Consider the following 57101-nt stretch of genomic DNA (forward strand, 5'->3'; position numbering starts at 1 on the left):
AACCGCATCCTGCTGGAAAACTACTTCTTGCCCGGTGACCTCGAGGCCCAGATCGAGGCCTTCGTCGAGCACTACAACCACCAGCGTTATCACGAAGCGCTGTCCAACGTGACGCCCGCCGACGCCTACCTCGGCAGGGCGGCTTCCATCCTCAATCAGCGTGAAAGGATCAAGCGACACACCATCGAACATCGGCGCTTGCAACACCGCAAGCTCGCCGCCTAAAACCAACCCCCAGACGAGGTCCGCACTCCGCTAATCTACGCCGCAAGTTGTGCCAAATGTTCTGACGACGGACAGACGCTCGTCTGGGCAAGGCCTTGAATGTCCGGACCGTCGAGCCGGTGGTCCACGATATTCTCGCCTCGGCGCGGCGCAACCCCCAGGCATTCAGCGGCCTGATGCGCTGCAAACTGAAAAATGAGGTAATGTTCCGGCACGCGCTGTCGGTAAGCGCTTTAATGATTTCGCTGGCACGCAAAATGAAGCTCTCCGCGCAAGAGATTCATGATTGCGGTCTTGCTGGTCTGTTGCTGGATATCGGGGTCAACTACCTGCCGCAGACCATCACCCCACCCTTTGGTGATTTCCGCAATACCGATCCGAAAATCTGGTAGCAGCATATCATGCTGGGCTACCGGGCACTCTCGAATGATGGCGATCTGCCCCAATCTGTGCTCGATGCGTGCCTTCAGCATCACGAACGGATTGATGGCAGCGGCTTTCCCAATGGGCTTGCAGCCGATCAGATCGCCGTTGTCGCCCGGATGGCGGCGATCTGCGATACTTTCGATTTCCTGCTGTCGAAAACCACTGCCACGGCACCTCTGGATCCGGCGATGGCGCTCCAGCATATGAAGGCCATGGATGGCGCTTTTGACGAGGATATCCTGCGTCATTTCATCGAGTCGGTCGGAATCTATCCGGTCGGATCCTTCGTCGTGCTGCGCAGCGAAAAGCTGGCAATGGTGATCGACGTGGATCCCAAGGATCATACAAGGCCGATCCTTCAGGCGTTTTATTCCTTGTCCAAGGGAGAGCGGATTCTGCCTCATCGGATCGCCTTGACGAACAACGCAGACACAGACGAAATCACTGGCATTGCCGACCTGTCCGATCTCGGACTGCCCGAGGATGGACTTCTGCGGGAAATGATATTCCTGAGCGCCTTCAAGTCCAAGGGATGAAGATGGCCCGGCGGCGGTCGCCCAGCGCTACGCGCGAGCTGCCTTGCACATTGGCATGCAGAAGTGTTCGTTGCGGGTCCTGAGCAATGTAGCCCCGAGGCACACTTGGCTTATGCCGTGCGCACAGGCTGTAGCTGCAGGAGAGTTCTTCTGAGCTACTGGCCCGGGAAATGCCGTCACACCTTATCAGGACCGCGTTGCGAGGCCAAAATGCGGGGGCAAGCCGAACATCCCCCGCACCAGCCTAAAACCCGACTGCTGATGCAGGCAAATGGCAATGGTCGAACAGCGACATCAAGGGCGATAACGCCCTTGGTTTCCAATGAAATCCGGGAACGGCGCGGGAAGGAAAGTGGTGGACAGGGCTGGATTCGAACCAGCGTACGCTTGCGCGGGCAGATTTACAGTCTGCTGCCTTTAACCACTCGGCCACCTGTCCACACAGTCCCCTGCCTTCAAGGGGGGCGTTCTTGAGCGACTTGTCGCTCTGAAAATGCGCAAGTCCTTGTAGGCCTCGCTGCCGAGAGGCGCCCCTTTGGCGAAGCACCGCTTGCCTGTCAATGGCCCTGCTGGCAGGGGGCGCGCTTGAAGGCTTAGCCAAGGAGCGACAATGACCGAGGGTAAACGCAAGCGCGCATTGCGCGGACGCGCAGGGCGGATGAAGGGCGGGCGCGGATCAGGCCGCGCCAGCACCGGGCAGGTGCGCCTGTGGGGCCGCCACCCGGTCGAGGCCGCGCTGAAAAACCCCGAGCGTCAGCACCGCAAGCTGTGGGCCACGCGCGAAGGCATCGCCAGCCTTGACGGCGAGTTGCCGCCTGATTTCCCGATCGAATATGCAGAAGTCGCCGATCTTGGCCGGCTCGTGGCCCGCGATGCGCCGCATCAGGGACTGGTGCTGGAATGTTCCGCCCTCGAAGATGTGTTCCTTGATGAAATCGCGGATGGCGAAGCCACGCGCCCGGTGGTGGTGCTCGATCAGGTCACGGATCCGCATAATGTCGGCGCGATTCTGCGTTCGGCCGCGGCCTTCAACGCTGCGGCCATCATCACCCAGGATCGCCACGCCCCGCCCGAAAGCGGGGTGCTGGCCAAATCCGCTTCGGGCGCGCTGGAAACCGTGCCTTGGGTCCGGGTGGTCAACCTCGCCCGTGCGCTCGAGGAACTGGCCGAGGCCGGATACTGGCGCATCGGGCTGGCGGGCGAGGCCAAGGCGACGCTGGCCGACGTCATGCCCACCGGGCCGCTGGCGATCGTGCTGGGCGCCGAGGGCGAAGGCCTGCGCCAAAACATCGCCGCGCATTGCGATGCGCTGGCCAAGCTGCCGATTTCCTCCGCGATCGAGAGCCTGAATGTTTCCAACGCCGCTGCGATTGCGCTTTATGCCGTGGCGACCCGCAGCTAGAACAGGTCGATCAAAGGCCACGAGGGGATGCCGCCATGAACCACCTTGCCACGTTTCGTCTGCGCGCCGCAGCACTGCTTGCCGGCTTTGCGCTGGCACTGTCGGGCTGCTTCATGGCACCGGGCAAGTTCACTTCGGAATTGGCCCTAACCGGGGCGGACAGCTTCACCTTCACCTATGACGGCGAGATCTTTTTCCTTGGCCTGTCAAAGCTGGCGCTGATGGGCGCAGGCGCGGACGAAACCTTCGAGGCCACCGACTGCTTCGACGAGGAAACTTTCGAGGACCGCGCCTGCACACCCCAAGAAGAAGCCGAACAGCGCGCCGAGTGGGAAGCCGGAACTGCCGAACGGGTGGCCCGGAAAAAGCAGGAAGCTGAACAGATGGCGGCGATCATGGGCGGGATCAACCCGACCGATCCCAAGGCGACCGAGGAAATGGTGCGCCTGCTTGAACGCCAGAAGGGCTGGAACAGCGTGGTCCACAAGGGCGACGGATTGTTCGAGGTGAGCTATTCGGTCAGCGGCACGCTGGGGCATGACTTCATGTTCCCGACGATCGAAGGTTTTCCCGCCACCAATCCTTTCGTCCAGATGATCCTGCGCGATGGCGGTCAGGTGCGGATCAACGCACCCGCATTTGCGGCCCAGACCGCCGATAATCCGATGGCCGGGGTGATGGGCGGAATGGGCTCGCTTGCCGGGCTGGCAGCGATGGGCGCAGCAGAACAGGGCGAGGATAAAGCGGAGGCCGAGCTGATCCCGGGCATGCCGGTGCTCGATGGGACATTCATCATCCGCGCCGCACCGGGGATGCGCATTCTTGCCAACAACACCGACGAAGGTCCCGAAAGCGCGCCAAGCGGCGGCGAACTGCTGCGCTGGGCGGTATCGCCGCGCACCACGCAGGCCCCGACCGCGCTGATCGCCACCGGCGGCTGAAGGCTGCGGCCTGCCGCAGACAACAAAAAACCCCGCCCGTCATGGAGACGGCAGGGTTCCCTGTACGCGACAGCGCGAATCAGCCGATCAGTTGACGGCGTCCTTCAGGCCCTTGCCCGCCTTGAACTTCGGCTGGTTCGAGGCCTTGATCTTCATTTCCTCGCCGGTGCGCGGGTTGCGGCCGATCGAGGCCTTGCGCTTGGCGACCGAGAAGGTGCCGAAGCCTACCAGCCGCACTTCATCGCCGCCCGACAGGGCCTTCGTGATCGTGTCGAAAACGCTTTCGACGGCATTCGAGGCATCGCTTTTGGAAAGGCCGCTGCCATCGGCAACGGCGCTGATCAGGTCGTTCTTGTTCATCTGGAAACCCCCTCGGCTCGAGATCTTGTTGTTTCGGTGAATCGCCTTACGAAAAGCCCGGATTTGAGACTGTTTCGGCAAGGCTGTCAAAGGCAAATCGCCCCCGGCACCAGGCGTCGCCAACGTGGCGTTCATCTGCGGCGAACCAAGGCGCGCCGCGCCATGCGTTGAAGGCTCCTGCTTCCGGGGTTGAAAATGACACTGCCGCGAATCGCGTCGTGCGCCTCGCGTGTAGCGCCTCAATGCGCGGTTGGCACCTCTGAACCTGACGGATTCGTATCTGAAACGGAGGGTTTCGCAGCCGCACCGCCGCCGGGCTGACTGGCCAGATCATCGGCCTCGGTCCACTCGATTGCCACCGGTGCCTCCACCAGCGCATGTGCCAGCACCTCGTCGACATGGCTCACCGGAATGATCTCCAGCCCTTCCCTCGCATTGGCGGGAATTTCGACGAGGTCCTTGACGTTCTCCTCGGGGATCAGGACGGTCTTGATGCCTCCACGAAGCGCGGCAAGCAGCTTTTCCTTTAATCCGCCGATCGCCAGCACCCGCCCGCGCAGGGTGACTTCGCCGGTCATCGCCACATCGGGCCGCACCGCAATGCCCGACAGGGTCGAGACAATCGAGGTGACCATCCCGATCCCGGCGCTCGGCCCGTCCTTGGGCACTGCACCTTCGGGCAGGTGGATATGGACGTTCTTGCGCTGGAACAGGCTCGGCTTGATGCCATAGACAGGCGCGCGCGCCTTGACGAAGCTGAAGGCCGCCGAAACGCTCTCGTTCATCACCTGGCCCAGCTTGCCTGTCGTCTTGATCTCACCCTTGCCGGGCGTGGTCACGCTTTCGATGGTGAGCAATTCGCCCCCCACCGATGTCCAGGCCAGCCCGGTGACCGCGCCGACCTGTGCATCTTCCTCTCCCATGCCGTGCTTGAACTTGCGCACCCCGGAAAAATCGCCGAGGTTTTCTGGCGTGATCGTGACGCTTTCGGCCTGCTTTTCGAGGATCTTGCGCAGGGATTTGCGGCACAGCTTGGCAATCTCGCGCTCCAATGTGCGCACGCCTGCCTCGCGGGTGTAGTAGCGGATCAGGTCACGCAGGGCCTCTTCGGTCAGCGTGAATTCACCCTTTTTCAGGCCGTGCGCCTTCACCTGCTTGTCGATCAGGTGACGCTGGGCGATGGCGACCTTCTCGTCTTCGGTATAGCCCTCAAGCCGGATGATCTCCATCCGGTCGAGCAAAGGCTGCGGCAGGTTGAGGCTGTTTGCGGTGCACACGAACATGATGTCGGAAAGGTCGAGATCGAGTTCGAGATAATGGTCCTGAAATTTGCTGTTCTGTTCGGGATCGAGCACTTCCAGCAGCGCCGAGGCCGGATCGCCGCGGAAATCCTGCCCCAGCTTGTCGATCTCGTCGAGCAGGAACAGCGGATTGCTGGCTCCCGCCTTCTTGAGATTGGCAACGATCTTGCCCGGCATTGAACCAATGTAAGTGCGCCGGTGGCCGCGAATCTCGGCCTCGTCGCGCACCCCGCCCAGCGACTGGCGCACGAATTCGCGCCCCGTTGCCTTGGCGATCGACTTGCCCAGCGAGGTCTTGCCCACCCCCGGCGGGCCGACAAGGCACAGGATCGGCCCCTTCAGCTTGTTGGTGCGCGCCTGCACTGCGAGATATTCAACGATGCGGTCCTTGACCTTTTCCAGCGCATAGTGATCGGCATCGAGCACCTCCTGCGCCTTGGCGATATCCTTTTTCAGACGCGACTTCTTGCCCCACGGCAGACCCAGCAGCACGTCGAGATAATTGCGGATCACCGTCGCCTCGGCGCTCATCGGCTGCATACCCTTGAGCTTCTTGAGCTCGGCATTCGCCTTGGCGCGGGCTTCCTTGGAAAGTTTGGCCTTCTCGATCTTCTCGGTCAGTTCGGCGATTTCGTTGCCGTCCTCGCCATCGGCGCCGCCAAGCTCGCTCTGGATCGCCTTCAACTGCTCGTTGAGGTAATATTCGCGCTGGGTCTTCTCCATCTGGCGCTTCACCCGCCCACGGATGCGACGTTCGACCTGCAAGACCGAAAGTTCGCCTTCCATGAAGGCCATGACCAGTTCCAGCCGCTTCAGGGGGCTGGCCTCGGTCAGCAGCGATTGCTTGTCGGATACCTTGGCGCTGATCGCTGCGGCGATGGTATCGGCCAGCTGCCCGGCATCATCGACCTCGCTCAGATCGACCCCGGCATCCTCGCCAAGCTTCTTGTTGAGTTTGACATATTCGCCGAACTGCTGGGTCACCTGCCGCATCAGCGCGGTCACCTCGCTGCCCGATACCGTATCAGGCTCAACCGGGTCGACTTCGGCCAGCAGGTAGGCCCCGGCATTCTCCAGCGCGGAAAGCTGCGCGCGCGACTTGCCTTCGACCAGCACGCGCACCGTGCCATCGGGCAGCTTGAGCAGTTGCAGGACCTGCGCGATGACGCCGACATCATACAGATCATCGCCTTCGGGATCATCGCAGCCGGGGTCAAGCTGGGCGATCAGGACGATGTCCTTGGAGGCCTCCATCGCCGCTTCGAGCGCCGCCACAGACTTGTCGCGCCCCACAAACAGGGGGACAACCATGCCGGGAAAGACAACAATGTCGCGCAAGGGAAGGAGAGGGTAGGTCTGGGTCATGTTCTTGTGTCCGCGGCCGCCGTTGGGGCGCGCCTCTGGTGTGAATATGGGAAGCAAGCCGCCGGGCCGCAATGGCCCAAGCAACAGGCCTGTGGACGCTTGCTCTACCGCGCTCGCCACTGCGTCGCAGGACAGCCAATCAGTGACAAGGTGGCAAACACCGAAGTGGCCGTGCCAGCGGCAAGCCCAATGCCCGACAGGCAAACGGCTCCTGCAATCAGAACGAAAAACCCGAAATCGGCAGCAAAGGCGTCAGCCGGGCCGACCGCACCGTAGAGCCCGATCGCGCCGAGCCCGGCAATATGCGCAAGCACCATCCATATCGGCAGGGCAAGCCGCAGGGCCAATCACCTCAACCCAGTCCGGGCAGGTTGAACCCCGGCGGCAGGCCCATCGAACCCTGCATTTCCTTCATCTGTTCAGCCGAAACCCGGTCGGCCCGGTCGCGCGCGTCGTTGAATGCGGCGGCGACCAGGTCTTCCAGGATCTGCTTGTCATCGGCGTTCATCAGGCTGTCATCGATCGCCACGCCGAGAATCCGGCCCTTGGCGCTCGCGCGCACCTTGACCAGCCCGCCGCCGGCCGCGCCTTCGACCTCAATCGAATCGAGCTTTACCTGCATTTCATTCATTTGCTTCTGGATGGTGTCGGCAGCCTGCTGGGCTGCCTGCATCATCTCTTCCATCGACTTCATCGGGGGTCTCCTGATTATCTAGTTCCAGGGTGGGCGAACCGCGCGGGCGACATTGCCTTCGGTTCCGAGCAATTCGGCTTCGGGAAAAGACGCAAGCGCCGCCTGCACCAGCGGGTCGGAACGGATGCGCTTTTCCTCCAACTCGGCCTCGGCTTCGGCCACCTCGCGCAAGCTCGGCTGCGCGCTGGCAGTCTCAGGGCCGGTGCCACGCTCGACCTGCCAGCGTTTGCCAGTCAGCTTGAACAGCGCCTCGCGGATATCCGGCGCGGGATCATCGGGGAAATTGTCGGCCTGTTCAAACACCAGCCGTTCTGCACCAAGGTCGATCACCCGCACCCGGTCGCGCATTATCTGGGCAACGCGCAACTGCCCCGCAGCATCGACCGCCTCGACCAGCGCTGACCAATCCTGCGAAGGGCCTGCTGTATTGGCTGCGGCTGCGACCGGCGCAGAAGCAGTAGCGGTCGAAACTGCGGCCGGGGCCAGCCCGCTTGCCGCCAGTTCCTCGATCCGCTTGGCCAGCTTGCCCGGATCGGGCATCTGCGCAGCATGGAGGATGCGCAGCAACGCCATCTGCAAGGACGCCAGCGGATCGGGGCCAGCGCGGACTTCCTCGTGGCCCTTGAGCAGCAATTGCCACAGGCGGTGAAGCTCACCCGTTCCCAGCCGTCCGGCGAAATCGGCAAGCGCTGAACGCTCCTCGTCGGTCGGGGCATCGGGCTCGGCGCCCGATAGCTGTGCCAGCGTAACCCGGTGGGTCAGATCCATCAGCGCGCGGATCAGCGCCAGCGGCTCGACACCAAGCGCGTATTGTTCATCCACCGACGCCAGCAGCGCCCTTGCTTCGCCTTCGAGCAGGTGGCCGAGCACGCGGCGCTGCGCGCTCTTGTCGGCAAGGCCCAGCATGTCGCGCACCCGCGCCGCGGTGACCTTGCCCTCCCCGTCAAGGTCGGCGTGGGCGATCGCCTGATCGAGAATCGAAAGCCCGTCGCGTACCGATCCTTCTGCCGCGCCGGCGATGATCGCCAGCGCCTCGGCCTCGGCCTCCACCCCCTCGAGCCGGCACACCTTGGCGAAATGCTCGGCCAGCATCCCGGCGGGTATCCGGCGCAGGTCAAACCGCTGAGTGCGGCTCAGCACTGTGACCGGCAGCTTGTCGACTTCAGTGGTGGCAAACAGGAACTTCACATGCGGCGGCGGTTCCTCCAGCGTCTTGAGCAGCCCGTTGAAGGCCGCCTTTGACAGCATGTGAACCTCATCGATGATGTAGATCTTGAAGCGCGCCGACACCGCCGCATAGCGCACCGCCTCGATAATCTCGCGAATGTCGTCGATCCCGGTATTTGACGCCGCATCCATCTCGATGACGTCGATATGGCGCCCTTCGGCGATGGCCACGCAAGCCTCACACACCCCGCACGGATCAATGGTCGGCCCGCCCTGCCCGTCCGGCCCGATACAATTCAGCGCCTTGGCAATCAGCCTTGCGGTCGAAGTCTTGCCCACCCCGCGCACCCCGGTCATCAGGAAGGCGTGGGCCAACCGGTCGCGCGCGATAGCATTGGCGAGGGTTCGCACCATCGCCTCCTGCCCGATCAGCTCTGAAAAGGTCTGTGGCCGGTATTTGCGCGCCAGCACCCGATAGGGCTGACTGGCGGCAGCGGGCGCAGGATCGGGCACAGGCGCCGGTGTCGCCGCAGATGACGGCGCAACAGGCGGCGGCGGTGGGGGGTCGCCGAACAGCGCGTTCTGGCCGGCCGCCTCCAACTCGGCCACAGTCGGGCCGGCATCATCCTCAGGCAGTTCGGGGTCGGAATCGCTCATGCGATCAAGCTAGGCGCTCGGCGACCATTTGTCATGCTGCGCATCGGAGCGAATATCGTGGAAAAAGGAGCCGAGCGACCCGCCGCAATTCACCTGGGCTGCTTCCTTCCGGACCTGACCCGGTGAGCGAACGCAAACGTCCACCCGACTCCCGGACGCGCATATGGCTGCGGTTCGAAGAAAAATCAACTCAGCGAAAATTATCCGCATAGGCCTGCAGCTTGAGCCGCTTTGGCGGGGTCGCATGAATGCGCGCAGTGATGCCGCATTTTGCCGCATAGGCCCTGGCCGCGTCCTTGCTCGGGAAAGTCAGCCGCACCTGCGATTGCGTATCGCTGCTGCCGGTCCAGCCCATCAGCGGATCGGCAAAACGCGCTTCGGACTGCTCGAATTCGAGCACCCATTCATCAGTATGGGCCTTGCCCGATTGCATCGCGTGCTTGGGCTGCTGATAAATTCTTGCGGACATTCCTGTTTTCGATCCTCGCTCATGCGGCGTTCTTGCTGGCCTACCGCTGCGCTGCTTGAGGCCTTGAGGCCGCGTCGCTGCGGGCAGCCAGTCGGCCTTGCGGGCCGCCGCGCGTCCCGATCCATGCGCGGGGCGATAGCTTAAGTCTGTCCGCGGTTGAAGGCATTTTTGGTCTTCATGCTCGGCTTTTCCAGCCAGGGCGCATCGGGCCAGCGGTGCCGGGGATAGCGGCCCTTCATCTCCTTGGCCACATCCGCCCAACTCCCGCGCCAGAAGCCGGGCAGATCGCGGGTCGACTGGATCGGGCGACCCGCCGGGCTGGTGAGCTTGAGCAGCAGCGGCGTGGCACCGATCATCGGCTGCATATCCAGCCCGAACAGCGCCTGCACCCGCACCTCGACGCTGGGGGCATCATCGCAGGCGTAATCGATGGGATGGCGCGTTTCGGCGGGCGAGGTGAAGTGGGTGGGCGCGGCGCGATCAAACGCCTTGCGCTGGTCCCAGTCGAGCAGGTCAAGCGCGCTTTGCGCAAACCGGTGTGGCGGCAGATCGAGGTCGCGCCGACCGGCGAGCAACGGGGCGAGCCATTCCGTCGCCCGCGCGCGCAGGGCCTCAGGCGTCAGCGCATCGACCCCGGCGAAGCTGCCACGGGCGAGGAAGCCTTCGGGCATGATTTCCCCCAGCTTCTCCAGCGCTTTCTCCACAAGGATATCCACAAGCAGAGCAGGGTCGGGCGAAGGTTCGGGCACGCTCGCCAGCACAATCGCGCCCAGCCGCCGTTCGCGCCGCGCTTCGATACGATCCTTATCATTATTCCAACGGGTTGTGACGCGCTCCTCAAGCTCTGTGGTAAACAGCGCCGCGATGCGATCAGACGCGATTTCGGCTGCGGCGGTGATCCGCGCGCCCTTGGCTTGCCCCTGCGCGTCGCCAATCACGATCCATTCGGCCCGTGCCAGCGACGAAGCAGGATCAAGCACATAGCCGCGCCCGCCCGCACTAAGCCAATATTCCCCCGACGCACCGCGACGCCGGGCGACAAAATCGGGCCGCGCCAGCGCCAGTGCTTCGGCAGGTTCGGCGGCGGGGCTGCCGGTGATGGCCGCCGCAAGCTTACCCGCCTGCCTTGCCCAGCCCTGTGCAATCCGCTGCGCTGCCACCGCCCTCGGCGCGCGATCCCCGCGCCAGCGCGCAAGGCGTTGCAGCAGGTCTTCGCCCCGCCCGCCAAGCCCGCGTTCCTGCAACAGCAGCACCAACCGCGCCGCCTCCTCGCCGCAGCCTGAGCGCGCGCCATGGAGCACCGATGCGGCCTGATCGGGCGCCATTGGCAAGCTCGCAATCGCCTCGCCCAACGGGGTAATCCGTCCGCCCGCATCAAGTGCGCCCAAGCCTTTCAACGCGCCCCGCGCCGCCGCAACCGAAGCCTCGGGCGGCGGATCGAGCCATGGCAGGCTCGCCGGGTCGTTCGTCCCCCACTTGGCGAGCCGCAGCAGCAGCGGGGCAAGATCGGCCTGCACAATCTCGGGCGGTGCAAATTCGGGCCGGCCTGCATGACCCGCCTCCTCCCACAACCGGTAAGCCACCCCCGGACCCTGCCGCGCCGCACGCCCTGCCCGCTGCGCAGCAGAAGCCTGCGAAGCGCGGCGGGTGACGAGATGGGTCGTGCTGGCCGCCCGGTCAAATTCGGCAAGCCGCGCAAGACCGGAATCGACCACCACGCTGACCCCGTCCAAGGTCAGCGAAGTTTCGGCAATTGCCGTCGCCAGCACGATCCGGCGGCGTCCCTCGCTATCGCGGCGGATCGCGGCGCGCTGGGCTGCGGGTTCCACCTGACCGTGAAGCGCGTGGATCGGCACTTCGGGCAGCCGCACTGCCAGCCGTTCACGCACCCGCTCGATTTCCCGCACGCCGGGGAGGAAGGCGAGAATATCGCCCGCCTCGTCGCGCCACGCGGTCAGCACGGCGGTGCCCACACGATCCTCGATCGGGAGCGAAGCATCGCTGCCAAGCCATTTTATTTCCAACGGAAAACTGCGCCCATCGCTGGTCACGACCTGCGCATCGTCGCCCAGCAGCCGGGCAAACCGCGCGCCATCAATGGTCGCCGACATTACCAGCACGCGCAGATCCTCGCGCAGCACGCCGCGGGTTTCGAGCGCCAGCGCCAGCCCCAGATCGCTGTCGAGCGTGCGTTCATGCGCCTCATCGAACAGCACCGCGGAGACGCCGGGCAGTTCCGGGTCATCGATCAGCCGGTTCACCAGAATCGCTTCCGTCACGACAAGGATGCGCGTCTTGGCCGACACCTTGCTGTCGAGCCGGGTCATGTAGCCCACGATCCCGCCCGGCGCCTCTCCCAGCATTTCGGCCATGCGTTCAGCCGCAGCGCGGGCAGCGACACGGCGGGGCGAGGTGAGGATGATCTGGCCGGTGCACCACGGCTGCCCAAGCAGATCAGGCGCGACGGCAGTGGTCTTGCCCGCTCCCGGCGGCGCAATCAGCACACCTGCGCCAGCACCGCCGAGCGCGGTGCGGATTTCGGGGAGGACAGCCGTGATCGGGAGGTCGGGGAGCATCGCCCCGGCCGATAGCCCGCTCAATGCCCGCGCGCGACCGCGAATTGCGCCGCTTCAGCCATGGCCACGCGCGCCTTGCTGTCGGGGAAGATCGAAATCGCATCAATCGCCCGGTGCGCGAAGTGGCGGGCACGTTCACGCGTGTCTTCGAGCGCATTGTGCTTGGCAATCAGCGAAATCGCATGCGCGAGGTCTTCATCCGAGGTCCGATGCCCGGCAATCGCCGCCTTCCAGAACTTGCGCTCTTCCTCGTTCCCGCGCGCATGGGCGAGAATCACCGGCAAGGTCATCTTGCCTTCGCGGAAGTCATCACCCTGATCCTTGCCCATCTCGGCCGCATCCGAATCGTAATCGATCGCATCGTCAACCAGCTGGAAAGCGACGCCCAGATTGCGGCCATAGGATTCAAGCGCATGTTCCTGTTCTTCCGAACATTCGGCCACCACGGCGCTGATCTGGCTGGCCGCGGCGAACAGGGCTGCGGTCTTTGCGCCGATGATATGAAGGTATTGTTCTTCGCTGGTGTTGATCTGGCGCTGGGCGGAAAGCTGCGAAACTTCGCCCTCGGCGATCACCGCGCTGGCCCGGCTGAGGATCGAGAGCACCCGCAAGGAGCCATCTTCGGTCATCAGTTCGAAAGCGCGGCTGAACAGGAAATCGCCCACCAACACCGTCGCCGGATTGCCGAAGATGATGTTGGCCGCCGCCTTGCCGCGCCTGAGCTCGCTTCCATCGACCACATCATCGTGCAGCAAAGTTGCAGTGTGAATGAACTCGACCGCTGCGGCGAGCTTGTAATGGCGGGTGCCCTTGTAACCGACCAGTTCTGCGCCAGCGAGCGTCAGCATCGGGCGCAACCGCTTGCCCCCGCCCGATATCAGATGCCCGGCGAGTCGCGGGATCAGCGGGATTTCGCTCTGCATCCGGTCAAGGATCACGGCGTTGACGGAATTCATGCCCGCCGCCGTCAGCGACAGCATGGGGTCGAGTGTCGGTGCCTTTCGCGGCAGGGGGACGATATCGGCACTCATCTTGGATTGGCATTAGGGCGGGCCCAGCATGCTTGGCAAGCGCGGAATTGCTGCTAGTTTCGCGAGCCATGCCGCAGGAAACGCAACTTTCGTCCGCTTCAGCCGCCCAACCCGATCCGGTGCCGGATCAGGTTCTGGCCGCCTATCGCAAGAGCATCGACAATATTGATGCCGCGCTGATCCATATTCTGGCCGAACGGTTCCGGATCACGCAGGCGGTCGGCGAGTACAAGGCCAAGGCCACGCTTCCCCCCGCCGATCCCGACCGTGAGGCGCGCCAGATCGCAAGACTGCGCAAGCTTTCGGAAGACGCGGATCTCGATCCCGAATTTTCCGAGAAGTTTCTGCGCTTCATCATCGAAGAAGTTATCCGCCACCACCAGAAGGCGCGCGGCGGCTAAGGCCCGCAGGCCGTTTCACCGCCGCGCGCCGGGGCCGGTTCGGCCGCGCTCCGTCCAGAGGCAGGGCAGGCAGCGCTGCCTGACCTGCCACGTGCCGAGCAAGGGCGGATGTCACCCGCGCGGACGCTTGCCGCCAAGACCGCGCGGAGACCTTGCGCCCGGCTTCCTGCCGCTGCGGGTGATGTTGGTGCTCAGCTGCCCGTCGCTTCGCGTGGTCGTGCGGCTGCGGCCGAACACGGTCTCGCCCGCGGAATTGGTGGCGCTCTGCCGCGCCCCCGAATTGCCCTCGCCATCGCGCCCGCGTTCGCTCGCAAGGTCGAGCGTCTTGTCGCCGCGTCCGGTGGCAGTGCCCGCGAAGGTCGAACCACTCCCGGTGCGGGTGCGCTCGCCCGAAAGAGTGCGGGCGTTTCCTTGCGGGCCGGTCTGGACAATGTCGATGGTCGATCCGGCTTCGGTGCGCTGGCGCACCGCGCTGCTGGTCGCGGTGTTGCCGGTGTTAAGGTTGGTCGCCTCGCGCTCGCGGGTGGCGGTGCCGGTCTCGGGATTGACCGTGATGGTCTGCGCGGCACTGACATTGGGGCCTTCGAAGGTCTTGGTGCGGCTTTGCTCCTGCGCGTGCGCGGGCGCATGTGCGGGCAGGGCAAACGCGAATGCGGTCAGCGTGGTAAGCATCAGGGGGGTCTTGATCATGGCGAATTCCTCCTTGGGTCGGTTGACATTTCCCGGTCACCCAGCCGCTGCGGGGTTGCGTCAGGGGACAGGGAGAAAACGGGGAACGGCCTGACATCCTTCGTCAAAGCCCGAATTTTCTGCGCTCAGCGCGGTGACGCGGCGGGGGGCGTCCCGGAAGCAGACAACGGGGGCGTCATGTCCTGCGCTGGCCGTTCAGTCGCGGGAGGCTTTCCTTCATCTGGAGCGGCGCGCATTCGCTCCTCGCGGCGCTGGCGCCAGGCTTCCATCAGTTCGCGGCGCTGTCCGGGCGGCAGCTGACGCAAAGCCTCGCGGCGATTGTCCGGCGACATCCGCCGCAGGCGTTCGATCACTTCGCGCTGTTCGGGCGTGCGCGCATCTTCGCGCAGCGGGCGCATGATGTCCTTTCGGGTAAGCGCCTCGCCCTGTTCGACACGCTCAAGAAGTTCCTCGCGCCGCGCCTCGATGCGGTCGGAGCGCGCTCCCTCACGGCGCACGCGCGCCTCCTCAATGCGCTGGCGCAGGCGGGCTTCTTCCTCGGGCGTGGGGACGCGCTGACCGGCGGCGCGGCGGCGCTCGATCTCGCTCTCGATACGCTGGTCGATGCGTTGGCGGCGCGCGGCTATCCTGCCCTGCCGCACCTCTTCGATGCGGCGGAATGCTTCACCCAGTTCCTCGGGCGTGTCGATCGGGCCTTCGATCCTGACCGGCGCAAGCCCGGCAGGTGCGGGATCGGCGGGCGTCTGGACGGCAACCGGGGCAGCAACAGGCGCAGGCGTGGCTGGCTTGCCGATGATGCTGGCCCAGACCTTTTCGGGCGAAGGCACGGGCAGATCGAAGCGTTCAATCAGGCCGGTGGCCGCCGCCGCCGTTGCCAGCGCGCCAAAACAGGTCACACCGATGGCGATGCGCCGTCCCAGCCGCCAGCCGCGTCCGCCGCCCGAACGGCGAAGTTTCGGCAGCGGCGCCAAAGTTGCAGGGGGCCGCGCTTGGGCGGCGGCGGCCACCTTTTCAGCGAAGCCTGCGGACAATTCGGGCACAGCGAAGTCATCCAGCGCACAGGCCAGCGGGCTGCCGGGGACAATCGGTGTGCGCGCCTGTTCGTCCATGTCCTGTTCGTTCACGCTCATTGCGCGTCTCCTTGGCCTGCGAAAGCCTGCCGCAGGCCTGCGCGGGCGCGATGCAGCAGGGATTCGAACGCCTTGATGTTCATCTCCATCGCCGCTGCCGCTTCGGCATTGGGCAATTCCTCGTAATAGGTCAGCACGATCGCGGCGCGCTGACGGTCGGGCAAGGCCAGCACCAGCGCGCGTGTGCTGGCGCCGCACTGGTCGGCTTCGATCCGCGCATCGGCGAGCGGGGCATCGTCGGCATGGTCTGGCACGTCCTCGCCCGATATCCGCCGCGCCAGCCGCAACCGGTCAATCGCGAGATTGGTCACCACCCTTGCAAGCCAGCCCGACAGGCGCAGCGCGGCCGCCGCACTGGTTCCCGCCGGATGGCGCGCGGCAAGGCGCGGCGCGTGGTCCCACAATCGCAAGCAAGCCTCCTGCACAATATCCTCGGCTTCATGGGCATCGCCGGTCATGCGAAAGGCAATCCGGCCCAGCGCCCCTGCATGACGCGCGATCGCCTCGCGCAGCGCAGCCGGGTCGCGCGCCGCCATGCGCGCCACCAGCGCCGCATCATCGGCAGCCGGGGCCGGAGGTGAAATTTCTCCGCTAGCGGTCATGTCTGCGCGCAATGGGTCCCGTTTGCGGTTGCGTGTCGTTGATCACTCTGGCGGTTAACTGCGGGGCACGCAAAACCCTTCGCGCGTTATTGCGCACGCGGCAGACGCAGTTCGACCAGCAACCCGCCCAGATCCTCGCTGGCCGAAAGCGTGACGCTGCCGCCATAGATCTCCGCCACATCGCGCACGATGGCGAGCCCCAGCCCCGTTCCCGGCTTGCCCGTATCAAGCCGCACCCCGCGATCGAAGATGCGGATACGTTCGGCCTCGGGGATGCCGGGGCCGTCATCCTCGATCCAGATCAGGCACTGCCCGTCACAGCCCTCGGCCCCCGCGTCTTCGGGATCAATGGTCACGAACACGCTGCCCCCGCCATATTTGGCCGCGTTCTCGATCAGGTTGCCGAGCAGTTCGTCGAGATCCTGCCGCTCGATCGCCACCTCGGCGTCGCGGCTGCCAGCAATGTCCAGCCGCCCCTGCGGATAGAGCCGCTCGACCGCGCGGCGCACCGCTTCGGCGCTGTCGCGGACATTGGTGCGGGCATGGCCGACCGCACGCCGCCCGACCGCGCGGGCGCGGGCAAGGTGGTGATCGACATGGCGCTGCATCGTGCGGGTTTCGCGCATCACGGTCTCGCCCAGATCGGGCGCGCGCGCCGTTGCGGCATTGGTCAGCACCGTCAGCGGGGTCTTGAGCGCATGGGCGAGATTGCCCGCATGCCGCCGGGCTTCCTCGGCCTGCTTTTCGGAATGTTCGATCAGCGCGTTCAATTCCTCCACCAGCGGCTGCACTTCAAGCGGGAGCGGCTCGGTGATCCGGCCCGCCCCGGTGGTGCGCAGGTTCTGGATCGCCGCGCGCACGCGCCTGAGCGGCGAAAGACCATAGCGGATCTGCAACAACGCCATCACCAGCAGCCCAAGCCCCAGCACTGCAAAGCTCCAGATCAGGATCAACCGCACCCGGCCGATCTGGGCATCCATCTGCTCGGTCGCGCTCGCCACGGCGAAGGTCCAGCGCGTCTCGCTGCCCGGCAGGATCACGGTGCGCTCGGCAATCCGCAGCGGCTCGCCTGCGAACTGGGCGGAATTGTAGAAATGCACCTCGCTGTCGAAATCCTCGCCCTTGGTAGTCACCCCCTGCAAGGTCAGCGTGCGATCCCACAGACTGCGCGAGGGCCAGGGTTCGTAATTCCCGCCGCTGATCTGCCAGTACAGCCCGCTTCCCGGTTCAAGAAAGCGCTGGTCGCCCAAGGTGCGGTAGAAATAGACCTCACTGCTGGCATCGATCTCGGCCGAGGCGATCATCGCGGTGAGGATATAGTCGAGCTGTTCGTCGAAATTGCTCTCGACCTGACGCGTCAGCGTGCGTTCCAGCGCGATCCCACCGCCCAGCAGCAGCACGAAGATCCACCCCGCCGCGATCAGCCCCATGCGCCGCGCAAGGCTGGCGCGCGGACCGCCCTGCGCCGCGGCCGCAGGCATGGCAACGGCCTCACCCGCGGGCAAGGCCATGTGCGCGTCGCCGTCGTTACGCTCGCCCTTAAGCGCGGGGTGCGTCGGCGGGGTCGTCGAGGCTGTAACCGAGGCCACGAATGGTCGTTATCACGTCTGCGCCAAGCTTCTTGCGGATACGGGTAACGAACACTTCGATGGTGTTCGAATCCCGGTCGAAATCCTGATCATAGATATGCTCGATCAGCTCGGTGCGGCTCACCACCTTGCCCTTGTGGTGCATCAGGTAGCTCAGCAGCTTGTATTCCTGCGCCGTCAGTTTCACCGGTTCGCCGTTCAGCGTCACCCGGCCCGAACGCGTGTCCAGCCGCACGTCTCCGGCGGTCAGTTCGGATGAGGTATTGCCCGAAGCGCGGCGGATCAGCGCCCGCAGCCGGGCGATCAGTTCCTCGGTCTGGAACGGCTTGGCAAGGTAATCATCAGCGCCCGCATCAAGGCCTGCGACCTTGTCCGACCAGCTGTCGCGCGCGGTCAGCACCAGCACCGGAAAGGTACGCCCTTCACGCCGCCACATGCCAAGCACGGTCAGCCCGTCGATCTCGGGCAGGCCAAGATCGAGGACCACTGCGTCGTAATCCTCGCTCGAGCCCATGAAATGCCCATCCTCGCCATCGACAGACAGATCGACGGCATAGCCGGTATGCTCCAGCGTCGATTTCAGCTGCGCGCCCAGCGTGGGCTCATCCTCGACGATCAGAATCCGCATTTTCCACCATTTTCCTGCTGTATCACCGCCAGTTTGGTGCGCTTTTGCCGCGCCAGCGTCAAGCAGACGCCATCGCAGGACACAGCGCCTGTCCCCCGATCAAGCCGCACCGGGCGGTTCCTCAACGCGATCGGCCGATAACCTTGCCGGTGCGGGCATCGACATCGACATAGGTCACGCGGCCATCGCGAATGAACTTGAGGCGATAGGCACGCGCGGTCGAATCATAGGCCGGGCCGAGATATTCGCTACCCTGCATCTGCGGCAGAATGCGCCGCTCGATCTCGCGCAGCGAAAGCTGGGTGCCGGCCTGCGCCTCGCGCCGCGCCTCGCCCTGATCATTGCGCGGCGGTTCGCGCGCCGCTGCCGGAGCGACGAGGCCAGCCACCGCCAGCGCGGCGATCATGCCTGCAAGAAGGGAACGTAGGCGCTTCATCATGCCCCCATGCCTATCCAGCCAGCGTTGAACAAGGTGTGAATGGGCGATCACTCGGAAACGGATGCCTCGTCATTGAGCAGTTCGTATGTGACCGAAATGCTTACCCCGGTGGCGACCATACCCGGCTGCACCGGCGGAGCGGCAGCGACCATGTCGGCGCTTGACCGCTTCATCGCCGCTTCGGGCATCGGCCCGCGGCTCTGGATCGCTTCGCTGATCGACAGCACCTTTGCCCCGTCATAACCGAGCATCGCGGCATAGGCCTGCGCCCGCTCGCCCGCGCGTTCGATCGCCCGCTCGCGCGCGGCGTCCTTGGCGGCATCGTCACTCTCGATGCTGAAGCTGGGGCCCGAAAGGTCGGTCGCGCCCGCCGCCACCAGCGCATCGAGCACCTTGCCGGTATCCTCGATCTTGCGCAGCTTGACGCTGACCCGGTTCGACACCTGATAGCCGCGGAAGATCTGGCGCTTGCCTTCGCGGTCGTAATCATAGCGGGCGTTCAGGTTGATCCCGGTGGTTTGGATGTCCTTTTCCGCGATGCCCAGCGCCTTGATGCGGTTGATCACCTTGACCATCTCGGCCGAGTTCATCCGCAGCGCCTCGACCGCGGTGGGCGCTTCGGTGGTCACCCCTGCGCCGATGGTCGCCATGTCGGGGGCGACGGTGACGGATTCGAAGATGTCGAGTTCGATCACCGGGCCTTCCGCCTCGATTTCGACATTGGCGGCGAAGCTGTGGGCGGGCAGCGCCAGCGCGCTGGCGGCGGCAAGGACATGAGCGGGACGGATCATGGCAGGTTCCTCCAGAAAGATGCGCCTTTGGACGCGGGCAGCTTTCGCAGCACTGAACCGCCTTGTCGCCCGCGCCGCAAGCCCCTAACTGCCGCATCCCATGGCACAGCCCCCCATCTTCTCGCTCGAAGGCATCGCTTTGCAACAGGGCGGGCGCTGGCTGTTCGGCGGCCCGAACCCCGCCAACGGCGCAGCGCCGATCGATCTGCACGTGATGCCGGGCGACCGGCTGGCGCTGATCGGGCGCAATGGCGCGGGCAAGACAACGCTGCTGAAGGTCATCACCGGCAAGATCGAGGCTGATCGCGGGGCACGGCGGACAAAGCCGGGCACGCGGATCGTGTTCCTTGAACAGGACCCCGATTTTGCGCAGGCCGACACGCTGATGGACTTTGCGCTCGGCGGTGAAGACGCGCCCGAGCGGCACGAGGTCGAGGCCATTGCCGGCCAGCTCGGCATCGACATGAACCGCGACGCCGCGACCGCCAGCGGGGGCGAACGCCGCCGCGCCGCCATTGCCCGCGCGCTGGCGCAGGATCCCGATCTGCTGCTGCTGGACGAACCGACCAACCACCTCGATCTTGCCGCGATCGACTGGCTGGAGGACTGGCTGAGCCGCTATCGCGGCGCCTTCATCACCATCAGCCATGATCGCACCTTCCTCACCCGCCTGACCCGCGCGACCCTGTGGCTCGACCGCGGGACGATGCGGCGCAAAGAGGTCGGCTTTGGCGGGTACGAGGCGTGGGAAGAACAGGTCTATGCCGAAGAGGCCCGCGCAGCCGAGCGGATGGATGCCAAGCTCAAGCTCGAAGCCCACTGGCTTGAACGCGGGGTGACCGCGCGGCGCAAGCGCAACCAGGGGCGGCTCGAAAAGCTGTTCCAGATGCGCGCTGCGCGGGCGGCGATGATCTCGGGCGCGGGCACGGCCAAGCTGAAGCTCGCCAGCGACGATGACTTCAAGTCGAAGTCCGTGATCGTCGCCGAAGGCATTGCCAAAACCTATGGGGAGCGCCCCGTCATCAAGCCGTTTTCGCTGCGCATCCAGAACGGCGACCGGATCGGCATCGTCGGATCGAACGGCGCGGGCAAGACCACGTTGCTGAAGCTGCTGACGCGCGAGATCGAACCCGATACCGGCACCGTCACCCATGCCCGCACGCTGTCGGGCGTGATGATCGACCAGCAGCGCAAGCTGCTGGAACCCGGCGCGACGGTGCGGCAGATCCTCGCCGAGGGCGGCGACTGGATCGACGTGCGGGGCGTGCGCAAGCATGTGCAGGCCTACCTCAAGGACTTCCTGTTCGATCCGGGCCTTGTCGATACCAAGGTCGGCATCCTTTCTGGCGGAGAGCGTTCCCGCCTGTTGCTGGCCCGTGAATTCGCCCGCACCGCCAACCTGCTGGTGCTGGATGAACCGACCAATGATCTCGACCTCGAAACGCTCGACCTGTTGCAGGAGGTGATCGCCGATTTCGATGGCACCGTGCTGATCGTCAGCCATGACCGCGACTTTCTTGATCGCACCGTCACTCTCACCCTCGGCCTCGACGGGTCGGGCAAGGTCGATATCGTCGCGGGCGGCTATGCCGACTGGGAGGCCAAGCGCCGCCAGCCCATCGCATCGCGCCCCGCCGCCACCCCGCGCAAGGACGACACCCCCGCCCCGTCCGCAACCATGCCCGCCAAGGCCGCGCCCAAGCTCACCTACAAGGACCAGCGCGACTACGAGATCCTGCCCGCCCGGATCGAGGAGCTGGAAACGGCGATTGCCAAGGGCGAGGCGATCCTTGCCGATCCCGAACTCTACACCCGCGATCCCCAGCGGTTTGCCACCATCTCCGCCGGGATCGCCACCGCCCGCACCGAGAAGGACGCGGCCGAGGAACGCTGGCTGATGCTGGCCGAACGGGTCGAAGGTTGAACCGCGCGGGCCGCCGTGTTGGAGACACATGAGACACTGTCCAGAGACTGAAAACCCCCCGCACCCGCACCCACCCGTGGCTCACCTGATCCGGTAGAATTCCGCCACCCGTTCCAGCGCGATCCTCAGCACCAGCTTGCCGCTGCGCGCGGGCCAGCCAAGGCCTTTCTCGGCCTCGGGCAAGGCCTCGCCTGCGCACACCACGCGCCACAATATGTCCTCCAGCCCCTTCCCCGCCGCCTTGATCGCGCCATCGAACCTCTGGCGCGCGGCGATCTGACGCTCGCCAGGGGCAAGCCCGCGTTCCCCGGTGGTCTTCACCCGCACCGGATCCCACCGCATGGTGACGCTGGCGGAAAGCTGCGCACGTTCGTAATCGCCGCGCAAGGCCTCGCCCGCGTCGAACAAGCGATCATCCAGATGGCCGCGCGCGTGCAGCCATGCGAGCGGGGATTCGGCCAGATTGACCGTCACCGTGCGGGTAGGCCTGCCGCCCTTCCCCGCGCCCTGCCCCGTGTTCAGCCCCGTGTTCAACCCCGCCTTAACCCTGCGCGGGCCTTCGGAGCTGAGTTCGCGTTCGACCAGTTGACGCTTCATGCCGGTTCCTCCCTTTTTGCAAGGAAAGCGACTTGCCAAAGCGGCGCATCTGTAGGAAAGAAAAATCCATATTGGTTAATCAAAAGGGGATCATCCGATGCTCAACCGCATCCGCGACATCCGCAAGGCCAGGGGGCTGACGCTGGCCGATCTCGCCGCCGCCTGCGATCCGCCGACCACCGCGCAGACCATCGGACGGCTCGAAACCGGGATGCGCCAGCTTTCGCTGACGTGGATGAACCGCATCGCCGCCGCGCTGGAGGTTGACCCCGCCAGCCTGATGCGCGCCGACACGGGAAACAGCGCGCAGATCGTCGCCGAACTGGCCGCCACCGGCGCGCAGGCCCTCACCACCCCGCGCGAGGCGGTGCTGCCGAATGATCTGGCCGCCGCCGAAGGCCCCGCCGCGCTGGTGCTGGCCGTGAACGAAAGCGTGGGCGAATACCGCCCGGGCGATCTTGTCTGGTTGCGCCAGCTCAATCCGGCGGTGATCCAGAGCGCGATCAACCGCGATTGCCTGGTCCCCCGCCCCGGCGGGCGCTTTGCCTTCGGGCGGCTCATCGATCACCGGGACACGCTGGTCGGGTTGCTGCCGCCGGGGGCCGGGCAGAAACAGGTGGTGGTCGATAACCCGGCATGGATCGCGGTGGCGATGATGCTGGTCAGGCCGCTGTGACGCGCGCCGCGACAGGACATCGCACGGTGAAGCACGTTCTGGCCCTTTCGACGCTCTATCCCAACCCGGTCAATCCGCGCTTCGGGACATTTGTCGCGCGTTCGCTGGAGGCACTGGCGAAACGCGGGGACTGGCGGGTGACGGTGGTGAACCCGATCGGCCTGCCGCCGCTGGCGCTGGGGCGCTATCGCCCGCTGGCAGATCTGCCCGCAAGCAATGCCGAAGGCGGGATCACCATCCACCGCCCGCGCTTTACCCTGATCCCGCGCATCGGCGCGCGCCGCAATGCCGCCGCGATTGCGCGGGCATGTCTGCCATTGGTCCGCCGCATCCATGCCGAGGCGCCGATCGACGTGCTCGATGCGCAGTTCTTCTTCCCCGATGGCCCCGCCGCTGCCCGGATTTCCCGCGAGATGGGCCTGCCGCTGTCGATCAAGTCACGCGGGAGCGATATCAGCTTCTGGGGGACACAGGATTTCGCCAGGTCGCAGATGCTTGACGCCGCCAGCGCCGCCACCGGACTGCTCGCGGTCAGCCGTGACCTTGCGGGGCAGATGGCGGGGATGGGCATGGATGCGCAGCGGATCACCGTGCATTACACCGGGCTTGACCGTGACCGCTTCCGCCCGCTCGAACACACGCAATTGCGCGCGCAGCTATCGCGCGAGTTGGGCTTTGCCCTGCCCGATAATGCGCCGATGCTGGCCTGCGTCGGCGCGCTGATCGAGCGCAAGGGTCAGGGGATCGCGATTGCGGCGCTGAAACACATTCCCGGCGCCCGGCTGGTGCTGATCGGCAAGGGCGAGGACGAGGCCCGGCTGCGCGCGCTGGCGGCAAGCGAAGGCGTGGCTGACAGGGTGCATTTTGCAGGCTCGCTCGATCACGACATGATGCCGCTGATCCTGTCGGCCGCCGATGTGATGGTGCTGCCGACGGTGAACGAGGGGCTGGCCAATGCCTGGGTCGAGGCGCTGGCCTGCGGCACGCCGGTGGTGACCTGCGATGTCGGCGGCGCGCGCGAGCTGATCGTGAATGACACCGCCGGGCGGCTGGTCGAACGCACGGCAACGGCGGTGGCGGCAGGGGTCAACGCGGTGCTGAACGCCCCGCCCGAGCGCGAGGCGGTCGCCGCGCTGACGGAAGGCTTCAGCTGGGAAGCCAATGCCGCCACGCTGGCGGCGCATTATGAGAAGCTGGCGGGCGCGGCCTAGGGCAGCGCGCGCCTACACTTCGCCGCGGGCGATCTTTTCCTGCCGGTCCATCGCGCTTTCCTGCGGCACGAAGCTGTTCGAGGTGACCCCCATCCAGATCAGCAGCGGCCCGGCCATATAGATCGACGAATAGGTGCCGATGAACAGCCCAGCGGTGATCGCCGCGACCATGCCGAACAGGCTCGGCGGGCCGAAGACCAACAGCGGCACCAGCGCCACGAACAGCGTCAGCGACGTCATCACCGTGCGCGCCAGCGTTTCGTTGACCGACAGATCGAGCAATTCGGGCAGCGGCATCTTGCGGAATTTCTTCAGGTTTTCGCGGATACGATCATAGACGACGATGGTGTCGTTCAGCGAATAGCCGATGATCGCGAGAATCGCGGCGACGATCTGCAACCCGAATTCCAGCTGCGTCAGCGCAAACAGCCCGAGCGTGACCGAGACATCGTGGAACAGCGCAAACAGCGCGCCGACGCCGAACTGCCATTCGAACCGCACCCAGATGTAGATCGCCACCGCCAGCATCGCCGCCAGCAGCGCCAGCACCGCCTGATTGCGGAATTCGCCCGCGACCTTGCCCGATACGGTGTCGTTGCCATCGGTGCGCGCGCCGGGATATTCCTTGCCGATCGCAGCGATAACCTCGTTGCCGATCTCGGTCGCTGCGCCCGGCGTTTCCTCTGCCCCTTCGGGCAGCGGCACGCGGATGGAGACCTGGTTGGGGGCGCCGAATTCCTGCACCACCGGCTCGCCATAGCCAAGCCCGCCGACCAGTTCGCGCAAAGACGGGATCGGGGCGGTCTCACGCTCCTCGAAGGTCAGGCGCACTTCCTGCCCGCCGGCAAAATCGACCCCGAAATTGAGGCCCTGCGTCAGCACCGCCGCCCAGCTTCCCACGATCAGCACGATGCTGAGCACGAAGAACGGCACGCGCAGTTTCAGGAACTTGATATTGGTATCGTCAGGGACGAGCTTGAGGAGTTTCATGCGATCGCCCTTTCAGATTCTGATGTCATTGGGACGCGCCTTGCGCAGCCATCCGGAAACCCACATGCGGGTCATGGTCACCCCGGTGAAGACCGAGGTGAACAGCCCGACCACCAGCACCACGGCAAACCCCTTGACCGGGCCAGAGCCGAAAGCGAACAGCGTTACCCCGGCGATGAAATTGGTGATGTTGGCATCATAGATCGCGCGGCTGGCTTCCTTGTATCCGGTCTCCACCGCGGCAATCACCTTGCGCCCGCGCTTGCGTTCTTCGCGGATGCGTTCGTTGATGAGGACGTTGGCGTCCACCGCCGCGCCGATGGTGATAACAAAGCCCGCAATCCCCGGCAGGGTGAGCGTGGCATTAAGCCCGGCCATGATGCCCAGCAGCATCAACACGTTGAACACCAGCGCGATGGTGGAATAGATGCCGAAGCGGCCATAGCTCGCTACCATCAGAGCGACCACGGCCAAGCTGCCGATCATCATCGCCAGCAGCCCGCGCCGGATCGAATCCGCACCAAGGTCCGGCCCGACGGTGCGTTCCTCGACGATCGCGAGATCGACCGGCAGCGCGCCAGAACGCAGCGAGATGGCGAGGTTGTTGGCGCTTTCAGGGGTGAAGCTCCCCGAAATCTGCGCCCGACCGCCCAGGATCGGCTCGTTGATATTGGGCGCGGACAGCACCTGCCCGTCAAGGATGATGGCAAACGGCTTGCCCACATTCTCGCGCGTCAGCTTGGCGAACTTGGCCCCGCCCTGCGCATCGAAGGTGATGTTGACGACGTTCTGGTTGTTGGTCGGATCGACCCCGGCCTGCGCGCCTGTCAGATTGCCGCCGCCAATCCCGCCCAGTCGGCGCACCGCTTCGAACTGGCCTTCCTGCGGGGCGCCCGGGGCATAGGGGAAGATCTGGCTGCCCGGAGGTGCGACGCCGGCCTGCACGTTTTCGGGGAGCGCGTTGAGATCGACCAGCTTGAATTCGAGCTGCGCGGTCTGGCCAAGCAGGCTTTTCAGCGCCTCGGGATCGTCAAGCCCCGGCACCTGCACCACGATCCGGGTGTCGCCTTGCCGGATGATGGTCGGTTCGCGCGTGCCGAGTTCATCGATGCGGCGGCGCACCACTTCGGTCGCGCTTTCCATCGCATCATTCAGCGCCGTGTCGATCCCCGACGATGTCGGCGTGAGCACGATACGCTGGCCATCGACCACCGAAAGATCCCATTCGCGGGTCAGGTTCGCACCCTGCATCGTGGGTTCTAGCAGGCCGCGCGCACGATCAATGTCGGCCGCGCTGTCGAGCATGAAGCTCATCCGCCCATCGCCGGTGGAAACATCGCCGATGCGGATGCGCGGGGTGGCGTTGCGCATCAGCTGGCGAACATTTTCTTCCATGTTCTCAAGCCGCTGGGCGCGGATATCCTCGGCCTTGGCCTCCAGCAGCAGGTGCGACCCGCCGGCAAGGTCAAGCCCGAGATTGACCTGCGGATTGGGCAGGCCCGAGGGCCAGTCCAGCCCCGAAACATTGAACAGCGAAGGCAGCGCCAGCACCGCAGCGGCGAGCGTTACGCCCCATAGCCAGAGCTTTTTCCAGAGCGGGAATTCGAGCATTGCCTCAGGGTCTCACGCGAAAATGTCAGCCAGGTGGCGGCAATCCGCCACGCGATCAGTCGTTGGCCGGGGTGCCGCCGGGGGGGATGATGTCGCCGATGGTCGCCTTGACCGCCTTGACCCGGACATTGGTGCCCAGTTCCAGTTCGACAAAAGTATCGTCAACCTTGACCACCTTGCCCACGAGGCCCCCGGCGGTGACGACCTGATCGCCCTTCTTCATCCCGGCGACCTTTTGCTGGTGCTCCTTCTGCCGCTTCATCTGCGGGCGGATGATCAGGAACCAGAAAATCGCGATCATGCCGATGATCGGCAGGAAGTTGATCCACGCAGGCGGCGCTGCGGCAGCGCCCGCACCGGCGGCGGCAAGAAGGTTGAATGTCATGCGATAAAGCCCGTCAGGATCTACGTGGATGATATGCGGGGCAGACGCCCCGTCGGTCAAGTGGGCGCGCCTAGCAGCAATGCAAGCGCCCCGCAATGATCGGCGGTCGCGCTGGCGCGCGACGCAGACCTCCCGCCCCGCCTCCCCACCCGGCCACCGCAGAATAGTGGTGCTATTGGTGGTCGGGTGGGGAGGCGGGGCGGGAGGTCTGCGTCACCGAAGGTGGCACCCAAACAAAGACGCCTTGCCAGCCCCCGCCACCCGCCCTATAGGCGCCGCTCCACTGGATACGGGACGTAGCGCAGCCTGGTAGCGCATCACACTGGGGGTGTGGGGGTCGGAGGTTCGAATCCTCTCGTCCCGACCAGTGGAATTTTCCCCCTCCCATACCCGGAATACCCGCGAATGGCGGGCGCCAAGGCTGGCCTTGGCCCAGTTTCCACTGCCTCTTGCCCTGCTGCCTTTGCACGTTAATCTGGCGGGCATGCAGACCATCGCCATCGATGATTTCCTCACCGTCGATATCCGCGCTGGCACCGTGATCGATGCCCGGCCCTTTCCCGAGGCAAGAACCCCCGCGATCAAGCTGGTCATCGATTTCGGCCCCGATATCGGCACGCGCAAGAGCAGCGCCCAGATCACCGAACATTATACCCCCGAAAGCCTTGTCGGCACAAAGGTGATGGCGGTGGTGAATTTTCCCCCGCGCCAGATCGGGAAGTTCATGTCGGAGGTGCTGGTGCTGGGCTTTCCCGATGCAGACGGCGCCATCGTACTTGCCGCGCCGCAGGGCGATGTGCCGGACGGCGCGCGGCTGGCCTAGGCTTCGGCTGGCGCGAGCTCTCCCAGCGCCGCTTTCAATTCACCCAGCCACGGTTCGAATGGCTTCCATGCGTCCTGCCCCTTGCGATTGATCGGCTGGCGCACCTGCTCGCTCGATGCGGTGCGCACCGCGCGGTCCGTCTTGTGGAAATCGAGACAGGCCGCCTCGAACGGCAGCCCGAGAAAATTGAGCATCCTGCGGGTCTGGCCTTCAAGATCGTCGAGCACGTCCTCGTGGGTCACCCGCAGCACCTTGCCCGGCAGCACCGCGTCCCAATGCGCCATCAGGCGGACATAATCGGCATAATAACGCCCGACTTCGTTGAGCCCGTAGGTGAATTCCTGCCCTTCGGCGAAGAGCTGCTTGAAGCCGGAAAAACAGCAATCCATCGGATCGCGCCGCGCATCGATGATCCTGGCATTGGGCAGGATCAGGTGGATCAGCCCGATATGGCGGAAATTGTTGGGCATCTTGTCGATGAAAAACGGCGCGTCTGCGCGATGGATGCGGGTGTTGGCGATGAAATCGCGCCCGAACCCGGCGAGCTGATCTGCGGTCAGATCATGCAGCACCTGCGGATAAAGGTTCTCCCCCACCCGCCGTCCCCGCAACCGGTGCGCAAGCGCAAGGATATCAGGCAGTTCGAGCGTCCCGTCCACTTGCGAATGGCTGGCAAGGATCTGTTCGAGCAGGGTCGATCCGGCGCGCGGCAGGCCAAGGATGAAGATCGGATCGGGCGCATCATGGCCCGCGCCCTGATGCTTCTCGAACAGGTCAGGCGTGCAGGCCTCTTGCTGGCGGGCAAGCTCGGCGCTCATGGCATCGGCGCTGTAACGGGTCTGGGCGCGCTTCAGCCGGTTGCCTTCTTCATAAGCCGCAAAACTGGCTGCGTATTCACCGCGGTCCTCGTGCGCCTTGCCCAGCGCAAAGGCGAGGTGGACCCGGTCCATGAAGGCCAGATCGCTGCGTGCGGCCTGCGCCTGCATCCGCACCAACTCATCATCGCTGAAACGGTAGGTCTTGAGGTTCGCCAGCGCATACCACGCATCGCCATGATCGGGCTTGGCCGCAATCGCCGCGCGGTAGCTGGCTATCGCCTCGGCACTCGCGCCGGTGGTCTTGAGCGCGTGGCCCTTGCTGGTGAGGTTGGCGGGATCGGTGGGGAGCTTTTCCAGCACCTTGTCGAACAGGTCGAGCCCGCGCGCATAATCGCCCACCGCCATGCTCTCGATCGCGAGGCGCGACTGGAACACGGGGCTGCCGGGATCGCGTTGATAAAGCGTTTCGGCCTGCTCGCGCGCCTTGGCGAAGTTCTGCCGCCGCCGCAGCGCGTCGATAAAGTCGAGCCGCAATTGCACATCATCCGGCCGGAAAGCGAGCGCGCTTTCGAGCAGGAATTCGGCTTCCTCCAGCACGCCGAATTCGATACCGATCCGCGCCAGCAGGCGCATCCCCTCGACATGATTGGCATCACGCGCCGGATGGCTGCGCAGGTAATGGCGGCAGATTTCCTCGGCACGCAGCAGCCGTCCTTCGGCGAGGTGATGGGTGACCGCGACCAGTTCGCGCGGGAGCTGGGCAAGGCGTTGCTGCTGGAAGGCTGCAAGATTGGCCTCGTCCCCGCGCCCGGTCGCGGCGAACAGCCGCGCCTGCTCGCGCCAGCTTGCCTCCAGCGCCGGGTTGAAACGGGTTGCCCGCTGGAACGCAGCCAGCGCCGCCGCCTCGCGCCCCTGCGCCAACGCCAGATGGCCCGCCTCCTGCCACGCGCGGCCATATTCGGGCATGGCCGCGTGGAGCCGGCCGAGATAGGCCTCGGCCGCGACAAAATCCTTGAGATAACGCGCCGCCACCGCCGCAAGATACAGCGCCTCGCCATCCTCGGGCGCTTCGTCCAGCAGCGCGCCCGCCAGCGCCAGCCCATCGGCAAAGCGGCCGGCCTGCACCGCGTCCTGCGCGGATTTGAGCTGTGTTTCGCGGGTGGTCATGCCGATCGTCCTACACGCCCCCGTTCTGCAAGCAAGGCGGCGGGAGCGAGCCTTTGCCCGCCCCCGCCGCTGCTTTTCCAATCAGGCCCGATCAGTAGTCGTAGCCCACCCGGAACCCGACGGTGAGCGGACGGTTGGTCACGATCCGCGCCCGGTCATTGACGAAATTGCCCGAAATCTGCGCGCGTTCATCAAACAGGTTTTCGCCGAAAATCTCGAAGCTCCACTGGTCCTTTTCGATCCCGGCGGCGAAATCCCCCACCGTGTAGCTGTCAAGCTGCAGGCGGTTGATCTCGATGATGTCGGTGAACTTGCTGGCCGAATGGGTCACCTGCGGCATCACATAGGCACCCAGCGTCGCGCTCAGATCGAATTCGTAGCGCACCCGGAAATTGCCCTGGAACGACGGGGCAAAGGCCAGCTCCGATCCTTCGACCACGTCATTGGTCGGGATCAGGACGTCGGTGATCTCGGTATCGAGGATCGAGAACGCACCGGCAACCGTCAGCCCCGGCACCGCATAGGGCGCAAAGGTGAAGTCCGCCTCCAGCCCGTAGATTTCCGCATCGGCGGCATTGGCCGAGAAGAACAGGTTGGTGATCGAAGGATCGAAGATCGTCGTCTGGAGGTTGGAGATGTCGACATAGAAGGCGCTGCCGTTGAACCGCAGCTGCCCGTCGATCAGTTCCATCTTCCAGCCGATTTCGTAATTCTGCACCTCATCGGTTGCCAGTTCGAACGGCACGGTGAAGTTGTTCGGCCCCGGCGCCCCGCCCGGACGGTTGAGCAGGCCCGGACGGAAGCCTTCCGAATAGGTGGCATAGAACAGCGTATCAGGCGTCGGAGTCAGGGTGATCGTGCCCTTCAGGATCGTCCCGCTGGCCGATGCCACATCGGGCGCGCGGACCGAGTTGAATGCGCGCTGCGCCTGCGCCGGGGTAAGTCCCGCCGCCTCGATATCGGCAAGACTATCGTTCAGCGTGAAGTTCTGCCGCACGGCTTCGGAACACGACAGGTTGAAGAAGAAATTGCCGTCGCCGTCATAAAGATCGGAAATGTTGGTGCCGAAAGCGTTCTCGTCAGTGCCGCTGGTGTTGCAGAAGCTGGCATTGGCGCCGCCTTCCAGATCAACCTCGACATCGTAATAGCGCGCGCCCAGCGTCACGGTCAGCAGGTCGGGCACAATGTCGATCGCGGCCTCGCCAAACAGGCCGAATTGTTCATCGGTGCGGCGGATATCATTGCGGAAAATTGCATCGCGCGGGAATGCCCCGTCATCGGTGCTGAAAATGCCGGGGAAGGTGAAGTTCGGCGCAAACCCGCCAAACGGCGCGGCATCGACATTGCCGGGATAGTTGAAGTCGTTGCGCTCCTTCAGCTCAAGGTCGGAATAGAATCCGCCCACGGTGGCACGCACCGGCCAGGTTTCCGGGGTCGAGAACCGCAACTCCTGCGTGAAGACCTGCGTCTGGCTGTCCGAAGTGACGTAGAGATTGGGTTCCTGGCAGGTGCCGCTGGGGGCAGCGGCGCCGGGATAGCTCACCGACCCATCACAGATGTAATAGGGCAGATACTGGCCCACGAACAGGTAATCGGTGTAGTCGATCCGCTGGTCGGTCCGGCGATCAGTATAAGCGCCGGTATAGACCACATCGAGCATCGCGATGCGCCCTTCGACCGTCCAACTGGTGTTGGAGAAATTGTCCTCCAGCCGGTCAGTCTCGAAGCGCTCGATTTCCAGATTGTTGAGCCCGCCCAGTTCGGGATCGGCGAAGAACACGCCGTCGGTCTCAAGGCTCTGGCGGGTGTGCGCGACGGTCACTGTCCAATCGGGCGTGACTTCCCACAGCGCCGTGGCGCGGAAGCCGGAATACTGGGTGTCGTTGAAATTCTCACGTGCGAGGCTGGCATTGTCGGCTTCGAGAAAGGTCACGCCGGAAAGGTCGGCGGTCGACTGGAACCCGGCGCGGTTGGCGTTGACCGGTATACCGTTGGGGCGCACCGTGCCTTCGGGCCGGAAGCGCGCGCTTTCGGACAGGTCGCGCGTGCCCGCCACATTGTCGATGAAGCCGCCCTGGTCATCCAGAAACACCACCCCGCGCAAGCCGAAAGTATCGGTCACGGGGACGTTGATCATGGCCTTGACCGAATAGCTTTCTTCGCCGCCCTTGGTGAAGGACACGCTTGAATCAAAGCCTGCGTCAAAGCCGGACAGGTCGGGCTTGTTGGTGATCAGCCGCACCACGCCCGCCTGCGAGCTGGCGCCGAACAGCGTGCCTTGCGGCCCCGACAGCACCTCAATCCGCTGCATGTCGGCGGCATAGACATCAAGGTTGCGGCCCGGCTGGGCAAGCGGCTGTTCATCGAGATAGAAGGCGACATTGGGCGCAAGGCCGGCAACGCCCGCGGTGGTGAGGTTGGGCGTGGTCGAAGCCAGCCCGCGGATATAGATCGTGTTCTGCCCCGGCCCGGTGCCGCCTGCGGTCACGTTGGGCAGCTGGTCGAGATAATCCTCGAAGGTATCGATGTTGAGCTGGGAAAGCTGTTCCTCGCCGATCGCGGTGACCGAAATCGGCACGTCCTGCAGATCTTCGGTGCGCTTTTGTGCGGTGACGATGATGGTCTTGATCCCGCCTTCCTGACGCGGACGCTGAGAGGTGGAGGTGGACGCAGCGTCCTGCGCAGCGGCAGGAGACGCAATCGCGATTGCAAGCGCGCCAATAGACGCGCCGCCGAGAATTTTCATCATGTAAGGCCCCTTTGAGCTTCGGAACGGGTCGCGATGCAAGGAACGCACCGGCATGACCCAAGAAATGGCACGGCTGCATAAAGCGCCATGGCGATGATTGTTCCGCTAAAAAGGGAATCTGGTGGTTTCCACCGGCGTCGTGAAAATCACGCAAAAGCACTTTGTGGTTGTTGCATAATGACAACACAAAGAATTATTCAAGTGTTATTTGAAGTATCTGAAACATATCTAAGAAAATTTTTCTTATGATTTTTATGATTCAGATTAATGTCCATATTTATTCTTGGATTTTACTCATTTTCTAAAACGAGGTTCGTTTTTACCTTTGCAATAAGCAAGACATGCCCAAGTCATTCCGCAGCGGTTACTTTCTCCGCCCATTCCTCGCAGGCCTGCGCCGTGGTCGGAATGCCGTGATGTTTGCGGATCAGATCGAAGGATACCGCCTTGATGATCGCCACCCCCATCAGCGCGACAACGATGGAAAACGGCAACGCGCCGATGATCATGGTGATGCGGATCGCCTCGATCCCGCCAAGGATCAGCATCGAACCGACCACGAAAGCGATTGCCGCGCCCCAGAAAAGGATGTGGTAGCGGCGGCTGCCTTCGTCATCGCCCGCGCCGTTGATGGTGTTGACGATCAGGATCGCGCTGTCGGCCGATGTCACCAGATAGGTCATCAGCAACACCACCACGAGCCCCGCGACCACCAGCGCCAGCCCCGGCTCAAGCAGCACGGCCAGCGTCGCAAACAACTGGTCCGACATCGGCGCGCCGACGATCCGGCCCCCGGCCAGCCCCGACAATTCAAGTTCGATCGCGGTGCCCCCGACCAGCGCCATCCACACAAAGCACATCAGCGAGGGCACCACTGTCACCCCGAAGACATATTCGCGGATCGTGCGCCCGCGCGAAATACGGGCGATGAACATGCCCACGAACGGCGCAAAGGCGATCCACCATGCCCAGTAGAACACGGTCCAGTCGAGCTGCCACTGGTTGAGCGCCGCGCCCAGCACGCTGCCATCCTGGCTCCACAGCCTGAGCGATTGCTGCGGCAAAGTGGTAAGATAATCCCACAGGCCCACTCCCAGCAGCTCAAGCCCGTAAATTCCCGCGCCCAGCACCGCGAACAGCGCCAGCAATGCGATCGACAGGCCCATGTTGATGTTCGACAGCCATTTGATCCCGCGCCCAACGCCCGATAGCGCGCTGATCGTCGAGGCCCCCACCAGCGCCACCAGCGACACGATGATGGCGAGCGAGGATGCCGACCCGTCGTCTGCCAGCAGCCAGTCACCCAGCCCCAGCCGCGCAAGACCGGCGACGAATTGTTCGACCCCCAGCCCCATCGTCACCGCCACGCCGAGAATGGTCGCCACCACCGCGACAATATCGACGACGTGGCCCAGCGGCCCCTCCATCACCCTGCCGAATAATGGTGCGAGCGCCGAACGGATGGTCAGCGGCAAGTCCCGGCGATGCGCGACATATCCGATCGCCAGCCCCACCAACGCATAGGTGCACCATGCCCCCAGCCCCCAGTGCAGGAAGGTGTACATATAGGCCGGGCGCACGGCCTCGCGGCTCTGGCTTTCGGCCATTCCGCGGATGATATCGGGGTTGTTGACAAAATGGGCGAGCGGTTCGCCGGTCGAATAGGTCAGCATCCCGATGCCGATCCCCGCCCCGAAGAGCATCGAGAACCACGAGAACCGGTTGAATTCGGGCTTTTCGCCGGGCGGGCCAATCCGCAGGGTCCCGGTCCACGGCAACAGCGCCAGCACAAGGCAGGTGATGATCAGGCTGACGACGAGGTAGACATACCAGCCGCCAAAGGTCGCGATGATGGTCGAATTGGCGGCGCCCAGCGTCTTGCTGGCATTCACCGGGAAGAAGATCGCCCACATGATCAGCAGCGATACGATCACCTTGGCCGGGATCGTCACCGCCCGGCTGAACCCGTCATAGAAACCGCTGTCGTGGGTTTCGATGTCGAGTTCGACCAGCGGCGGGTCGATCGGCCAGTCGGCCTGCGCGTCTGCCAGCGATTCTGTCGGCGACGGTGCTTCGCCTGGCCTGCTGCTCATCACGGTCCTGTCCCGGACAGCAAACCATGGCAAAAGGCGACGCGGGATCACGCTGCCGGCATTGCTGCCAAGGCTCTGTCCGCTTTCATGAAATGGCAGGGGATTGTGTCCCGGACGGACAGCAGCGCAAAGGGCATGCAAATAGCAGCAATGCCCCGCGACCCCCGGATGCGGAGAATGTGTAGGCGCTACCTACCCCCCCCACAGGCATTTGCAACCCCGCGGGGCAACGCGTTGCGGCCGCGGTTGACCCGCTCCCGGCAAATCCGCAAGACAGCCAGCTAAGGAGACCCGATATGAACAGACCCCTTCTTGCAACGGTTCTTGCCCTCGCGTTGGCGCTGGCGCTTTTGCCCGCTGCGGCCGCCGCGCAGAGCGATGCGGCTGGCACCGCCGCTGCCGAGAATGCCGCGTCTGTGGGGCCAGATCGGCACTTTACCCCGGAAGACCTGTTCCACCTTGCCGCCGCCGCCGATCCGCAGATCAGCCCGGATGGCAGCCGCATCGCCTATGTCCGGCGCAGCAACGACATCATGGTCGACCGCGCGCGCTCCGCAATCTGGCTGATCGACACCCGCAGCGGCGAGGAAATGCCGCTGGCGGGCGGGCCGGATGCTAGTGCCTTTGCCCCGCGCTGGTCGCCCGACGGCACGCGGCTGGCCTATGTCTCCACCGCCAGCGGCGGGGCGCAGTTGTGGGTCAAATGGCTGAATGGCGGCGAGGCGGTGCGCCTGACCGGCCTGCCCGAAAGCCCATCGAACATCACATGGTCGCCCGATGGCAGCACCATTGCCTATAGCATGCTGGTTCCGGGCGGCGGGATCACGCTCGGCGCTGCGCCTTCGGGCAAGCCGGAGGGGGCAAAGTGGGCCGAACCGCTCGAAATCTACGATCTGGTCACCTATCGCGCCGACGGGGCGGGATATCTGAAACCGGGGTTTGAGAAGATCTTCATGATCCCCGCCGCCGGCGGCGCACCGCGCCAGCTGACCTTTGGCGATCATCATGACGGCGGGTCGCTGGCCTTCGGCAGGGACGGCCGCACGCTCTATTTCAGCGCCAACCGCAATCCCGACTGGCAGACCGATCCGGTGGAAAGCGAAGTCCACGCGCTCGACATCGCCAGCGGCACCATCACGCCGCTGACCAGCCGCGACGGCCCCGATCACAGCCCGGCGGTTTCGCCCGATGGCAAGCTTATCGCCTTCCTCGGCTTCGACGATGCGGGCCGCGCCTACGAGAACGACGATCTTTATGTGATGGCTCCGGATGGTTCGGGCTTGCGCAATCTGACCGAAGGCTGGGATTTCAGCCCCGCCGGGGTGGTGTGGGATGCCGACGGCAAGGGCCTCTACGCCCAATATGACATCAGCGGAGAAGTGCGGGTGGCGCGCATCGGGCTCGACGGGACAATCCGCGACGTGGCGGAGGGTGTGACCGGGGGCGGGCTCGACCGGCCCTATACCGGCGGCGGTTTCTCGGTCGCGGCCAATGATGCGATTGCCTTTACCGGCGGCGAGCCGGCCTTTCCGGCCGAAGTGCGGCTGGCAAGCGCGGGCAAGGCGCGCACCCTGACCGATCTCAACGCCTCGCTGCGTGCGGTCAAGACCATGGGCGCGGTGCGCAAGATCACCACCCGATCAAGCCATGACGGGCGGGCCATTGAAGGCTGGCTGACCTTGCCGCCGGCCTATGCAGAAGGCACGCGGGTGCCGCTGATCCTCGAAATCCATGGCGGGCCATTTGCCGCCTATGGCCCGCATTTTGCCACCGACAACCAGCTTTATGCCGCGGCGGGCTATGCCGTGCTTTCGGCCAATCCGCGCGGCTCGACCAGCTATGGCGAGGACTTCGCGAACGCCATCGACAAGGCCTATCCCGGCAATGACTATGATGATCTGATCAGCATTGTCGATGAAGCGATCGCGCAGGGCATCGCCGATCCCGATGCGCTGTTCGTGACCGGCGGATCGGGCGGCGGGGTGCTGACCAGCTGGATCGTCGGCAAGACCAATCGGTTCAAGGCCGCCGCCACCCAGAAGCCGGTGATCAACTGGACCACGCAGGTGCTGACCGCCGACGCGCCGGCGTTTTTCGGGCGTTACTGGCTGGGGATGCAGCCGTGGGAGAACCCCGAATTCTACTGGCAGCAATCGCCGCTGTCGCTGGTGGGCAATGTCGAAACGCCCACGCTGGTGGTGGTCGGGGCCGAGGATTACCGCACCCCGGTGAGCGAATCAGAACAATATTACACCGCCCTGCGGCTGCGCGGCGTGCCGACTGCGCTGGTCAAGGTGCCGGGCGCGAGCCATGGCGGGATTGCCGCCCGTCCATCGCAAAGCGCGGCCAAGGCGGCGGCGATTCTTGCATGGTTCGAGCGATACAGGAACGGCTGGTCGCGCGATCAATAGCACCCTCGCGCGGCGCGCATCAGCAGTTGCAAATCATTTGCAGGCGGCCCTGCTTGCAAGCCTGCCTGCCTCTGCTAAAGCGCCCGCGGGATCTTTCACGACATCCTGTTCACTCACAGGCTGCCCGCGGACGGGCGATGAGAATGGGGCTTAACAGCAATGCAGAAAATCAAGGTGGCAAACCCGGTCGTCGAACTCGATGGCGACGAGATGACCAGGATCATCTGGCAGTGGATCCGCGAGCAGCTGATCCTGCCCTATCTCGACATTGACCTGCGCTACTACGACCTTTCGATCGAGAACCGCGACGCGACCGACGATCAGGTTACCATCGATTCCGCCAATGCCATCAAGGAACATGGCGTCGGCGTGAAGTGCGCGACCATCACCCCGGATGAACAGCGGGTGGAGGAATTCAGCCTCAAGAAGATGTGGAAGAGCCCCAACGGCACAATCCGCAACATCCTTGGCGGCGTGGTGTTCCGCGAACCGATCGTGATCGACAACGTGCCGCGGCTGGTGCCAGGCTGGACCGATCCGATCGTGGTTGGCCGCCATGCCTTTGGCGATCAGTACCGCGCCACCGACACGCTGATCCCCGGCCCGGGCAAGCTGCGGCTGGTGTTCGACGGCGATGATGGCACCAAGCTCGATCTCGACGTGTTCGACTTCCCCAGCGCGGGCGTCGCCATGGCGATGTACAACCTTGACGATTCGATCCGCGACTTTGCGCGTTCCAGCTTCAATTACGGCCTCAACCTCGGCTGGCCGGTTTACCTGTCGACCAAGAACACCATCATGAAAGCCTATGACGGGCGCTTCAAGGACCTGTTTCAGGAGGTGTTCGACAGCGAAGGCTTTGCCGAAAAGTTCAAGGCCGCCGGGATCGTCTACGAACACCGCCTGATCGACGACATGGTCGCAAGCGCGCTCAAGTGGTCGGGCAAGTTCGTCTGGGCCTGCAAGAACTATGACGGCGATGTACAGTCCGACACCGTGGCGCAGGGCTTCGGTTCGCTCGGCCTGATGACTTCGGTGCTGATGACCCCCGATGGCAAGACTGTCGAAGCCGAAGCCGCGCATGGCACCGTCACCCGCCATTATCGCCAGCACCAGCAGGGCAAGGCGACCAGCACCAACCCGATCGCCTCGATCTTCGCGTGGACCCGCGGACTGATGTATCGCGGCCGCTTCGACAACACGCCCGATGTGGTGAAGTTTGCCGAAACGCTCGAACGCGTCTGCATCGCCACGGTGGAAAAGGGCCACATGACCAAGGATCTGGCGCTGCTGATCGGGCCGGGTCAGGATTGGCAGACGACGGAACAATTCTTCGAGACCATCGTGCAGAACCTCGAAAAGGAAATGGCCAGCTGGGCGTAAGGTCCGGCCAGGGAGTTATATGGCAAGCAGATCGAAAGCGCGGCTGGAAATACGCCAGGCCAAGCTCAAGGACGTGCGGGCGATCGGAGAACTCGTCCGCCGCGCCTATGATGATCTGCCTGCCTATACCCAGGGCGAAATCCGCGGGCAGATCAACAACTATCCCGAAGGTTGCTTCGTCGCCAAGCTGGATGGCGAAGTGGTTGGGTATTGCGCCTCGATGCGGCTGGACGAGCGCGTGGCGCTGTCAAACCACACCTGGGACGAGGTGACCGGCAACGGATTTGGCAGCCGCCACGATCCCACCGGCGACTGGCTCTACGGCTACGAGATGTGCGTTGATCCGAGCGTGCGCGGCACCCGGTTGGGGCGCCGCCTTTACGAGGAACGCCGCGCGCTGGCTGAACGGCTGGATCTCACCGGGATCGTGTTTGGCGGACGCATGCCCGGCTACGCCCGGGCGAAACGCCGCAAGACCAATCGCGCCGAAACGCCGCAGGATTATCTCGAACAGGTGATCGAGAACCGCATCCACGATCCGGTCCTGCGCTTTCAACTCGCCAACGGGTTCGAGCCGCAGGGCATCCTCCCCAAATATCTGCCGGAAGACAAGGCCAGCCGCGGCAACGCGGTGCGGATGATCTGGCGCAATCCCTATGTCGACAGCGACGCCCCGCCCAAGCACCGCCTGCCACGCGATGTCGAAAGCGTCCGCATCGCCACCTGCCAATTGCAGGCGCGCGCAGTTTCCGGCTTCGATGAATTCATGAAGCAGATCGAATATTTCGTCGATGTTGCCGCGGATTATGAAGCGGACTTCATCGTCTTTCCGGAAATGTTCACGGTGATGCTGCTCTCGGCCGAACCATCCGAGCTGACCCCGCTCGAAGCCATCGAAACGCTCAGCAACTACACCCCGCGCATCCGCCAGCGGCTGTCGGAAATGGCGCTGGCCTATAACATCAACATCATCGGCGGATCACACCCCACCCGCATGGCCGACGGGGACATCCACAATGTCGCCTATGTGTGCCTGCGCGACGGATCGATCCACGCGCAGGAGAAGATCCACCCCACCCCCAACGAGGCCTATTGGTGGAACATCAAGGGCGGCGATTCCATTGATGCCATTCCCACAGACTGCGGCCCGATCGGCGTGCTGATCTGCTATGACAGCGAATTTCCCGAACTTGCCCGGCGGCTGGTGGATGAAGGCGCGCGGATCATCTTCGTCCCGTTCTGCACCGATAGCCGCCAAGGCTATATGCGGGTGCGGTACTGTTCGCAGGCGCGCGCGATTGAAAACCAGTGCTTCGTGGTGCTCAGCGGCAATGTCGGCAACCTGCCCAATGTCGCCAATATGGACATCCAGTACGCGCAAAGCTGCATCCTCACCCCTTGCGATTTCCCCTTCGCGCGGGATGGCATCGCCGCCGAAGCGTCCGAGAATGTCGAAACGCTGACGATCAGCGACGTCAACCTTGCCGATCTGTCATGGGCGCGGGCCGAAGGCACGGTGCAGAACCTCGCCGACCGCCGGTTTGATCTCTACCGGATCGAGTGGGACAAGCGGGTCGGCAACATCAAGGACCCGCTGGGCGAAGAACGCGTAACCGGGATATCCCGTCCGCTGGGGCCGCCATCGGCAGGTGGTGGATGACAGGACCATAGGGCCGCGCTAAGCCCGCAAGGTGGCTGGCGAACTCACCTTTTCTCCGATCCTGTCCGATGCGCTGGTGATTCTCGGCGCAGCGGGGATCGTGATTCCGGTCTTCGCCCGCTTCCGCATCACACCGATCATCGGCTTCATCCTGATCGGTGTGCTGGTTGGCCCCTATGGGCTGGGTTCGCTGGTCGAACGAATACCCTGGCTCACCCACATCACCATCACCGATCCCGAGGTGCTGGAGCCATTTGCCGAATTCGGCATCATCCTGCTGCTGTTCGCGATCGGGCTGGAACTGTCGTTCAACCGATTGTGGCAATTGCGCCGGCTGGTGTTCGGGCTGGGCGCGCTGGAACTGCTGATTATCGGCTCCTCGCTGGCTGGCTTCCTCGGGCTGACAGGCATGCTCGACTGGACCGGTGCGCTGGCGCTGGGGTTTGCGCTGGCCTTTTCATCGACCGCGATCGTGCTGCCGATTTCCGGCACGCGTACCCCGGTCGGGCGCGCGGCGCTTTCCATGCTGCTGTTCGAGGACATCATGATCGTGCCGATCATCTTCATCCTCGGCGCGCTCGCTCCCAAGGCGCAAGGCGATGGCTGGGCGGGCCTTGCCGATACGCTGTGGCAGGGCGGGCTGGTGATCGCGATATTGCTGGTGGTGGGGCGGTTCGCGCTTCCGCGCCTGTTCGCGCAGGCAGCACGCACCAAGAACCCCGAATTGTTCCTTGCCGCCTCGCTGCTGGTGGTGATCGGCGCCAGCCTTGCCACCGGCGCAGTCGGCCTGTCGCCAATCGTGGGCGCGCTGATCGCCGGGCTGCTGATTGCCGAGACCGAATATCACACCGAGGTCGAAGTGATCATGGAACCGTTCAAGGGCCTCGCATTGGGCGTGTTCCTGATCACCATCGGCATGAGCATCGATCTGGTCGCGATCACCGCCAATCCCGGCGCGCTGGCGCTGGCAGTGGTGGGCGTGCTGGTGTTCAAGGCGCTGGTCACCGGCATCCTGCTGCGGCTGATGGGTGCGCGGCGCAGCACCGCGACCGAAACCGGTGTAATGATGGCCTCGCCCAGCGAAACCACCCTGATCGTGCTTTCGGCGGCAACCGCGGCAATGGTGGTCGATTTCGAAACGGCGCAGTTCTGGCAGACGGTGACCGCGATCGGCCTGACCATCACCCCGCTGCTGGCCAAGCTGGGACAGGTGATCGCCCGCAGGGTCGACGGCGCGCCGCAGGTGGCAAGCGAGGATTTCAGCGATCAGGCCCGCACCATCATCGTTGGCGGCGGACGCGTTGGCCGTCTGGTGGCCGACATGTTGGATAGCCATGATCAGGCCTATGTGATGCTCGATTCCGATCCCGACCTGATCGCGCGGGTGCAGCGCGAAGGCTATCGCGCAGTGTTCGGCGATGCTGCGCGCGGCGACGCGCTGGCCAAACTGGGGGCCGGGAACGCGCCCGCAGTCGTGCTGACCATGGACGAACCGGTGCTGGCACAGCGGCTGGTCAGCAAACTGCGCAGCGAACACCCCGATCTGCTGATCGTGGCCCGCGCGCGCGACACGGATCACGCTGCCGAGCTTTATCGCGCCGGGGCCAGCCATGCCGTGCCGGAAACGCTGGAAAGTTCGCTCCAGCTATCCGAAGCGGTGCTGGTCGATATCGGCATCGCCATGGGCCCGGTGATCGCATCGATCCACGCCAAGCGCGACGAGTTCCGCGAACAACTGGAGCGCGAAGGCGGGCTTAGCGAAAAGCCCAAGCTGCGGACCACCAACGCCGAGGCATGAACCCGCCCCGGCGCGCCGGATCAGGCCGCTGGCTGGGCAGCGAGCACAGCCTTCACCGCCGCCAGAGCCTCTGCCGCCTTGGCCCCGTCCGGTCCGCCGCCTTGCGCCATGTCAGGCCGCCCGCCGCCGCCCTTGCCGCCCAGCGCTTCCACGCCCGCGCGCACCAGATCGACCGCGCTGAACCGAGCCGTCAGATCATCGGTCACGGCGGCCGCAATGCTGGCCTTGCCGTCATTGACCGCGATCACCGCCGCCACGCCCGATCCGAGCCGCTGCTTTGTCGCATCGAGCAAGGGGCGCAATTCCCTGGGATCGAGCCCTTCGAGCACCTGCCCGCTGAAGGCGACCCCGGCGATCTCCTCGTCCGTCGAAGCTGCCGGGCCGCCCGAACCGCCGCCGCCCAAAGCCAGCGCCTTTTTCGCCTCGGCCAGTTCCTTTTCGAGCCGCTTGCGCTCCTCCATCAAGGCCGTGATCCGGGCAGGCACTTCCTCCGGCGTCGCGCGGATCACGCCTGCCGCAGCCTTCAGCGCGTCTTCGCGCGCGACCAGCCATGCCCGGGCCGCTTCGCCGGTCAGCGCCTCGATCCGGCGCACGCCAGAAGAAACCGCGCTTTCCGACACGATCCGGAACACCCCGATATCGCCGGTGGCGCGCACATGGGTGCCGCCGCACAGTTCGACCGAATAATTGCGCCCTTCATGCCCCGCGCGGCCCATCGACAACACCCGCACCTCATCGCCATATTTCTCGCCGAACAGAGCCAGCGCGCCGGCCTCGACCGCGTCATCGGGGCTCATCAACCGCGTGCCGACCGCTTCGTTGGCGCGGATTTCAGCGTTCACTTCGGCTTCGATGGCGGCAATGTCCTCTGGCGTAAGGGCGACCGGGTGCGAGAAATCGAAGCGCAAGCGGTCATCGGCGACCAGAGAGCCCTTCTGGGTCACGTGCCCGCCGAGCCGATTGCGCAGCGCGGCATGGACAAGGTGGGTGGCGGAATGGTTGGCGCGGATCCGGTCGCGGCGTTCGGCATCGACCTTGAGTTCAACCGTGTCGCCAACCGCCACTTCGCCCGCGTCAATATGCACCTGATGCGCGTGCAAGCGGCCGAGCGGCTTGGATGTGTCGGTGACAGTCGCCTTGAGCCCCGCGACGCTGGCGATGGTGCCGCTGTCACCGGTCTGGCCGCCGCTTTCGCCGTAGAACGGGGTCTGGTTGGTGAGGATCACCACGTCATCACCAGCGCCTGCGCGTTCCGTTTCGGCCCCGGACTTGACGATCGCGACCACCCGGCCCTCGCCCGAGGTCGAGGCATAGCCGGTGAATTCACTGGCGCCTTCGCGCTCGGCAATGTCGAACCAGACCTCACCCGAGGCTGCCTCGCCCGATCCCTTCCACGCAGCGCGCGCGGCAGCCTTCTGACGCGCCATTGCGGTGTCGAATCCGGCGCGGTCGACGCCGATCCCGCGCGCGCGCAACGCATCTTCGGTGAGGTCATAGGGGAAGCCAAAAGTGTCGTAGAGGCGGAAGGCGATTTCGCCGTCGAGTTCGCCGCCAGCGCCCAGATCGCCGGTTGCCTCGTCAAGCAGTTTCAGGCCCTTGTCGAGGGTGCGACGGAACTGGGTTTCCTCGCGTTCGAGCACCTCTTCGATCAGCGCCTGACCGCGCAAGAGCTCGGGATAGGCCTGGCCCATTTCCGTGACCAGCGCGGGGACAAGCCGATGCATCAGCGGTTCTGACGCGCCGAGCAGGTGCGCGTGGCGCATCGCGCGGCGCATGATCCGGCGCAGCACATAACCACGCCCCTCGTTCGATGGCAGCACGCCGTCAGCCATCAGGAAGCTGGTGGAGCGCAGGTGATCGGCAATCACGCGGTGGCTGGCGGCCTGTTCGCCCTGCGCCGCAACATTGGTGAGGCCTTCCGATGCGGCGATCAGCGCCTTGAAGGTATCGGTATCGTAATTGTCATGCGCGCCCTGCAACACGGCGGCGATGCGTTCGATCCCCATGCCGGTGTCGATCGAAGGCTTGGGCAGGTTGCGGCGGGTGCCATCGGCCTGTTGTTCATACTGCATGAACACCAGGTTCCAGATTTCGACGAAGCGATCCCCGTCCTCGTCCGGGCTTCCCGGAGGGCCGCCGAAGATGTGATCGCCGTGGTCGTAGAAGATTTCCGAGCATGGTCCGCACGGTCCGGTATCGCCCATCGACCAGAAATTGTCGCTGGTGGGAATCCGGATGATGCGTTCGTCCGGCAGGCCGGCGATCTTGCGCCACAGCTCGTGCGCTTCGTCGTCGGTGTGATAGACCGTGACAGTAAGCCTGTCCTTGGGAATGCCCCATTCACGGGTCAGCAGGGTCCAGGCGTGGGTGATCGCCTGTTCCTTGAAGTAGTCGCCGAAGGAGAAGTTGCCGAGCATCTCGAAGAAGGTGTGATGCCGTGCGGTATAGCCGACATTGTCGAGATCATTATGCTTGCCCCCCGCGCGCACGCATTTCTGCGAGGAGGTGGCGCGCGGTGCGGGCGGGGTTTCCAGCCCGGTGAAGACGTTCTTGAACGGCACCATCCCGGCGTTGACGAACATCAACGTCGGATCGTTGTAGGGCACGAGCGGTGCGCTCGGCGTGATGGCGTGACCGGCCTTGCCGAAATAGTCGAGAAAGGACCGGCGGACTTCATTGGTAGAGCTCATGGCCGTGCAGTTAGGCAATGCGCGAGACGAAGGCAATGGAGCGCGCCAGCGGGGCGCTTCATCGCATGGGTGCAGTGTGGCCGCAGGCCCACATGTGCGCCCCGCGTCGGCGGGTTTCGTCGGTGGGAGACGGTGCCAGGCAACGAAAAGCCGGTGCGAGGCCCTGCGAAGAGACCTTGCACCGGCTTTCCGGTTTTCCGGGCACCCCGGGACAGGGAGCGGGAGACTTCCCGCCGCGCCCGCTTGAGGATCAGTCTTCGGAGTCCGCGTCCGGCCCCGTCATCATCTCCTCGGCGACCTTGTCGGTGCGGCTGCGGATCGCAGCTTCCAACCGGTCGCAAACTTCAGGATTTTCCTTGAGATAGGTCTTGGCGTTTTCGCGCCCCTGACCGATCCGGATCGAATCATAGGAGAACCAGCTCCCTGATTTTTCCACCAGGCCGGCCTTGACGCCAAGATCGATGATCTCGCCAATCTTGGAAATGCCCTCGCCATACATGATGTCGAATTCGACCTGCTTGAACGGCGGGGCGACCTTGTTCTTCACCACCTTCACGCGGGTCGCGTTGCCGGTGATCTCATCACGATCCTTGATCTGCCCGGTGCGGCGGATATCGAGCCGGACCGAGGCGTAGAACTTGAGCGCGTTGCCGCCGGTGGTGGTTTCCGGGTTGCCGTACATCACGCCGATCTTCATGCGCAGCTGGTTGATGAAGATCACCATGCATTTCGAACGGTTGATCGAACCGGTCAGCTTGCGCAGGCTCTGGCTCATCAGGCGGGCTTGCAGGCCGACGTGCGAATCGCCCATCTCGCCTTCGATTTCCGCCCGCGGCACCAGCGCTGCGACCGAATCGACCACCAGCACATCGATCGCGTTAGAACGCACCAGCGTATCGACAATCTCAAGCGCCTGTTCGCCGGTATCGGGCTGCGAGACGATCAGTTCGTCGATGTCGACGCCCAGCTTCTTGGCATAGACCGGATCCAATGCATGTTCGGCATCGACGAAAGCAGCGGTGCCGCCCATCTTTTGCGCTTCAGCGATGACGTGCAACGCCAGCGTGGTCTTGCCCGAGCTTTCCGGCCCGTAAACCTCGATCACGCGGCCTTTGGGCAGGCCGCCCACGCCAAGCGCGATATCGAGGCCCAGCGAACCGGTCGAAATCGATTCGACCTGCATCGCTTCCTTCTGGCCCAGCTTCATCGCCGAACCCTTGCCGAAAGCCCGATCAATCTGGGCTAGCGCGGCTTCGAGCGCCTTCTGACGGTCCACGTCCTTTTCCTTCTCTACCAACTTCAATGACGTAGCCATCGCACGCGCTCCTTCGCTTGCCTAGAGGCGATCGGCAGTTTTCGACGACCGTCCTTGGATTACGATGTATCGCATTTGTTCCAATGGAACAAGTAGGGAACGAAAAAATTTCCAACACCCGCGCCAGTCACTTGGCGCCGCCCCGGGCCTCCGCCTGTTCGGTCCGTGCGTGGCGTAGCACCGCGCCGACCTTGTCGCCGATCGAAGCCACGCTGAACGGCTTGGCGATGAAGTGCATGTCGGGGATGTCGATGTCGCGGCGCAGCTGTTCCTCGGCATAGCCTGACATGAACAATACCGGCATTCCTGGCAGCTGCGCGCGGATCGCGCGGACCATGGCCGGGCCATCCATTCCCGGCATCACCACATCGCTCACGACAATATCGAAACCGTCGCCTTTCTCGGAGATGGCAACCAGCCCTTCTTCGCCGTTGGCGCAGGCGGTAACCTCGTAGCCGGCCCGCGCCAGCGCCCGTTCAGCGACAGCGCGCACCATGTCCTCGTCCTCGACCAGCAGCACCTTGCCGCCCGCAGACCATTCGGACGAAACCAGCGGCGTGCGCGTCTCCCGCTTCCTGGGCACCTCGCCGCGGTGAACCGGCAGATAGACCGTGAAGCGTGCGCCGGTCGGGTGGCCTTCCTTGTCTGCGATATTATCGGCAAAGATGAACCCGCCCGATTGCTTGACGATCCCGTAGGCGGTCGACAGGCCGAGGCCGGTGCCCTTGCCCTGTTCCTTGGTGGTGAAGAACGGTTCGAACAGCTTGGGCAGGACGTGGGGCGGGATGCCGCCGCCGGTGTCCTGCACGATCAGCACGGTGTAATCGGCAGCGGGCAGGACTTCGGAACCCAGCTTGACCACCTCGGTCGCGCGCAGATGGCGGGTGAACAGCGAGATCCGCCCCGTGCCGTTCCCGCGCGATGGACCGCCATTACCCTGTATCGCGTCGCGGGCATTGACCGCGAGGTTCATGATCACCTGTTCCAATTGCTGCGGGTCGGCGCGCACCGGGCCAAGATTGCGATCATGCTGGACGTAATAGGTGATTTTCTCGCCTAGCAGGCGTTTGATCAGCGGGCTGACCTCGCTCACCACATCGGGCAGCTGGATCACCTCGGGCCGCAGGGTCTGCTGGCGCGAGAAAGCCAGCAATTGCCGGGTCAGCGCCGCGGCGCGGTTGGAGTTCGCCCGGATCTGCTGGATGTCGTCATAATCGCTATCGCCCGGAATATGGCGCAGCAACATCAGGTCGCAGGTGCCGATGATTGCGGTCAGCACATTGTTGAAATCATGCGCCACGCCGCCCGCCAGCTGCCCGACGGCCTGCATCTTGGTGGCCTGAGCAACCTGGCGTTTGAGCTGATTTTCCTCGCTCGAATCCGCAAGGCTCAGCAGCACCGCCGCCTCGCCCAGCCCGCGCACCCCGGCAAGGCCGAGCGAGACCGGCTCTTCCGGGCTATTGACCAGCCGCACCGCGACATCGCCGCTGGTGGTCGGCCCGCGTCCGTGGCGCCGCACCGCGTCCGACAGGGCAGCCTTGTCCTCGCGCACCACCAGATCCGTGGGGAAGGCCGGCAGGCCCCGCCCCTCGCGCCCGATCGCGCGCAGGAAGGCTTCGTTGCCGAACAGGAAGCGTCCGTCGCGGTCGGTCATGGCCAGACCCAACGGCAATTGCCCAAGCAGCGCATCGAGCTGTGCGACCCCGGCCTGTGCGGCCCCGTCCCAGCCAGAACCGATCCCCACACCGCTGTCGATCAGCAACATCAGTGAGGTCGCCTCGTCCGGCCCGGCGGGCGCAACTTGCGTCGCCGGATCGATCAGCGGCACATCGACCAGCGTCTGCGGGGTGCCGCCGCGCCCTTCGCGGGCGAAGAAGATGCGGTCGCGTTCGTCGGTTCGCAGGAAGCTCACGAAATCCTGCCCGACCAGCGTGGCGCGTTCATCGCCTGCGGCACGCTCGGCAAAACCGGCGCTGACGACGCGGATCACGCCATCGGCCGTGGTGATCGCGGTCTCGATCCCGGCGCGGCTGAGCATCTTGCCGAACGGGCCGGCCAGATCCAGCGCACCCAGGGTGACGCCGCTCGCACGCACAAGCGGAAGCAGCCGCCAGACGAGATGATCCTCACCGCGCCCGGCGCGGGTCACGGTGATGTGCCAGTCGCGATCGCCATCCGGGGCCGCGAGCGATTCAAGCGTGCCTGCCCCTTCGCGCCAGGCATCGCGCGCCAGCCGGGTCAGCGCCTCCAGCCCCGCGCGTTCAAACGGTAGCGCAGGCGGGGCGGCGGCGGCACCGAAGCTTTCGATGAACAGGCTGTTGGCGCACACCAGCCGGTTGGCGCGATCGGTGATGGCGATTGCCTCGCTCTCGCGCTCGATCGCGGCGACTGTCACTGTCCAATCTGGCGATGCCAGCGCATCATCGACCGGAGCAGCCCGGATGCGGTCAAGCGCGACTACGCCGCAAAGCAGGACCGCCACCGCGAGTGTGAAGACCAGCGCCACCAGCCAGCTCGACGTTGCGAAATAGAGCACCCCGGCGCTGACCACGAGCCCGCCTGCAAGCATCGGCAGCAACGCAGAGGACGGCGCATAGGCCGCGTCCGCCGCCGGTTCCCCCAGCGCGGCTGCGCGTTTCAGACCTCGGCTGTTCGGCTTGGACAAGCGCCTTGTTCCCGTTGCTGCATCCCGGCCCGCGATCATTGCGATCCGGGCTACGAATTGTCCCTACTGCGAGCCGAGCCTCCGGTCGAGCCGGGCTTCCATCACCTTCAACCGTTTGGCGCGTTTGCGGGCCACCACAGCGCGCCAGATCCAGCCCGAAAGCAGATAACCCACCGATGGGGCAATCACCGCCATCACGGCAAAGCCGAAAGCGGTCGTGCCGGCCAGTTCAAAGAATTCCGCAAACTTGCTCCATGCCCCGGTCTCGATGGCGCTGTTGGCCAGCGCCGGGCCATCGGCATCGATCTGCAAGGTGAAATTGCCGACCTTGTTGGCAACCACCAGCCAGAACGGCAGCGTGAAGGGATTGGTGACGAAGGTGACAACGGCAGCCAGCGGAACATTGGCGCGTGAAGGCAGCGCGAGAAAGGCGGCCAGAAAAACCTGCCCGATCGGGATGATGAAGGCCGCAAAAAGCCCGAGCGCCACGCCGCGTGGCACCGACCGGCGGGTGAAGCGCCACAATTCAGGCGACAGGAAGCGGTGCCCGATCGGCGCGAGATACTTGTTCTTCGCCATCTCCTCACGCGAGGGCATGTATTTGCGCAGCACATCCATCGCCCAGGTTTTGGAGCGTTTTGCGTTACTTGGCTTGCGGGGATCGGACGGCGTCACGCGCGCAGCTTTCCCCGGCTCCCGAGCGCATCGGCACGCAGGCAGGAATCGGCAGGGTTCAGCATGGCCATCATCTAGGGCAATATGGGTAGCAAGGCGTTTCTGACCAGTAGGTGAATCGACCCGAATCCGAGATTTTTTCAACCGCCCGCGCTCATCCCTTGTCGCGCATCAACCGGGCCTTGTCGCGTTTCCAGTCGCGATCCTTGATGGTGGCGCGCTTGTCATGGGTCTGCTTGCCCTTGGCGAGCGCGAGTTCGACCTTCGCGCGGCCTGTGCTGTTGAAATAGACCGACAGCGGCACCAGTGTCATGCCCTTGCGTTCGACAGCGCCGAACAGCTTCTCGATCTCGCGTTCGTGCAGCAGCAGTTTGCGCGGGCGGCGCGGTTCATGGTTCAGACGGTTGCCGTGGCTGTATTCGGGGATGTTGGCATTGATCAGCCACACCTGCCCGTCCTTCACTTCGGCATAGCTTTCGGCAATGCTCGCCTCGCCCGCGCGCAGCGCCTTCACTTCGGTGCCCTGCAGCGCGAGGCCGGCTTCGAACTTGTCCTCGATATAGTAATCGAACCGCGCCCGCCGGTTTTCAGCGACGGTCTTGAGCTTGTCGAAGGTGACGGGTTTGGGACGGGCCATGAGCGAACGCGATGTAGGCGCGGCGGTGCTGGAATGGAAGGGCCGGATCACCGGAGTGGCTACCAGCATGTTCGCGAACGAGACTGGCGGAGGCCGGCAAGGTGGTGCGAAACGCGCCCCACGCCCGATCTGCCTGCTTGTGTTGGAGACACATGAGACACTGTCCAGGGACAGAAAATCCGGCCGGGCCAAACCCGCCCCTGACACCGGCTGACCTTGTGCCAGAAACGGATGGGCAAGAAACGGACACATCAGTGAGGGGCGGATAATCATGGCGCGCACCGGCATGGCAGGCCCGCCGCAAGTAGGAAAGGCCGCCGCCTTCGCGGGCTTGGCCTAAACGGCCTGAACCCCCGCCTGCTCTCCGGCGAGCACCCCCGCCGACACCAGCGCCTCGTCAACCGCGCGCCGGGCTTCGTCCGAACATTCGACCAGCGGCAGGCGCACTTCGGGCTGGATCCAGTCATGTACACGGCTCAGCGCATATTTCACCGGTGCGGGGCTGGCATCGGAGAACATCGCATAATGCAGCGGGAACAGCCGGTCGTTCAATTGCCGCGCCTTCTGCAATTCATTGGCGGCAATCGCTTCGTGGAATTCGGCGCACAGCGCAGGTGCGACATTGGCGGTCACCGAAATGCACCCGCGCCCGCCCGCCGCTGCATGCGGCAGCCACAATTCATCATTGCCCGACAACTGGCAGAATTCGCGCCCGATCCCCATGCGATGATCGGCCACCCGCGACAGATCGCCGCTGGCGTCCTTGATGGCGATGATCCGGTCGGGATAGCGCGTCACCAGTTCGACCACGGTATCATCAAGGATATCGGTCACGGTCCGGCTGGGCACGTTGTAGAGTACGATCGGCAGCTCGCAATTTTCGGCGAGATAGCTGAAATGGGCGATCAGCCCGGCCTGGCTTGGGCGGTTGTAGTAAGGGGCAACGCACAGCCCCGCCGCCGCCCCGGCCTTGCGCGCAAAATTCATGTGCAGCGCGGCGTTGCGGGTATCATTCGATCCGCAGCCCGCGATCACCGGCACCCGCCCCGCCGCCTGTTCGATGCACACCTCGATCACGCGGTGGTGTTCGGCATTGGACAGGGTTGATGCCTCGCCTGTCGTGCCGCACGGCACCAGCGCGGCGCTGCCATTGTCGATCTGCCAGTCGACCAGCCGCCGGAAGGCGGGTTCATCAAACGCTCCGCCGCGAAAAGGAGTCACCAGAGCGGGTATCGAGCCGCTGAACATTGCTTTTGTCCTGTCATGACCATTAGATTGCAAAACCGGCGCGGATGAGGGAATCCGCCCGTTCCTCGTTAAGCGCCTACTAAGGAGCCGACCGGCACTATGTCCAGCATGGTCCATCAGCGCATGCAAAACACCCGTCGCCTTGTCCTTGTCGGGCTTGTCCTGCTTGGCGGCGCAGCCTTGCCGGTGGCAGGGCCGGTCGCAGGCCAAACCTATATGCAGCCCGCCGGGACCAGCGATCTGGTCGCGCGTCAGCCGGGCGCGACCGGTGCGGCGCTAGCGCGCTGGGAAGTGCTGCACGCCAATCGCGAATTGTCCTTTGCCGATTATGCCGGCTTCATGCTTGCCTACCCTTCCTTTCCGCGCGGGGAAGTCCTGCGCCTGCGGGCCGAAAAGACGCTGGACGCCGAAGCCCCGCCGCAGGCCGATCTGCTGCGCTATTTCGCCGCCCATCCGCCGCTCACCAACCCGGCCCGCGCGCGCCATGCGCTGGCGCTGGCAGGCGCGCAGCAGCCGCAAGCCTTTGCCGAGGCGCGCAAGGCATGGCGCGGCGGCAGCATGAGCGATCCGGCAGAATTGTATCTTGTCGGCCTGTATGGCGGGCAGTTCACGCCGGAAGATCACGCCGCGCGGATGGATGCGCTGTTGTGGCAGGGCAAGGCTGAGGCTGCGGCGCGGCAACTGGTCAATCTGGCCGAGGCGGATCGCCCGCTTGCGCTTGCCCGGCTGGCGCTGCTGCGCGGCACCCGGCCTGCGGAAAGCGGCATCGCGGTGCCCCCCGGCGCGCTGGCCGATCCGGGCTATGTCTTCAATCTTGTCAATTACCTGCGCGCCGCCCGCCAGAACGGCGAGGCGGCACGGGTGTTGATCACGGCCCCGCCATTTATCCGTCCGGCACAGGAGCCGGAGGAGTTCGTCGGCGACATGCTTGCCCTGGCCAAAGGTGCAGGCGCGCGAGAGGCGGCGCAGATCGCCGCGCGGGTCGATGATCTGTTCGCGCCGGGCACCGATATTTCGCAGATGTCCTTTACCTTGCGCGATCGCTACACTGATCTGGTCTGGCTGGGCGGGACCAAGGCGCTGTGGAGCCTTGGCGACGGGGCGGCGGCCGCGCCGCTGTTCCAGCGTTACGGCGATGCCGCGCGCACCCCGCTGACCAAGGCCAAGGGCTATTTCTGGGCAGGCCGGGCAGCGCGGCAAGCGGGTGACGAAGCGGCGGCAATCACCTATTTCGAAGCCGCTTCGCAGTGGCCGCATTATTATTACGGCCAGCTTGCCATCGCCGCATTGGGGCAGCAGATGCCGCAATTCGACCCCTTGCCCGACGTCGCGATCAGCGCCGATGCCCGCGCCGAATTTGAACGCAACCCGCTGGTACAGGCGATCCGCGCGCTGGCCACGGGCCGCCGCGACTGGCGCACCGAACGGCGTTTCTTCGAGGCGCTGGGCGAAGAAGCCGACACCCCGGAAGAACTCGTCATGGCGGGCCAGCTCGCCGCCGAAACCCGGCTTGATGAAATGGCCGTGGTGATCGGGATGAAGGCCGGCGAACACGGGCTTGCCGGGTTTGAACGGATCGGCTTTCCCACCATCGCGACCCCGGTGGTCAACGACTGGACGATGGTGCACGCGATCAGCCGGCAGGAAAGCGAATTTGACCGCAACCGCGTCTCCCACGCCGGCGCGCGCGGGATGATGCAGCTGATGCCCGGCACCGCGCGCGAACAGGCGGGCAAGCTCGGGATGCAATATCTTTCTGCCGACCTGACCGGCTCACCAAGCTATAATATCCAGCTCGGCGATGCCTATTTCGCACGGATGATGCGCTATTATGGCGGTGCCTATCCGCTGGCCGTGGGGGCCTATAATGCCGGGCCGGGGCGGGTGAACCAGTGGCTGCGGCTCAATGGCGATCCGCGCCGGGGCGAAATCGACTGGGTGACATGGGTGGAGAAGATCCCGGCCAATTTCGAAACCCGCTATTACATCATGCGGGTGATCGGCAATGCGGTGACCTATTCGCACATGTACCCCGAATCTGCCGGGTTGCCGCGTCCGATCAACGCCTTCTTGCGCTGATCCGCCTTCCCATGTCGATCAAGCAGGGGCCGCCGATCACGCCCGCGGGCATGGCCGCCTTGAAGGCGCGCTATGACCTGCTGCTCGGCACGGAACGTCCGGCGATTGTCGAAATCGTCAGCTGGGCGGCGGGCAATGGCGACCGCAGCGAAAACGGCGATTACCTGTACGGGCGCAAGAAAATGCGCGAGATCGACCGCGAACTGGCGCACCTGATCAAGCGGATGAAGGCGCTGCGGGTGGTCGATCCTGCCGCCCAGATCGACCGCAGCCGGGTGTTCTTCGGTGCAAGCGTGGACATCGCCGACGAGGATGACAACCGCCAGACGGTGACCCTTGTGGGCGATGATGAACAGGATGCAGGCGCAGGTCGGATCGGCTGGAACTCCCCGCTCGCCCGGGCACTGCGCGGGGCGGCAATCGGGGATTTGCGCGTGGTCAGGCTTCCTTCAGGCAGCAAGGAATGGGAAGTGCTGGCAATTGCCTATGACTAGACATCTTGCCCTTGCCGCGCTTGCCCTTGCGTTCGCCGCGCCGCTGGCCGCGCGCGAAAGCCTTGGCGTCTATGACAGCTGGGCCGCTTTCCGCGATGCCAAGCCGCAGCGCTGCTATGCCATCGCCAAGGCCCAGGGGCGCCCGCCCGCGCCGGCTTATGCCACGATATCGACATGGCCGGACAAACGGGTGCGCGGCCAGCTGCATCTGGTGCTGTCGCGCGATGTGGCCGACAAGGCCGCCGTGCGCCTGACCATCGCCGGGCGCCGGTTCGATCTCGTCGCCAAGGGCCGCAACGCGTGGGCACAGGACGCGCGCGATGATGCCGCGATCATCGCCGCGCTGCGTTCCGCCAGCCGCATGAGCGTTGCAGCGCGCAGCGCCAAGGGCGGCAATTTCACCGACCGCTACACCCTTGCCGGGGTGGCCACGGCGATGGATGCGGCCACCGTGGGATGTGCGCAAAGGCGCTGACTGGTCAAATCGCCCAAGCGCGACTATATGCCCGCGCACCCATGGCCGATACCGCACTCATGACCATTCCGGGCCTCAGCGACCCGGTTCCCGCCGTGCGCGACATCACGCCGCGCGAAGATGGCCGCATCGACCTGATCGGCCTTTCCGCTGCACGCATCCGCGAATTGTTCGCCGAAGCAGGGCTTGATGACAGGCAGGCCAAGCTGCGCGCCAAGCAGGTGTTCCACTGGCTTTACCACCGCGGCGTCACCGATTTCGAAGCCATGACCGACATCGCCAAGCCGATGCGTCCGTGGCTGAGCGAACGGTTCGTGATCGGTCGGCCAGAGATTGTCGAGGCGCAGCACAGCACCGATGGCACCCGCAAATGGCTGCTGCGCACCGCCGATGGCCATGATTACGAGATGGTCTTCATCCCCGACGAGACGCGCGGCACCTTGTGCGTTTCATCGCAGGTCGGCTGCACGCTCAATTGCACCTTCTGCCACACCGGCACGATGAAGCTGGTGCGCAACCTGACGCCGGGCGAAATCGTCGGGCAGGTGATGCTGGCGCGCGATGCCTTGGGCGAATGGCCCAAGGGTTCGATGGCGAGCATGGCGGACGCGATCGACGAAGATGACGAAGCGGGCCATTACACCGCCGATGGCCGGTTGCTTACCAACATCGTGATGATGGGCATGGGCGAGCCGCTGTATAATTTCGATCATGTGCGCGATGCGCTGGTGCTGGTGATGGACGGCGATGGGCTTTCCCTGTCCAAGCGCCGGATCACGCTGTCCACCAGTGGCGTCGTCCCGATGATGGAACGCTGCGGGCAGGAAATCGGGGTGAACCTCGCGGTCAGCTTGCACGGCGTGCGCAAGGATGTGCGTGACGAATTGGTGCCGCTCAACAAGAAATACGGCATCGAAGACCTGCTTCAGGCCTGCGCCGATTATCCGGGAGCCAGCAACGCCCGGCGCATCACGTTTGAATATGTGATGATCCACGGCAAGAACGACAGCGATGATGACGCGCGCGAACTGGTGCGGTTGCTGAAAGCCTACAACCTGCCGGCCAAGGTCAATCTGATCCCGTTCAACCCCTGGCCCGGCAGCGGCTACGAATGTTCCGCGCCCGACCGCATCCGCGCCTTTTCCGAAATCGTGTTTCAGGGCGGCATCAGCGCGCCCGTCCGCACCCCGCGCGGGCGCGATATTGACGCGGCTTGCGGCCAGTTGAAGACTGCCGCGGAGAAAAAGTCACGCGCCCAGCGGGATCGCGAGGCGGCAGCGGCGGCTGAACCTGCGTGAGCGCGGATCGCGACACCATCGCCTTCTATCAGGCCCGCGCGCCGCATTATGTGCTGAAATTCGGTCAGGCCCACAGCCACCAGCTTGATGGCTTCCTCGATCGCCTGCCACCGGGTGCGCGGGTGCTGGAACTGGGCTGCGGCGGCGGGCAGGATTCCGCGCGGATGGCCGCGCGGGGCTTCCGCATTGATGCGACCGACGGCACCCCGGCCATGGTTGCCAAGGCCAATGAACGCTGGAACGTGGGCGCACGGGTGATGGCGTTCCACGAGCTGGAGGCCGAGGCTGAATATGACGCGGTCTGGGCCCATGCCAGCCTGCTGCACTGCCCCCGCGCCGAACTGCCCGGCGTGCTCGCCCGCATCCACCGCGCGCTCACCCCCGGCGGATGGCACTTTGCCAGCTACAAGCTGGGCGCGGATGAGGGGCGCGACAGCCTTGGCCGGTTCTACAATTTTCCCGATGCCGATTGGCTGACCGCACAATATGCCGATGCTGGCCGCTGGCAGGTGGTTGAAACCGATCATTACACCGCAGGCGGGTTCGACAATGTTGATCGCGACTGGATCGACATTGTGGTGCAAAAGGCATGACCCGCTGGACCATCGAAGCCGTCTGCACCGGCACCGCGCGCCCCTTCAACGGCACAGAGACAAGCGCGATCACCAAACGCCCGCGCGAAGGCGCGGTGCAGGTGCTGGCAGATGGGCTTGCCCCCGATGAACAGGCCGACCGCCGGGTGCATGGGGGTGCACAAATGGCGCTGCATCTCTATCCGCTCGATCACCATGCCTTCTGGCGCGATGCCATCGGCGATTCTCCGCTGCTGGATGAACCCGGCAGCTTCGGATCGAACCTTGCTGTGAACGGCCTTACCGAAGACATGGTCCATATCGGCGACCGCTTCCGCCTTGGCCCCAAGACAAGCGGCGCGCTGATCGAAGTGAGCCAGCCGCGCCAGCCCTGCTGGAAGATCGAACACCGCTTCGGCCACAAGGGCATGGTTGCCAGCATCATCCGGACGGGCCGCTGCGGCTGGTATTTCCGCGTGATCGAACCCGGCGAAGTGGCCGCAGGCGACCGGCTCGAACGAATCGCCATCGGCGCTGCTGAATGGAGCGTCGCGCGGGTGTTTCGGGCGCTGATGGCGGGCACAGCGAGTGCTGGCGAACTGGCCGATCTCGCCGAACTTTCCACGCTCAGCCCCAAATTGCGGGCCAAGGCGGCGGCCAATCGCAACTGAGCCACGGTTCATCGCAGACCAGCCTCAGCTGAACAAAACCTGCTGTTTCCCAACAAACCGTTCATCCTGCGTTCGCTTTTGATGAACAAAAAGGGTGTTGCTCCATCGGGGAGCCGCCACAAGGGAAACGAGAGATGAAACACCTTGCCCTCATCGCCGCCGCCGGGTCGCTGGCCGCCTTTGCCGTCCCGGCGCATGCTGCCGAACTGCCGGCCGCGCCCTCGCCCGTCTTTGCCGCTTTCGATGCTGACGCCATGCCGTTTGCGCCGGTTGCCGCCTGGGGCCGCGGCGACTGGGACGACTGGGATGATCGCCGTGACCGTCGCCGCTGGCGCGGACGGGATCGCGGACGGGACTGGGATGATGGCCGCCGATTCCGGGGCCGCGACCGCCATTGGCAGGGTCGTGATGGCCGCTGGCGCTGCCGCCGCGACGACGGCACGGTCGGCCTTCTGATCGGCGCGGGCGTGGGCGCACTGGTCGGTCGCCAGGTCGACCAGCGCGGCGACCGCACGCTCGGCACGATCCTTGGCGCAGTGGGTGGCGGGCTGCTGGGCCGCGAAGTC

50 protein-coding genes, 2 tRNA genes and 1 other RNA gene (1 of these 53 running past the window's edge) are annotated in these 57101 nt (G+C 64.6%); 23 read left to right on the forward strand and 30 right to left on the reverse strand.

Annotated elements, in window-relative coordinates:
* From BUA05_RS10480 to BUA05_RS10490, 3 genes are all read left to right on the forward strand, one after another.
* Positions 1-225, forward strand: a 225-nt coding sequence (locus BUA05_RS10480) for an integrase core domain-containing protein (protein WP_084662602.1), incomplete at its 5' end; no start/stop codon positions are given.
* Positions 226-320: 95 nt separating this feature from the next.
* The gene (locus BUA05_RS14565) at positions 321-617 is read left to right on the forward strand and encodes a hypothetical protein (RefSeq protein ID WP_143150300.1); all 297 of its coding nucleotides are present in this window, start codon (positions 321-323) and stop codon (positions 615-617) included.
* Between the two features lie 9 nt (positions 618-626).
* Positions 627-1187 (forward strand): HD-GYP domain-containing protein, encoded by a 561-nt coding sequence (locus tag BUA05_RS10490; RefSeq protein ID WP_072674927.1) that lies wholly within the window; start codon positions 627-629, stop codon positions 1185-1187.
* Positions 1188-1540: 353 nt separating this feature from the next.
* Here the strand turns inward: BUA05_RS10490 and BUA05_RS10495 are convergent.
* A tRNA-Tyr gene (locus tag BUA05_RS10495) sits at positions 1541-1626 on the reverse strand.
* A 171-nt stretch (positions 1627-1797) separates the two neighbouring features.
* Here BUA05_RS10495 and rlmB point away from each other — a divergent pair.
* Both rlmB and BUA05_RS10505 read left to right on the forward strand, forming a co-directional pair.
* Positions 1798-2589 (forward strand): 23S rRNA (guanosine(2251)-2'-O)-methyltransferase RlmB, encoded by a 792-nt coding sequence (rlmB, locus tag BUA05_RS10500; protein WP_072674929.1) that lies wholly within the window; start codon positions 1798-1800, stop codon positions 2587-2589.
* A gap of 35 nt (positions 2590-2624) precedes the next feature.
* Positions 2625-3530: a hypothetical protein gene (locus BUA05_RS10505; RefSeq protein WP_072674931.1), complete on the forward strand. Its 906-nt coding sequence runs from the start codon at positions 2625-2627 to the stop codon at positions 3528-3530.
* Between the two features lie 87 nt (positions 3531-3617).
* On the opposite strand, the gene BUA05_RS10510 is transcribed toward BUA05_RS10505, so the two are convergent.
* From BUA05_RS10510 to BUA05_RS10550, 9 genes are all read right to left on the reverse strand, one after another.
* A complete protein-coding gene (locus tag BUA05_RS10510; protein WP_072674933.1) occupies positions 3618-3890 on the reverse strand; it encodes an HU family DNA-binding protein in 273 nt (90 codons plus the stop codon).
* A 239-nt stretch (positions 3891-4129) separates the two neighbouring features.
* Positions 4130-6556: an endopeptidase La gene (gene lon / locus BUA05_RS10515; RefSeq protein ID WP_072675066.1), complete on the reverse strand. Its 2427-nt coding sequence runs from the start codon at positions 6554-6556 to the stop codon at positions 4130-4132.
* Positions 6557-6660: 104 nt separating this feature from the next.
* On the reverse strand, positions 6661-6873 hold the full coding sequence (locus tag BUA05_RS10520; protein WP_072674935.1) for a hypothetical protein: 213 nt from the start codon (positions 6871-6873) through the stop codon (positions 6661-6663).
* A gap of 35 nt (positions 6874-6908) precedes the next feature.
* Positions 6909-7250: a YbaB/EbfC family nucleoid-associated protein gene (locus BUA05_RS10525; RefSeq protein WP_072674936.1), complete on the reverse strand. Its 342-nt coding sequence runs from the start codon at positions 7248-7250 to the stop codon at positions 6909-6911.
* Positions 7251-7268: 18 nt separating this feature from the next.
* Entirely contained in the window at positions 7269-9074 is a 1806-nt protein-coding gene (locus tag BUA05_RS10530) for a DNA polymerase III subunit gamma/tau (RefSeq protein WP_072674938.1), read from the reverse strand.
* 60 nt (positions 9075-9134) lie between these two features.
* An RNA gene (gene ffs / locus BUA05_RS10535) (signal recognition particle sRNA small type) lies at positions 9135-9229 on the reverse strand.
* A 35-nt stretch (positions 9230-9264) separates the two neighbouring features.
* A complete protein-coding gene (locus BUA05_RS10540; RefSeq protein ID WP_072674940.1) occupies positions 9265-9543 on the reverse strand; it encodes an ETC complex I subunit in 279 nt (92 codons plus the stop codon).
* A 140-nt stretch (positions 9544-9683) separates the two neighbouring features.
* Complete coding sequence (gene hrpB, locus BUA05_RS10545) at positions 9684-12119, reverse strand: ATP-dependent helicase HrpB (RefSeq protein ID WP_072674941.1); 2436 nt, start codon at positions 12117-12119, stop codon at positions 9684-9686.
* 20 nt (positions 12120-12139) lie between these two features.
* On the reverse strand, positions 12140-13150 hold the full coding sequence (locus tag BUA05_RS10550) for a polyprenyl synthetase family protein (RefSeq protein ID WP_072674943.1): 1011 nt from the start codon (positions 13148-13150) through the stop codon (positions 12140-12142).
* Between the two features lie 68 nt (positions 13151-13218).
* On the opposite strand from BUA05_RS10550, the gene BUA05_RS10555 reads away from it, so the two are divergent.
* Complete coding sequence (locus BUA05_RS10555) at positions 13219-13551, forward strand: chorismate mutase (protein WP_072674945.1); 333 nt, start codon at positions 13219-13221, stop codon at positions 13549-13551.
* Positions 13552-13662: 111 nt separating this feature from the next.
* Here the strand turns inward: BUA05_RS10555 and BUA05_RS10560 are convergent, their stop codons facing one another.
* The 7 genes from BUA05_RS10560 to BUA05_RS10590 all read right to left on the reverse strand — a co-directional run bounded on the left by BUA05_RS10560 (position 13663) and on the right by BUA05_RS10590 (position 19420).
* Positions 13663-14241, reverse strand: coding sequence for a hypothetical protein (locus BUA05_RS10560; RefSeq protein WP_072674947.1), 579 nt, complete (start codon positions 14239-14241; stop codon positions 13663-13665).
* A 125-nt stretch (positions 14242-14366) separates the two neighbouring features.
* The gene (locus BUA05_RS10565) at positions 14367-15371 is read right to left on the reverse strand and encodes a hypothetical protein (RefSeq protein WP_072674949.1); all 1005 of its coding nucleotides are present in this window, start codon (positions 15369-15371) and stop codon (positions 14367-14369) included.
* Positions 15368-15973 carry a sigma-70 family RNA polymerase sigma factor gene (locus tag BUA05_RS10570; protein WP_086616561.1) on the reverse strand — a complete coding sequence of 202 codons (606 nt, stop codon included), beginning with the start codon at positions 15971-15973 and terminating at the stop codon, positions 15368-15370. The genes BUA05_RS10565 and BUA05_RS10570 overlap by 4 nt, the downstream gene beginning before the upstream one ends.
* 86 nt (positions 15974-16059) lie before the next feature.
* Positions 16060-17484, reverse strand: coding sequence for a sensor histidine kinase (locus BUA05_RS10575; protein WP_425429519.1), 1425 nt, complete (start codon positions 17482-17484; stop codon positions 16060-16062).
* Positions 17485-17512: 28 nt separating this feature from the next.
* Positions 17513-18190 carry a response regulator transcription factor gene (locus tag BUA05_RS10580; RefSeq protein WP_072674953.1) on the reverse strand — a complete coding sequence of 226 codons (678 nt, stop codon included), beginning with the start codon at positions 18188-18190 and terminating at the stop codon, positions 17513-17515.
* A 121-nt stretch (positions 18191-18311) separates the two neighbouring features.
* The gene (locus BUA05_RS10585) at positions 18312-18626 is read right to left on the reverse strand and encodes a PepSY domain-containing protein (protein WP_425429520.1); all 315 of its coding nucleotides are present in this window, start codon (positions 18624-18626) and stop codon (positions 18312-18314) included.
* A 50-nt stretch (positions 18627-18676) separates the two neighbouring features.
* Positions 18677-19420, reverse strand: coding sequence for an SIMPL domain-containing protein (locus tag BUA05_RS10590; protein ID WP_084662615.1), 744 nt, complete (start codon positions 19418-19420; stop codon positions 18677-18679).
* A 100-nt stretch (positions 19421-19520) separates the two neighbouring features.
* On the opposite strand from BUA05_RS10590, the gene BUA05_RS10595 reads away from it, so the two are divergent.
* Positions 19521-21344: an ABC-F family ATP-binding cassette domain-containing protein gene (locus tag BUA05_RS10595; protein WP_072674957.1), complete on the forward strand. Its 1824-nt coding sequence runs from the start codon at positions 19521-19523 to the stop codon at positions 21342-21344.
* Positions 21345-21425: 81 nt separating this feature from the next.
* On the opposite strand, the gene BUA05_RS10600 is transcribed toward BUA05_RS10595, so the two are convergent.
* Positions 21426-21941, reverse strand: coding sequence for a DUF6456 domain-containing protein (locus BUA05_RS10600; RefSeq protein ID WP_072674959.1), 516 nt, complete (start codon positions 21939-21941; stop codon positions 21426-21428).
* A 97-nt stretch (positions 21942-22038) separates the two neighbouring features.
* Here BUA05_RS10600 and BUA05_RS10605 point away from each other — a divergent pair, with 97 nt between their 5' ends.
* Both BUA05_RS10605 and BUA05_RS10610 read left to right on the forward strand, forming a co-directional pair.
* Complete coding sequence (locus tag BUA05_RS10605) at positions 22039-22617, forward strand: helix-turn-helix domain-containing protein (RefSeq protein ID WP_072674961.1); 579 nt, start codon at positions 22039-22041, stop codon at positions 22615-22617.
* A 26-nt stretch (positions 22618-22643) separates the two neighbouring features.
* Positions 22644-23828 (forward strand): glycosyltransferase, encoded by a 1185-nt coding sequence (locus BUA05_RS10610; protein ID WP_072675069.1) that lies wholly within the window; start codon positions 22644-22646, stop codon positions 23826-23828.
* Between the two features lie 12 nt (positions 23829-23840).
* Here BUA05_RS10610 and secF read toward each other — a convergent pair whose 3' ends face one another.
* Genes secF through yajC form a run of 3 tightly spaced genes read right to left on the reverse strand, consistent with a single transcriptional unit; the run spans position 23841 to position 26814 of the window.
* Positions 23841-24818 carry a protein translocase subunit SecF gene (gene secF, locus BUA05_RS10615; RefSeq protein ID WP_072674963.1) on the reverse strand — a complete coding sequence of 326 codons (978 nt, stop codon included), beginning with the start codon at positions 24816-24818 and terminating at the stop codon, positions 23841-23843.
* Between the two features lie 12 nt (positions 24819-24830).
* On the reverse strand, positions 24831-26429 hold the full coding sequence (gene secD, locus BUA05_RS10620) for a protein translocase subunit SecD (protein ID WP_072674964.1): 1599 nt from the start codon (positions 26427-26429) through the stop codon (positions 24831-24833).
* 55 nt (positions 26430-26484) lie between these two features.
* The gene (yajC, locus tag BUA05_RS10625; RefSeq protein WP_072674966.1) at positions 26485-26814 is read right to left on the reverse strand and encodes a preprotein translocase subunit YajC; all 330 of its coding nucleotides are present in this window, start codon (positions 26812-26814) and stop codon (positions 26485-26487) included.
* 290 nt (positions 26815-27104) lie between these two features.
* Between yajC and BUA05_RS10630 the strand changes: the two genes are divergently transcribed.
* Positions 27105-27181: transfer RNA gene (locus BUA05_RS10630), tRNA-Pro, on the forward strand.
* 117 nt (positions 27182-27298) lie between these two features.
* Positions 27299-27637: a tRNA-binding protein gene (locus BUA05_RS10635; RefSeq protein WP_072674968.1), complete on the forward strand. Its 339-nt coding sequence runs from the start codon at positions 27299-27301 to the stop codon at positions 27635-27637.
* Here BUA05_RS10635 and BUA05_RS10640 read toward each other — a convergent pair.
* Together BUA05_RS10640 and BUA05_RS10645 are read right to left on the reverse strand one after the other, a co-directional pair.
* Positions 27634-29622, reverse strand: a complete 1989-nt coding sequence (locus BUA05_RS10640; protein WP_072674970.1) for a tetratricopeptide repeat-containing sulfotransferase family protein — start codon at positions 29620-29622, stop codon at positions 27634-27636. The genes BUA05_RS10635 and BUA05_RS10640 overlap by 4 nt on opposite strands.
* Before the next feature lie 91 nt (positions 29623-29713).
* A complete protein-coding gene (locus BUA05_RS10645) occupies positions 29714-32371 on the reverse strand; it encodes a TonB-dependent receptor (RefSeq protein ID WP_072675070.1) in 2658 nt (885 codons plus the stop codon).
* Positions 32372-32458: 87 nt separating this feature from the next.
* Here BUA05_RS10645 and BUA05_RS14790 point away from each other — a divergent pair, with 87 nt between their 5' ends.
* Positions 32459-32620, forward strand: coding sequence for a hypothetical protein (locus tag BUA05_RS14790; RefSeq protein WP_178139175.1), 162 nt, complete (start codon positions 32459-32461; stop codon positions 32618-32620).
* A 101-nt stretch (positions 32621-32721) separates the two neighbouring features.
* Here BUA05_RS14790 and BUA05_RS10650 read toward each other — a convergent pair whose 3' ends face one another.
* Positions 32722-34464, reverse strand: coding sequence for a BCCT family transporter (locus tag BUA05_RS10650; protein WP_084662619.1), 1743 nt, complete (start codon positions 34462-34464; stop codon positions 32722-32724).
* Positions 34465-34760: 296 nt separating this feature from the next.
* Between BUA05_RS10650 and BUA05_RS10655 the strand changes: the two genes are divergently transcribed.
* From BUA05_RS10655 to BUA05_RS10670, 4 genes are all read left to right on the forward strand, one after another.
* A complete protein-coding gene (locus tag BUA05_RS10655) occupies positions 34761-36875 on the forward strand; it encodes a S9 family peptidase (RefSeq protein WP_072674972.1) in 2115 nt (704 codons plus the stop codon).
* Positions 36876-37034: 159 nt separating this feature from the next.
* Positions 37035-38258, forward strand: coding sequence for an NADP-dependent isocitrate dehydrogenase (locus BUA05_RS10660; RefSeq protein WP_072674974.1), 1224 nt, complete (start codon positions 37035-37037; stop codon positions 38256-38258).
* Positions 38259-38277: 19 nt separating this feature from the next.
* Entirely contained in the window at positions 38278-39918 is a 1641-nt protein-coding gene (locus BUA05_RS10665) for a bifunctional GNAT family N-acetyltransferase/carbon-nitrogen hydrolase family protein (protein ID WP_072674976.1), read from the forward strand.
* Positions 39919-39949: 31 nt separating this feature from the next.
* Positions 39950-41716, forward strand: a complete 1767-nt coding sequence (locus BUA05_RS10670; protein ID WP_072674978.1) for a cation:proton antiporter domain-containing protein — start codon at positions 39950-39952, stop codon at positions 41714-41716.
* Between the two features lie 20 nt (positions 41717-41736).
* Here BUA05_RS10670 and alaS read toward each other — a convergent pair whose 3' ends face one another.
* The 6 genes from alaS to dapA all read right to left on the reverse strand — a co-directional run bounded on the left by alaS (position 41737) and on the right by dapA (position 50946).
* Positions 41737-44406: an alanine--tRNA ligase gene (gene alaS, locus BUA05_RS10675; protein ID WP_072674980.1), complete on the reverse strand. Its 2670-nt coding sequence runs from the start codon at positions 44404-44406 to the stop codon at positions 41737-41739.
* Between the two features lie 250 nt (positions 44407-44656).
* Positions 44657-45721: a recombinase RecA gene (gene recA, locus BUA05_RS10680; protein WP_072674982.1), complete on the reverse strand. Its 1065-nt coding sequence runs from the start codon at positions 45719-45721 to the stop codon at positions 44657-44659.
* Between the two features lie 127 nt (positions 45722-45848).
* On the reverse strand, positions 45849-48290 hold the full coding sequence (locus BUA05_RS10685; RefSeq protein ID WP_072675072.1) for a PAS domain-containing sensor histidine kinase: 2442 nt from the start codon (positions 48288-48290) through the stop codon (positions 45849-45851).
* Between the two features lie 159 nt (positions 48291-48449).
* Positions 48450-49004, reverse strand: coding sequence for a DUF2062 domain-containing protein (locus BUA05_RS10690; protein WP_072674984.1), 555 nt, complete (start codon positions 49002-49004; stop codon positions 48450-48452).
* Between the two features lie 211 nt (positions 49005-49215).
* The gene (gene smpB / locus BUA05_RS10695; protein ID WP_072675073.1) at positions 49216-49698 is read right to left on the reverse strand and encodes an SsrA-binding protein SmpB; all 483 of its coding nucleotides are present in this window, start codon (positions 49696-49698) and stop codon (positions 49216-49218) included.
* A gap of 336 nt (positions 49699-50034) precedes the next feature.
* Positions 50035-50946 (reverse strand): 4-hydroxy-tetrahydrodipicolinate synthase, encoded by a 912-nt coding sequence (dapA, locus tag BUA05_RS10700; protein ID WP_072674986.1) that lies wholly within the window; start codon positions 50944-50946, stop codon positions 50035-50037.
* Between the two features lie 99 nt (positions 50947-51045).
* Between dapA and BUA05_RS10705 the strand changes: the two genes are divergently transcribed.
* The 7 genes from BUA05_RS10705 to BUA05_RS10735 form a co-directional block, all read left to right on the forward strand.
* Positions 51046-53025, forward strand: a complete 1980-nt coding sequence (locus BUA05_RS10705) for a lytic transglycosylase domain-containing protein (protein ID WP_245790174.1) — start codon at positions 51046-51048, stop codon at positions 53023-53025.
* Positions 53026-53036: 11 nt separating this feature from the next.
* A complete protein-coding gene (greB, locus tag BUA05_RS10710) occupies positions 53037-53519 on the forward strand; it encodes a transcription elongation factor GreB (RefSeq protein ID WP_072674988.1) in 483 nt (160 codons plus the stop codon).
* The gene (locus BUA05_RS10715) at positions 53512-53994 is read left to right on the forward strand and encodes a hypothetical protein (protein WP_072674990.1); all 483 of its coding nucleotides are present in this window, start codon (positions 53512-53514) and stop codon (positions 53992-53994) included. Before greB ends, BUA05_RS10715 begins: the two co-directional genes overlap by 8 nt.
* 41 nt (positions 53995-54035) lie before the next feature.
* Positions 54036-55292, forward strand: a complete 1257-nt coding sequence (gene rlmN, locus BUA05_RS10720) for a dual-specificity RNA methyltransferase RlmN (RefSeq protein ID WP_072674992.1) — start codon at positions 54036-54038, stop codon at positions 55290-55292.
* Positions 55289-55885, forward strand: a complete 597-nt coding sequence (locus BUA05_RS10725; protein ID WP_072674994.1) for a class I SAM-dependent methyltransferase — start codon at positions 55289-55291, stop codon at positions 55883-55885. Before rlmN ends, BUA05_RS10725 begins: the two co-directional genes overlap by 4 nt.
* Positions 55882-56535 (forward strand): MOSC domain-containing protein, encoded by a 654-nt coding sequence (locus BUA05_RS10730; protein WP_072674997.1) that lies wholly within the window; start codon positions 55882-55884, stop codon positions 56533-56535. The genes BUA05_RS10725 and BUA05_RS10730 overlap by 4 nt, the downstream gene beginning before the upstream one ends.
* Before the next feature lie 134 nt (positions 56536-56669).
* Positions 56670-57101, forward strand: partial view of a glycine zipper 2TM domain-containing protein gene (locus tag BUA05_RS10735; RefSeq protein ID WP_072674999.1) — the 5' portion only. Its footprint extends 27 nt past the window's final position; only the first 432 of its 459 coding nucleotides appear in the window; the start codon lies at positions 56670-56672; its stop codon lies beyond the right edge, outside the window.

The organism is Erythrobacter sanguineus, from assembly GCF_900143235.1.
Taxonomy (GTDB): domain Bacteria; phylum Pseudomonadota; class Alphaproteobacteria; order Sphingomonadales; family Sphingomonadaceae; genus Erythrobacter; species Erythrobacter sanguineus.

Excerpts from the sequence above, each read along its gene's own strand:
- BUA05_RS10645 (WP_072675070.1), bottom strand. The coding sequence starts at position 32,371 with ATGATGAAAATTCTCGGCGGCGCGTCTATTGGCGCGCTTGCAATCGCG.
- BUA05_RS10510 (WP_072674933.1), bottom strand. The coding sequence starts at position 3,890 with ATGAACAAGAACGACCTGATCAGCGCCGTTGCCGATGGCAGCGGCCTT.
- BUA05_RS10530 (WP_072674938.1), bottom strand. The coding sequence starts at position 9,074 with ATGAGCGATTCCGACCCCGAACTGCCTGAGGATGATGCCGGCCCGACT.
- dapA (WP_072674986.1), bottom strand. The coding sequence starts at position 50,946 with ATGTTCAGCGGCTCGATACCCGCTCTGGTGACTCCTTTTCGCGGCGGA.
- rlmB (WP_072674929.1), top strand. The coding sequence starts at position 1,798 with ATGACCGAGGGTAAACGCAAGCGCGCATTGCGCGGACGCGCAGGGCGG.
- BUA05_RS10570 (WP_086616561.1), bottom strand. The coding sequence starts at position 15,973 with ATGACCGCTAGCGGAGAAATTTCACCTCCGGCCCCGGCTGCCGATGAT.
- BUA05_RS14790 (WP_178139175.1), top strand. The coding sequence starts at position 32,459 with ATGGCGATGATTGTTCCGCTAAAAAGGGAATCTGGTGGTTTCCACCGG.
- hrpB (WP_072674941.1), bottom strand. The coding sequence starts at position 12,119 with ATGCTCCCCGACCTCCCGATCACGGCTGTCCTCCCCGAAATCCGCACC.
- BUA05_RS10505 (WP_072674931.1), top strand. The coding sequence starts at position 2,625 with ATGAACCACCTTGCCACGTTTCGTCTGCGCGCCGCAGCACTGCTTGCC.
- BUA05_RS10490 (WP_072674927.1), top strand. The coding sequence starts at position 627 with ATGCTGGGCTACCGGGCACTCTCGAATGATGGCGATCTGCCCCAATCT.
- BUA05_RS10705 (WP_245790174.1), top strand. The coding sequence starts at position 51,046 with ATGTCCAGCATGGTCCATCAGCGCATGCAAAACACCCGTCGCCTTGTC.
- BUA05_RS10660 (WP_072674974.1), top strand. The coding sequence starts at position 37,035 with ATGCAGAAAATCAAGGTGGCAAACCCGGTCGTCGAACTCGATGGCGAC.
- greB (WP_072674988.1), top strand. The coding sequence starts at position 53,037 with ATGTCGATCAAGCAGGGGCCGCCGATCACGCCCGCGGGCATGGCCGCC.
- BUA05_RS10685 (WP_072675072.1), bottom strand. The coding sequence starts at position 48,290 with ATGCTTGCAGGCGGGCTCGTGGTCAGCGCCGGGGTGCTCTATTTCGCA.
- BUA05_RS10650 (WP_084662619.1), bottom strand. The coding sequence starts at position 34,464 with ATGAGCAGCAGGCCAGGCGAAGCACCGTCGCCGACAGAATCGCTGGCA.
- secF (WP_072674963.1), bottom strand. The coding sequence starts at position 24,818 with ATGAAACTCCTCAAGCTCGTCCCTGACGATACCAATATCAAGTTCCTG.
- BUA05_RS10525 (WP_072674936.1), bottom strand. The coding sequence starts at position 7,250 with ATGAAGTCGATGGAAGAGATGATGCAGGCAGCCCAGCAGGCTGCCGAC.
- BUA05_RS10555 (WP_072674945.1), top strand. The coding sequence starts at position 13,219 with ATGCCGCAGGAAACGCAACTTTCGTCCGCTTCAGCCGCCCAACCCGAT.
- BUA05_RS10655 (WP_072674972.1), top strand. The coding sequence starts at position 34,761 with ATGAACAGACCCCTTCTTGCAACGGTTCTTGCCCTCGCGTTGGCGCTG.
- BUA05_RS10565 (WP_072674949.1), bottom strand. The coding sequence starts at position 15,371 with ATGAGCGTGAACGAACAGGACATGGACGAACAGGCGCGCACACCGATT.
- yajC (WP_072674966.1), bottom strand. The coding sequence starts at position 26,814 with ATGACATTCAACCTTCTTGCCGCCGCCGGTGCGGGCGCTGCCGCAGCG.
- BUA05_RS10605 (WP_072674961.1), top strand. The coding sequence starts at position 22,039 with ATGCTCAACCGCATCCGCGACATCCGCAAGGCCAGGGGGCTGACGCTG.
- BUA05_RS10715 (WP_072674990.1), top strand. The coding sequence starts at position 53,512 with ATGACTAGACATCTTGCCCTTGCCGCGCTTGCCCTTGCGTTCGCCGCG.
- BUA05_RS10585 (WP_425429520.1), bottom strand. The coding sequence starts at position 18,626 with ATGAAGCGCCTACGTTCCCTTCTTGCAGGCATGATCGCCGCGCTGGCG.
- lon (WP_072675066.1), bottom strand. The coding sequence starts at position 6,556 with ATGACCCAGACCTACCCTCTCCTTCCCTTGCGCGACATTGTTGTCTTT.
- secD (WP_072674964.1), bottom strand. The coding sequence starts at position 26,429 with ATGCTCGAATTCCCGCTCTGGAAAAAGCTCTGGCTATGGGGCGTAACG.
- alaS (WP_072674980.1), bottom strand. The coding sequence starts at position 44,406 with ATGAGCTCTACCAATGAAGTCCGCCGGTCCTTTCTCGACTATTTCGGC.
- BUA05_RS10730 (WP_072674997.1), top strand. The coding sequence starts at position 55,882 with ATGACCCGCTGGACCATCGAAGCCGTCTGCACCGGCACCGCGCGCCCC.
- BUA05_RS10540 (WP_072674940.1), bottom strand. The coding sequence starts at position 9,543 with ATGTCCGCAAGAATTTATCAGCAGCCCAAGCACGCGATGCAATCGGGC.
- BUA05_RS10635 (WP_072674968.1), top strand. The coding sequence starts at position 27,299 with ATGCAGACCATCGCCATCGATGATTTCCTCACCGTCGATATCCGCGCT.
- BUA05_RS10665 (WP_072674976.1), top strand. The coding sequence starts at position 38,278 with ATGGCAAGCAGATCGAAAGCGCGGCTGGAAATACGCCAGGCCAAGCTC.
- recA (WP_072674982.1), bottom strand. The coding sequence starts at position 45,721 with ATGGCTACGTCATTGAAGTTGGTAGAGAAGGAAAAGGACGTGGACCGT.
- BUA05_RS10550 (WP_072674943.1), bottom strand. The coding sequence starts at position 13,150 with ATGAGTGCCGATATCGTCCCCCTGCCGCGAAAGGCACCGACACTCGAC.
- BUA05_RS10560 (WP_072674947.1), bottom strand. The coding sequence starts at position 14,241 with ATGATCAAGACCCCCCTGATGCTTACCACGCTGACCGCATTCGCGTTT.
- rlmN (WP_072674992.1), top strand. The coding sequence starts at position 54,036 with ATGGCCGATACCGCACTCATGACCATTCCGGGCCTCAGCGACCCGGTT.
- BUA05_RS10590 (WP_084662615.1), bottom strand. The coding sequence starts at position 19,420 with ATGATCCGTCCCGCTCATGTCCTTGCCGCCGCCAGCGCGCTGGCGCTG.
- BUA05_RS10595 (WP_072674957.1), top strand. The coding sequence starts at position 19,521 with ATGGCACAGCCCCCCATCTTCTCGCTCGAAGGCATCGCTTTGCAACAG.
- BUA05_RS10640 (WP_072674970.1), bottom strand. The coding sequence starts at position 29,622 with ATGACCACCCGCGAAACACAGCTCAAATCCGCGCAGGACGCGGTGCAG.
- BUA05_RS10690 (WP_072674984.1), bottom strand. The coding sequence starts at position 49,004 with ATGGATGTGCTGCGCAAATACATGCCCTCGCGTGAGGAGATGGCGAAG.
- BUA05_RS10600 (WP_072674959.1), bottom strand. The coding sequence starts at position 21,941 with ATGAAGCGTCAACTGGTCGAACGCGAACTCAGCTCCGAAGGCCCGCGC.
- smpB (WP_072675073.1), bottom strand. The coding sequence starts at position 49,698 with ATGGCCCGTCCCAAACCCGTCACCTTCGACAAGCTCAAGACCGTCGCT.
- BUA05_RS10580 (WP_072674953.1), bottom strand. The coding sequence starts at position 18,190 with ATGCGGATTCTGATCGTCGAGGATGAGCCCACGCTGGGCGCGCAGCTG.
- BUA05_RS10520 (WP_072674935.1), bottom strand. The coding sequence starts at position 6,873 with ATGGTGCTTGCGCATATTGCCGGGCTCGGCGCGATCGGGCTCTACGGT.
- BUA05_RS10575 (WP_425429519.1), bottom strand. The coding sequence starts at position 17,484 with ATGGCCTTGCCCGCGGGTGAGGCCGTTGCCATGCCTGCGGCCGCGGCG.